Genomic DNA, 54,865 nt, shown 5'->3' on the forward strand with positions numbered 1-54,865 from the left:
GTGATCACGGTGGCGAAGAAGGGCTCCCGGACTCGGGGGTTGGTGGAGTACCTGTTCGGTCCGGGGCGGCACGAGGAGCACACGAACCAGCGGATCGTGGCGGCGTGGGACGTCGGGTGGGAGGGCATCACCCACCCGGATGAGGTGCAGCGGGCACTGCTGACCGCAGAGCTGGACCGGCCGATCGCGACGCTGGAGAGCCTGAGCGGGGAGCGGGCCCCAGCCCAGCACGTCTACCACGTGTCGATCAGCAACCATGGTGAGGACCGCAACCTCAGCGACGCCGAGTGGTCGCTGGTCGCGCACGCCGTGGCGGAGAAGCTGGGCTTCACCGAGACCGACACCCGGGCCGGGGTCCGGTGGATTGCCGTGCACCACGGGGCGGCGTCGGGGGACCGTGACCACATCCACATTCAGGCGACCCTGGTGCGGGAGGACGGTCGGGCTGTGCGCCTGCAGAGCGACCGCCGCGCCCTGCGCGAGGTGGCCACCGAGATGCGCGAGCGCTTCGGCCTGGAGGTCCGCACCCGCGAGGTTGGGGCGGGCACCCCGCCGCTGTCGCGGGTGGAGGTGCAACGCCAGGTGCAGACCCGGGAGGAGTCGGTGCGGGAGGAGCTGCGGCGCACGGTCCGGGCGTGCGCCACGGCGGCCCGGACCGAGTCGGAGTTCGTGGCTATGGCTACTGAGCACCGGGTGGTGCTGCGCCCACGGTGGGACACCGGGACCGGGCGCACCACGGTCGTCGGGTACTCGGCGGCCCGACCCACCAGCCCCACGTCCGGGCAGGACCTGGTGTGGTTCGGCGGCGGGAAGCTCGGCAAGGACCTGACCCTGCCCGCGCTGCGCGCCGGATGGGCGCAGGACCCCAGTGCGGTCCCGGCGTGGCGGTCTGTCGACGACCCCCGGCACACCACGGCCGGGCCAGCGACCACCGGGACCGGGAGGCGGCGACCGGAGCTGACCACCGGTGGCGACACCCAGGAGGTGGCTGCGGCCCGGGCGGTGCACGAGGTGCGCGAAGCCCTGCGGGCGGTCCCGGTCGGGGATGGGCGGGCATGGTCGGCGGCGGCCCGCGACGGGGCGGGGGTCCTCGCGGCAGCAGCGCAGGCGTTGGAGGGGAGGCCGGCGGTGTCGGTGTCGCTGGCGGCGCACGCCCTGGCCGAGGCCGTCGACAAGCAGCCCGGTCGGCACGTGCCACCGGCGGTCGGTGAAGGCCGTCTTGGGTCGGCGGCGCGGGCGATGCTGACCGTCATCGGGGCCAGCGCGGATGGGGTGGGCACCGCGGTGCTGCTCACCCAGGTGCTGCGGCTGTCGGAGTCGATTGCCGAGGCCCACGCCCAGGCCGGGCGCCTGGCCCTGGCCCGGGCGGCGGCCCTGTCCGCGGAGCGCAACGTCACCGCCCTGGCCCTGGTCGGTGGTCCCCGCGAGCTGGGACCGGTGCCCAACCCCGCGATGGCGTGGGCGATGGAGCAGGCGCGTCGGGCCGCCCGCACCCCGATCACGCGCCCACTGGCCTCCCCGAACCAGGCGGCGCCTCCGGTGCGCGGGAGACCGACACGGGACCTCGACCGAGGAATGTAGCCAGGTGCCAGGTGCCAGGTGTGGGGGCGACGCGGTCGAGGACCGCACCGCGTTGGTGTTCACGGTGCGGGTGAGGACGGCCGGGAAGAACCACAACCCGTGACAACCACAGGTGAGCAGGCCTCGGAGCCTGACCCGGCTCTCCGGACCGGTGACGCTGCTGTCCGCTGTCCTGGAGCTCCCGCAGGGCGGCGAGGTTGGCGGTGATGCGTGACCCGGCCCCCGAGGGCACCGCCGGTTCGGTCGCCGACGGCGACCAGTTCAGCCGTTGGTCTGCGTCTCCGTCGGTGCTTCGGGCCACGGCTCCGCCAGCAGGGCTGCGGCGTGCGCCCGCATCTCCCGGTCCTCCTGGAACCAGGCTTTCGCTTCCGGGGAGAACCCGTCGTCCTCGTCCTCCTCCTCCGGCGGGATCGCGTACAGCAGGTCCGCCAGCACCAGCTCCTCGGCCTGGCCCCGGGCCGCTGTCAGGCGACCCCCCTTCTCCAGGTAGGTCTCCCCCGGCAGGTCCGGTCCCGCGACCTGGTCCTCCGCGTCCTGCACCTGGCTCTCGATCTCCGCGGCGAGGCTCTGGAAATAGGCCTCCGCCTCCGCCGCCGAGCCCAGCTCCTTCGTCGCTTCCGGGCGTGACTCCCGGTAGTAGCGGCGCACCCGCTCCACGAACCGGCTCCCGTCGACCACTGCTGTCCCCCTGTTTGTGGGCTTGTTCTGCTCATGGCGTCCCCACGACCACCCGGTGAGAGCCTCCAGCAACGTGGCGTGCTCCGTGGAGGTGGTGCTCGACCGGCACCGATCGCTCAACAACCATGGTCCCAGCTCGTCGCCGTAGGCGGGTCGGCGCCGTCGACTGGCCGTGCGCGAACAGGTGGACCCGCAGCGCGTGCAGGCTCTGCTCCCCCAGTGCTAAGCCCGTCGAGAACTGTTGCGGGCACACGTGTCACATGCGGTGTCTTGTACCCATGAGGAAGCGCCAACAGCTCGCCGACAGCGCGGGCGGACCAAAGTGCACCGTCCTTCGCGACTGGGGCGTGTCTGCAGCGTTTTCCGAAACTCCCCTGACAGTCTCACCTCATGGCCACCGCTGAGCACCGGAAGCTCGGTCGCCCGCACAAGGGTGATCGCCACATGACCTCGGTACGCCTCCCCCAGGAGGTCTACGAGGAGGTGCAGCGACGCGCAGCAGAGCGCGGAGCGCATGTCAGCGGATACCTCGCTGACCTGCTGTCCGTGACCCTGGGCCTGCCCGAATACGCCACCGAGACAGGACAGGAACCGCTGCCGATGACGGGTTAGCAGCCAACGGCCAACCGGCCGTCCCGAACAACTCAACACATCGCACCTAGGTAGCCCCTAGAACGCCGAAAACCCCTCCTTGGCGGGAGGGGCTCGGACTCCGACTAGGGCCGTTGAGTTGGCGCTCAGCGACCAGGTGCTACATCCCCGAAGGGAACTTGCCGTGCGAGGCAGTTCTCAGGGTAGCGCGCACCCTGACGCAGGTCCAGATCAGGACCTCACCAGGGGTGGGCGTGTCGCCACCGGCGCCACTACCTCCCCTCCCCCCCACCGCCGACGCGGCGCGACGACGTCGACGAGACCCGCCTCGCGTCGAGACTCCACCCGACCCGCGGCCTTCACCCCTGCCCGGCCGGCCCCCCGGCGTCAACTCCCCCGCGACGCCTGGTCGACGCTGCCGTGCTGGTGGTCCGCCGACCGCTGGGTCGCCCACGTCGACGCGGTGTACCGCTGCCACTACCTGCTCCTGCGCCCCCAGCTCGTCGCCCTCACCGGCGGCGGGCTGTCCCGCCGATCCCTGCTTGCCGTCGCTACCGCGCACGCCACGGCCGCGGACTACCGCACCGGCCGGAGCTCGCGGCCCCTGCTCGGCGCGACCGGGGGCCCAGCCGGGTTGACCCGGGCCACTGGGCTCGGTGCCCGCACCATCACCCGGGCCCGGACGTTCCTACGGCTCGCCGGCCTCGCCACCGAGGTCGCCCCCGGGCGGCACCGCACTCTCGACGAACGCCTTGAAGCCTGGCACCGCGGACACAACGCCCGAGGCTGGTGCGCGGACTACGCCCTGCACCCCAGCACCACACATGCCCCGATCACCCCGGGGCCTGTGGACAACCCTGTTGACATCGTTGCAGGTCAGAAGATAGATGGCACCCCACCCCGTAGGGGTGCAGTTGATACCAACCCTCACGTTGATTACCTGGTTTCTACGGGTAGAAACAGCCAACATCGAGGCGCTTCGCGCCCGGCATCGAACAAAAGCGGGGCAATGCGGCGGCGGGCGGCGCCCGACGCCAAAGGGCTACTACTGGCCACCAGGTGGGCGAGGAACCCCGACTCCCCCACCTGGGTCAAAACCCTGCCGCCTGGGGTGTGGGCGACGTTCCTGGCCCTGCCAGCTCGACACGGGTGGACCGACCGTGACCTCAACCAGCTCCTCACCGACCACCACGCCGCCGGCCACCGCATCCCCACCCGACCCGACCGCCCCATCGGGTTCTTGTCCTGGGTCCTCACCCGCCATGGCGCACTCGACGACCGACCCTGTGCCCTCGACGACGCGCGCCAGGCCGAAGACCTCGCGGCGGTGACCCGACGCAAAACCCTCGCTGCCCAAGACCACGCCCAGCACATCGCCGACCGCGTGACCGCCCAAGCCGCCCTCGGCGGCGTCGGCCACACCGCCGCCCTCGCTGCCGCGGCGGCTGCTGGGCGCCGTAAGCACGGTCCTTCCTAACCCCAGCGTTAGCGCACCGTTGTCACAACAGGGGAACAACAGCGCAAACAACAGTACAAGCAACACGCATGCTAGTAAATTCGCACTGTTGCTGATCTGGTGGCCACCCGGCGTGGCGCAACAGTAGATAGGTAGTACTACGCCACACTGGTCGCACTGTTGTTGCAACAGGGCTTTCCTGTTGTCCTCTGATCGGAGCGCAAGATGCGACGAGTTGTCGCGATCGCAAACGGCAAGGGCGGGGTGGGCAAGACCAGCCTGACTGCGGGTCTTGCAGGTCTCTTCGCCGCGAGCGGTTACCGGGTGCTGACCGTGGACGCGGACCCGCAAGGGAACCTGCGCCGCGACCTTGGCTACGCCGACAGCGACGGCCAAGAGCTTGCGGCCGCCATCACCGAAGGGACGCACCTCACGCCCATCCGCGGCGTCCGGGAAAACCTCGACGTCGTTCCTGGCGGGGTCGCGCTCGAGGGACTGGTCCTGGCCCCAGACAGCGACCAGCTGCACGGCTTGCGGTCTGCACTCGACAGCCTGAGGCCGCATGGGCAGGCGCACGAGGACTACGACCTCGTGCTCATCGACACCCCGCCTGGGGAGGCCGGCCTGCAGAGCCTCGTATTCGCCGCAGCGGACTACCTGATCATCCCGACCCGCTCCGACGACGCCTCGCTCGACGGCCTTGTCCGCGTCGCCACCCGCTTCGCCGCTGCCCGCGCCACCAACCCCGGCCTGACCTTGCTGGGGGTGCTTCTGTTCGGCGTCCGCGCGAACAGTGTCCGTGCCCGCGAGTCCGTGCGGGCATCCCTGGTCGACACCCTCGACGGCGCCGCGCCCGTCTTCCAGGCCAGCATCCGTTACCTGGAGTCGGCGGCCATCGATATGCGCCGCCGCGGCCTGTTACCCCACGAGCTCGAGCAGTCCCAGCTCAAGGAGAAAGCCCGCCGCATCGCCCGGCTCAAGCGGGGCAGCAGAGCTACCGACAGCGAGGACCTCCTCAGCCGCGACGCCTCCGGCATCGCCGGCGACTACCTCGCACTCGCGAGGGAGATCCTTGACGCCATCGCCGAGCGGGAGACCCCGGCCGCGCACGCAGGTGTCCGATGAGCGACCGACCCAAGCTCGGAGACACCTTCAAAGGCCAGACCGGACTCGAGGGCAGGCTGCGACGAGACCCCGCACCGCCCCGCGCCACCCCAGATGCCCCGGAGCCTGCGCTGACCCCGGAAGGAAACCCCTCCGTACCGGCGAGAGACGACCTGCCGCCGGTGAGCCCACGGGCCCAGCCCGTTCCACGGCAGCCGACGAACCGTGCAGGTGCGGTCAAGGTCGCACCGGGGGGCACCCGGATCGTGTCCGTGCAGCTCGACGTCACCATTCGGGAAAAGCTCCGCGACTTCGCTGCCCGTCAGCACCTCACCCACGGTGGGGTCGCCGTCGACGCCATCGAGGCTCACGCCGGCGAGCTCGCCACACACTGGACAGCCGACCAGGCAAACCAGGGGACTGGACTGTTCCCCACCACCACCCGTCACCGGGTGCGCACCCAGGTCAGCGCACCGACCCAGCTGCGCATGACCCCCGAAGTGGCCCAGGTGCTCGACAACCTCGTCACCCAGTGGTCCGCCCCCTCACGGTCCGCCCTCGTCAACGAAGCGCTACGCCGCCACCTCACCCAGCATGGGATCCCATGAACGACAACTCATCTCGGCCCTCCACCTGATCTCGTTCCTAGGTTCAACCACGGCCTCACCCGGGGCCCGGCCGCTCCGCGGGTGGACAACGACGCAGCAAGCGGTGCCCGACCTTGGCATCGCTAATGGCCGCTCTCGCGCGGCCGGGCCAGTGCGAGGTGTAGCCGGCGTGCCTAAACTGTTCCTATTTGAAACACCACTTTTATGCTGGGCACGACACGTCCGCCCTGATTGCCCGCTCGCCGCTTACCTGGCCGCCAAGGGAATCTTGGTTCGGTTGACCTGCAGGCTGCTCGGCCGCTGCAACCAGGCCTGCTTCGGCCGGGTGCGCCAACCCGTCTGCTGTCGCGATCGTGACAGCGACTACGTGACCAACGACCTGATTAACCCTCAGGGTGACGACCTGGAGCTTGGCTACCGGCTGCTCTCCGGCAAGCTCGCCCGGCTCGGTTACACCGTGGGGGAGCGGTCGGTGTGATGGCTGCGCGCTGCGGAGGTTGTGGTTGGCGTCTGTGCGCAAGGGCGGACGTGGCGGCGGGAGAACACCCGGGCCCGTGGTCCACGAAGACCACCTCCAGCGCAACACCACCGCGGGCGGTCACAGGGTGTTCGCCCGGGTGCAGGGGGGGTGCGCGACCCGCCCCGGAGGACACGATCGGAGCGAAAAGTTCCCCCTGTACCGCTAGATGATCTTGTGTTAACTTCCCTCCCACGATAGTTGCTCGGACTGAACGTGGATTCATGCGGCTCGGCCCACTGTGCAGTTGCAGAAGTGTGGGCTGGTCGATTTGTCAGGAGAATCCGTGTTCTGGCGACAAGTGCGGTACGCACCGCCGGATGAGGCCTCGTCCTCTCCGGTGTCGCCCTTGTTGAGTGCCCGAATTCGAATTCCGATCGCCATTGTCCTGGTCGTGGCGTTGGCCACCGGGGGACGCGCGCCCGCCCTTGCGGCGGCAAGCGCAGTTGCCGCTTCGGCAGCGCCCTCAGTTGCCTCCCCGGTCCAGCCGAGTGCGCCCACCTCGGGCTCGTCGCCGAGCCAGACCCGTGGGTCGGTACCGCCGGCGGCGGATGTGCACGGTGTTCCCATCGTGGCGACCGTCCCGGCGGCGAATACGAGTGCATCGCCGGGGCCGGTCACACCCCGTCAGATCGTGCAGACGCAGCTCGTGCCACGCCGTGTGGTCGCGACCACGAACCCGAGTCCACTACCGAGTCCAGTACCAAATCCAGTACCGAGCCCGGTTCCGGCAACGGTTCCGACGCCGGTCCTGACGCCGGTCCCGACGACCAGCACCTCGAATAGCTGCAACTTCGGTAGCGGCGTGGTGATCCAGTCCAAGTCGGTGAGCTGCCCGACGACGACGTCCACCAACGGCACGACGACGACGTCCACCAACGGCACGACGACGACGACGTCCACCAACGGCACGACGACGACGACCACGACCAGCGGCTCCTCCGGACAGACCGTCACGGTCGGGACGCCCTCCACCGCGTCGACGCCGCCCACCGCGTCGACGCCGCCCACGGTGTCGACGCCGACCACGGTGTCGACGCCGACCACGGTATCGACGCCGCCGACGGCGACGACGTCTACGCCGACCACGGTCGGTACTCCGACGACGGCGTCGACGCCGACCACGGTCGGTTCCGCACCTGCGGCCCAGAACCTCGACGCAGCCTCCGCACCCGCGATGGTGGTTGCGGCAGACAATGTCGTCACGGCCAACCAGGTGGCGGCGGCCGCTGCCACAGCGAAGTCCGAATGGTCCGCCGTCGACCCGACCGCCGACTTCTCCTCCGTCAGGGTCAGCGTCGCCGACCTCCCTGGACTGGCCCTCGGGCAGCAGTCGGGCAGCTCCATCACGGTTGACACCAACGCTGCGGGGTGGGGTTGGGCGATCGACTCGCCGAAGGATCCCGCCGGGACGCACATGGACCTGCTCACGGTGGTGCGGCACGAGCTCGGACACTTCCTCGGTCTGGACCACACGACGTCCGGTCTGATGGCGCCGACGCTCGGCGCGGGCGAGGTCCGGCAGGTCGATGCATCACTGCTCCCCGCACCGGCTGCACCGCCCAGCAGTGCGACCGGGGCGCCGGTGTCGTCCTCGGCGGGTGCGGCTGCGTCGACGTCGGGCACCTCCACGGCACCGACCACCACCTCGACCGTGGCGCCAGCGGCCGGTTCCGCGGCGGTGGATCCCTCCGCGGCGTCGGGGAGTTCGGCACCGACCGCTGCCGCTGTGTCCACAGCGACCCCGCCCGCGACGCCTGCGGTCAGCTCGACGCCGCCGCTCGTGGACGCCACCGCGACGACATCGACGCCGGCACCGGCACCGGCACCGGCACCGGCACCGGCACCGGCTCCCGCATCGGCACCGGCACCGGCTCCTGTGCCGGCTCCCGTACCGGTGCCGGTACCAGGTGCGGACGGGTCACCGGCGACGAGCACGTCCTGGACCGTGTCGGGCTCGTCGGCGACATACGTGGCGAGCTCGGCCGGTGATCTGAGCCTGTCCTACGACCCGGCGACGATGTCGGTGCGGGTGGTGGCGGGCAGCGGCCCCGCTGACTGGGTTGTCGTGGCCGGGTTGAGCTCGGTGGTGATCCAGGCCGGCGCCCGGTCGGTGCACCTGGGCACCTCTGTCCGACTGCCGCCGGTGGCCCTCACCGTTGCCGGGAGTGGCACGGGGGCGGTGCTGTACGGGCCGTCGGTCGACACCTCGTGGACAATCACGGGCACCGACGTCGGCACGGTCGCCGGCGTCGCCTTCGCCGGCTTCGCCCACCTGGTCGGCGCGGCCGGCAGCGTCGCCACCTTCACCGTCCAGCCGGGTGGCAGCGTCGTCTCCCTCGACGGCGGCGGCGCGGGCGCGCTGGTCGTGGCCGGGCAGCAGACATTCCAGGACATGGCCGTCGACAAGCACTCCGGCACGGTCGTGCTCAACGGCACGCCCATCCGGTACGCCGGCCTCGCCCCGATCACGATCACGCCCGGCACGACCGTGGTCACCATCACCGGCACGTCCGGTGACGACGCGATCTCGGTGTCGCAGGCCGGCGGCACGGTCACCGTCAGCGCGCCGACCATGGAGTCGGTGACCTTCACCGCTGCTGGCACGTCCAAGATCGTCATCAACGGTGGCGGCGGGTACGACTCGGTGAGCTTCGCGACCAGCCTGCTGCTCACCGGCGCCGAGCTCGACGTGACGGCCGAGCAGATCACCGTCAGCGGCGTCACCATCAACACCGGCAACGCGCCGATCAACTTCCAGGCCGTCGCCTCCGACACGGGCACGACGACCGTCGGCACCGTGACCGCGACACCGACCACCTCGATCACACTGAGCGGTGCGACGGTCGATGCCAGCAGCATCACCCTCGTCGCGGCGTCCACCGCCACCCCGACCAGCGCCGCCCAGGTCAACGTCGTCAACGTCACCTCGAGCGCGATCGTCTCGATCACCGACAGCACGATCACCGCCACCGGCGACGTCACGGTGTCCAGCGCCTCCACGGTCAACGCGAGCGCCGTGGCGCAGGGCCCGCTCGGCGGCACGGATGCCGTCGACGCCGCCTTCTCCAAGCTCGACGTGACCAGCACGGCCCAGTCGAACCTGTCGGGCACCACGACGTTCACCGTCGGCGGTGCGCTCACCGTGTCGGCGAGCACCGAGAACACGAACCTCACCACCAACGGCAACGCGCTGCTGGCCGGGGCCGGGGCCGGTGTCGCCCTGGCCACGCTGCACGAGTCCACCACGGCGTACATCGACGCGCACTCGACCGGGAACACGGCCGGTTCGGTCGCGATCAGCGCCACCACGGGCAACACGATCACCACGTCCGCGGCGGCCAGCCCCGACGGGGCCACAGCCAACACCGACGCCACCGGCGCGGCGATCACGCCGGCCCAGTTCCTGGGCGCCGTCGTCACCGCGCTGAGCCCCCTGGTGGCCGCCGGTGCCCTGGCCGTGGCGAACCTGACCGTCGACACCCAGGCCTACCTCGCCCCGAACGGCGGCGCCTTCGGGCTCACCACCGGCGACGTCGTGGTCCACGCCGGCGGCGCGACCGACGCCCAGACCGCCGCCGACGGGCACGCCGTGCTGCGCACCGCCCTCGGGATCGGCGTCGCGGTCGCCATCGACATCTCCCACGTGACGACCTCGGCCTACGTCGGGGGCACCACGACGCTGACGGCGACCAGGCTGACCATCGAGGCGCCGGCCAGCGCCGAGACGTTCGGCACCACGGCCAAGGCCGGCGCGGGCACCGGCGTCAACGCCCTGGGGGCGTCGAGCACCGCAGGCTTCGAGGGCTCGTTCGCGATGAACATCGTGACGGTGACGCACACGGCGACGATCTCCGACAACGCGACGCTGACCCTCACCACGCCGGCCGGCGTGTCCCTGGCCAGCGAGCACACCACCGAGTCGACGACCAAGGCGATCCCGACCGGCAACTACTTCTCCCCGACCGCCGTGGCGAACAACACGATCACCCTGTCGCTGCCGTTGCTGCACACCAACGGGACCTTCGCCGGTCTGCCGGCCGCCACCGGGGACAAGGTCGTCTACAACAACGGCGGCGGCACCAGCATCGGCGGCCTCACCGCCCTCTCGACCTACTACCTGTACTGCGGCGGCCCGCTGCTGACCCCTTGCCTGCCCGACGCCACCGGCGCGGTCCACGTCCAGCTCATCTCCGGCAGCCTGCTCCTGCCGACCTTCACCGCCGGCGAGGTCCTCCCGCTCGACCCCACCGTGGCGGCGGGCGACTTCCACTTCCTGCAGCTGGTCGAGAAGCCCACCGACAGCATGGGCGTGGGCGCCGGCGTCGCGGTGAATATCGTCAACGACGCCGGTACGGCCGCCGTCGGGAACGGGGCCTCGCTGGTCGGCGCCGCGTCGCTCGGGCTGACCGCCTCCACGACCGACACCATGACGCTGCTGGCCAAGGCCGGCTCCTCCGGGGCCACGGTCGCGATCACGCCGGTCGTCTCGGTCGCCGTCTCCAACGTTGCGACCAACGCCACCATCGGAACGGGGGCCACCCTCGTCCTGGCCGGCGGTCTGAGGGCTGACGCGACGCAGGCGGCGAGGGTCGACAGCGGCGCCAGCGGCGACACCACGTCCGATGCCGGCATCGGGATCTCGGTCGTCGTCAACGACGTCGACCACGAGGTGCACGCCACCACCGCCCGCAGTCTCACCATCGTCGGCGACATCGCGCTCTCCGCCACCGGTACCTCGGCGACCTCGTCGCTGACCTGGGCCGGGACCGCCGGGGCCCCCGCCTCGAACACCTCACCGTTCGCATCGGTCAACGCCGCCGCGGACAACTTCCTGGGCATGGGCAACACGCTGGCCGGGGGGAGTGCGCCCAAGGGTGGGAAGGACTCGGCGACCCCGACGGCCGGCAGTGCTGACAGCTCGGGCACGTCGATCAGCGCCGCCGCCGCGATCTCGTTCAACCTGGTCCGGTCGGTCAGCGACACGACAGTGCCGTCCGGGGTCACCCTCACGGTCACCGGTGGCGCGCTCAGGCTGGCCTCGTCGGGCAACACCGACACCAGTGCGGTGTCCGACGGCGAGACCGGCACCGGCGGAGCGACCGCGGCCATCGGCGCCGGCGTCGCGCTGAACTTCGTCACGATCGTCAACACCGCCGACGTCACCGGCGGCGCCACGATCACCGCTGACGGTCTGGAGGTGTCGGCGAGGATGACGCCGGTGTCGGCTACGGGCAGCACCGACTGCACCGCCGAGGGCACCGACTGCGTGAACTCGGCCACGGCCCAGGCGATCTCGGCCGCGGCCGGCGGCGGGTCGCTGGGCATCAACGGGTCGGTCGCCCTCAACATCATCTCGAGCACGACCAGCGCCCAGCTGACGTCGTCGGGCCCCGGCGTGGCCGGCACGACGGTGGCCGCCGGCGGCGGCACCGTGAAGCTCGACGCCGCGACCGACACCGACGCCGTGACCAGCGCGATCCCGTTCCGGAACGCGTTCGACCCGGCGACGTCGATCATCGCCGACCCCACGTCGACGTCGACGAAGCTCACCACCATCGTGCTGGCCTACGAGCTCGTCGACGGCAACCTGAAGACCGGCCAGGCCGTCGCTTACCACACCGGTGGCAAGAACCCCATTGGCATCGCCGCGGATCCGCTGTGCCTGAGCGGGGTGTGCCCCTCGACCCTGGTCAACAACCGCACCTACTTCGCCATCGTCGTCAAGCCGGGCTACTTCCAGCTCGCCAGCACCTGCCTCGGAGCCCTGCTCGGGAAGGCCATGGTGCTCAACCCCACGGTGGCGACGGGGAGCGCGCACTACTTCGTGTCCAAGGCGCTGCAGCCCGGTGACGTGTGCGCCAGCAGCGGCGCCGACGACGCACCGAAGATGGGCATCGGCGCCTCGTTCGCGCTGACCATCGACAACGTCACCACGACGGCCGGCATCGGTGACGGGGTCACGGTCACCGGAGGCGGCAGTGTCGACATCGCGGCCGAGGACGGCAACGCCGCCGACACCTCAGCGGTGAGCGGGGCCGACGGTGGCAGCACCGGCCTGTCGCCGTCGGTGGCGCTGGTCATCGCCAACCTCGGCACCACGGCCTACATCGGCGCCGGGGCCGTCCTCGAGCTCTCCGGTGACGTGACCCTCGCCGCCACCCAGCACGCCAGGGCGGTGACCGAGGGCAGCGGCGACGTCAACGCCGAGACGACCGGCGTCGCGCTCGCTGTGGCCGTCGTCGTCGCCGCCGACGACGTCAGGGCCTTCATCGCCCGAGACGTCACCGCCGACGGAGCCGTCAGCCTGAGCGCGGTCGGTGCGTCGGCGACTAAGACCTCGACCGATGCGGCCGCGCCGGGAGCACCGTCGTCCTCGACCGGTGGGATCAACGCCATCGCCGACAAGGACCTCGGTCAGGGCAACCTCGTCTCCACCGGACTGACGGGCAAGGGCGCACCGAAGACCAAGACTCCGACCGCCGGCGACGGGGACACCAAGGGCAGCTCGCTGTCGGTGGCCGGCGCGTTCACGGTCAACGTGGTCGAGACGACGTCCAGGGCCTACTTCACCGACCACCTGACCATCACTAGTGCCACCGGCGCGGTCACCCTCGCCAGCTCAGCGAACACCGACGTCACCGGCGAGGGCAACGGGCAGACGGCGTCGAAGGTGACCAACGGGATCGGCGCGGGCGTCGTCGTCAACGACGTGACGATGACCAACGTCGCGACGACCGGGGCCTCGGCCGTCACCAGCGTCGGCCTCGAGGTCACGGCCACCATGACCCCGGTGACCGTCGCGGGCGGCGGCGCGGCCGACGTCACCCACACCGTCGAGGCCACCGCGAAGGCCGGGTCCAGCAACACCGAGAAGCTCGGCGCGGCCGGCGCGCTGGCCATCAACATCGTCACGGCCGACACCGAGGCCACCGCGCCCACCGGCGCGACGATCCACGCAGGCACCGGGTCGCTCGTGCTCAAGGCCGACTACCGCGAGGACGACGCCGCCAACGCCTCGGCCCGGGCCGGCTTCAAGACCTGCGCCCAGTTCCTCGGCCTGCCCTGTGACCTCTCCACGGCGATCACCGGCCAGGACAGCTCGGGTACCGGCACCGGAGTCGGCGCATCCGTCGCCATCCAGGTCTTCGCCTCCACCACCACCCTCGCCGAGATCGGCGACGGGGTGTCGGTCACCGCGGGTGGCGAGGTCGGGGTCGAGGCGGCGTCGGAGCGGGCCATCACCACGCTCGCCGAGGCCGGCACCAAGGGCGGCACTGCAGTGAGTCCCTCCCTCGCCCTGGTCGTCGACACCGGAGACACCGCGACCGCCCGGATCGGGACATCCCCCACCCCTCTCGGCGTCGCCGGCGCGGTGACCATCGCCGTCACGCACTCCGTCGATGCCTCGGCCACCGGCGCCAACGCCAACGTCGTCGCGAGCGGCGTCGGGGTGGGTGCGGCCGTGGCCCTGCCGATCGTGATCAGCTGGACGACGTCGGCCGAGCTGGCCCGCAGCGTCACCGCCGACGCGGTCACCGTGACCGCGGCCTCCGACGTCGCCGTCGGCGCGACGGCGAACGCCAGCGCGATCGGCAGCAGCAGCAAGGACTCCGGGGGCACGTCGGCCGACGCCACCACCACCTCGGCCGTCACCAACGACCCGAACGCGGGCGGCAAGGGCGCCAACTCGCCCCCGTCGGCCAACACCTCCGCGACCCAAGGCGGCGCGAAGTCCACCGGCAAGGCAGGCAAGTCCGGCGGCGGCGTCGGGGTCGCGGCCGCGATCGCCGTCACCTGGGTCCAGACGAGCACGACGGCCACGGTGGATTCCTCCCTGACCATCGCGGCGCGGGGCGCGCTCACCGTGGAGGCCACCCAGCTCAGCACGGTCGCGGCCCGCGGCCTGGGCATCGCCCTCGACCCGAACAACGCCAAGACCAACATCGGCGCCGGGCTCGGCTTCAACTACCTCGACGCCACGGTCACGGCCAGCACCGGCAGCGGCGACCACCTCAGCGGCAAGGGCATCACCGTGTCGGCCGGGACCCCTCGCGACAGCGCCACCGGCGAGCCCGCGCAGAACACCGTGATCAGCTGGGGCTTCGCCGCCTCCGGCGGCAAGACCGACCCGCAGGTCGCAGGTTCGGTCGCGCTGAACGTCATCGCCTACCGGACGACCGCGGAGGTCGGCCTCGCCAGCGTGCTCGGCTCGACCGGTGGGCTCACCGTCAGCGCGGTCAACCCCATGGGCCTGCAGAACCTGGCCGCGGCCGGCGCGCTCTCCCAGGGCGGGGTCGCGGTCGGAGCGGCCATCGCAATCAACATCCTCACTCCGGTCACGACCGTCGCGGAGGTGGACTCCAGCCTCGCGCAGCTGACCACGCTTGACGCCGCCGGGGCCCTCACGGTCAGCGCCGAGTCAAGCCTGGGCGAGCTCGGGGTCGACCTGTCCCGGCTGGGCTCGATGCTGCTGTCCAACCTGGTCAACGTCCCGGGAGTCGCCCTGATCCCGGCGCCGGGGGCCGGGTCCGCCGTCACGGAACCGGCCGTCTCCAGCGTGGCGGTGGCCGGCGCCGCCGGAACCGGTACCGCCTCGGTGGCCGGGTCGTTCATCGTCGACGTGTGGGAGCGCACGACCGACGCCCACATCGGCGACGGCGCCCAGATCAACCAGTCCGGCCCGAGGGGCGGGGCCAGCCAGACCCTGACGGTGCACGCCGCGGACCACATTCAGGAGACCGACATCGCCGGCGGGCTCGGCGTGACCACCGGCAGCGTCGGCGTCGGGGCGGCCGTCGTGGTCGGCGTCGTCGACCAGACCGTCACCGCCTACCTGGGGGCGAAGGTCGTGGCGGCGGCCGGTGGCGCGGCGGCGGTGACGGCGACAGCGACCGACCCCATCCTCGTGGTGGCGGCGTCGGCCGGGGCGGGCGACGAGGTCGGCGCCTCGGGGTCGATCCTCGTGCTCGTCCTCAACTCCGCCGCCGGGACCGGTACCTACGCCTGGATCGGCGCGTCGTCGTCGGTGCACACCGGGGCTGACCTCGCCGTCACCGCGACCGGCAACGGCGCGAACGACACGATCGGCCTCTACGCGGGCAGCGTTGCCATCGGCGGCACCGCCGGCGTCGGCATCTCCGCCAGCGTCCTGGTGCGCAGCAGCACGGTGTCCGCGAGCATCGGCACCGGTGACGTCCTCACCTCCGACGCCGGTTCGGTCACGGTGGGGGCGCAGCAGGTCGGCGCGATCACCCTGGTGGCGTTCGGTGGCGCGGCCGGCGGCGAAGCCGGCGTGGCCGGCTCGGCCGTGGTGGACGTGCTCACCGACAGCACCCTGGCCTCGGTCGGCAGCGGCGCTCACCTCACGGCGGCCCAGGACGTCGGCGTCGCCGCCTCCGACCTGACCACGATCCTCGGGGTGGCCGGATCCGTCGCGATCGGCGGGACCGCCGGGGTCGGCGCCGGGGTCGACACCGAGGTGATCACCAAGGACACCGTGGCGACCGTGGGGGCGAGCGTCCCGGCCACGTCGACGACGCCGGCCGCCGTCACGATGCTCACCGCGACCCACGGCAACATCACGGTGACGGCCACGTCGTCGGAGACGATCACCTCGATCTCCGCCGGTGGCAGCGTCGGCGGCGACGTGGCGATCGCCCTCAACGCCGGCGTCTCGGTGCTGAACATCACGACCACGTCGACGATCGGGAACGGCGCCCAGCTCTGGGCCGGCAACAACATCGTGATCTCCGCCGATGACGCGGTCCACCTGGACGTGATCGCCGGCAACATCGCCGTCAGCGGGACGGCCTCGGTCGGGGCTGCGGTGGCGGTCCCGGTCGTCATCAAGCACGTCGAGGCCACCGTCGGCAACAACGTCACGCTCACCGCGATGTGCACGGGAAGCGCCACCACGGCGAGCACCGGTGCGTTCACCAGTGTCACGCCGGACATCCGGTTCGATCCGCGGACCGCAGTCCACCACGACCCGAATGCGCCGACCCCTGCCGACCCGAGCCAGCCCAGCGGCAACTGGATCGTCCTGACGACGTCCGCGGGCAGCGGGTACACCGAGGGTGAGCGGGTGCTCTACGACAACGGTGGAGGCACGTCGCTGACCGGTCTCACCCCGGGTGGCACGTACTACATCCACCGGGTGGCGGCCGGCTGCGACGCGGCGTCGATCTGCGTCGAGCTGCTCAACGCGGCGAACCCTCCGCCAGCCCAGCTCGACAGCCACCTCGTCGCTTTCGGCATCCCCGCCGGCGACACCAGCGCCTACGGCGAGTCCCAGCGCCTGGTCCCGGCCGACCGCACCGCCGTCGCCGCCGACAGCGCCCCTCGCTTCAACCCGGCGACTGACGTCACCGGCACCGTGATCTACCTGCCCTACCCGATGACCAAGCAGGGCACCCCGAGCCCGTTGAGCACCGGCGACGCGATCGTCTACAGCTCCGGCGGCGGTACCCCGATCGGCAACCTGGTCGATGGTCAGACCTATTACGTGATCGTCCTCGGCGCCGGTTACTACACCGGCACCCAGCGCATCGAGCTCGCCGCCACCGCGTGCGGCGCCACCGGCCTCGCCGCCGACTGCGGCACCGCGAAGCCCGTCGCACCGATCTCCCTGGACGCCGCCGTCGCGACCGGTGCCTCGCACAGCATCGTGCTGCAGGGTCAGCGGCCCTCCGGGGACGCCTCGGCGGAGAACCCGGCCACCACGACCGCCGGCCGCGGATCCTTCAGCGGGATCGCCGTCACCGCGACCAGCGTCGACGACATCGCCGCCGTCGGTGTCTCCGCCTCGGTCAGCGGCAGCGTGGCCATCGGGGTCACCGGCTCGGCAGGCGTCCTCAGCACCACCACGCACGCGACCATCGGCGCCGGCACGACCGTTACCTCGGCCGGGTCGGTCGCGGTGTCCGCCGCCGAGTCCTTCCACCAGCTCGGCATCGACGCCAGCGTCGCGATCGCCGGCGACGCCGCGGTGGCCGTGGCCGTCACCCTGCACTTCGTGACCCTGGACACCCAGGCCACGGTCGGCAGCGACAGCGTGCTGACCGCCACGGCGGGTGACCTGGTGATCAGCGCCGCGACCAGCGACACGGTCGTCTCGGTCGCTGCCGGTCTGGCCGGGGGCCAGGTCGGTGTCGCCGGCGTGGCCGACGTGACGTCGATGACGAACACGACCCACGCCGGCACGGCGGACCACGTGACCCTGTACGCGGGAAACAACGTGCTGGTCGCGGCCCTCGACCACACGGATTTGATCTCGGTGGCCGCGGCGATCGGGGTCGGGGTGTACGCCGGGGTCGGGGCCTCGGTCGGGGTCGCCCTGGTCACCAAGGACACCGAGGCCTACCTCGGGACGTCGAACATCGTGAACGCCCTCGCCCACGGAGGTGCGCTCGGCGTTCTGGTCGCTGACGGCAGCACGACGAGCACCGGTTTCGGCACGGCCACCGGCGTCCACGGTGTGGCGGTCGTGGCCGATTCCACCGAGCGCCTGTTCGGCCTCGCCGCGGCTCTGGGTGCCGGCTTCGTCGGAGCCGCTGGCGGCATCAGCATCCGGCTGTTCACCATGACGACCACGGCCACGGTCGGGGCCTCGAGCATTGTCAACAACGTCACCGGCGCGGACGCGGCCCAGTCGGTGACCGTGGCGGCCACCGACAACTTCGACGCCATCAGCATCGCCGGCGGGGCCGGTCTGGGTGCGGTCGGAGCCGCCGGGGCTGTGGACGTCGGGGTCGCGAACGCCACCGTTACGGCGGGCATCGGAGACCACGCCACGGTGAACGCCATGGCCGACGTCGCGGTGATCGCGCTGTCGCGCCAGCACGTCATCACCTTCGCGATCTCGGTGGGCCTGGGTGCCGTCGGGATCGCTGTCTCGGTCGCCGTGTGGACCCTGGGCGCCGCGCCGTCGGCCACCTACGACGACAGTGCGGCCGGGACCGACAAGGGCGCCTGGTCGGCCAGCACGTCGTACAACGCCGGTGACAGGGTCGAGCTCCACAACATCCGCTGGGCGGCCAAGGACGCCGTGGCCGCCGGGGTCACCCCGGGGACCGGGAACTGGGTGGCCGAGAGCGGTCTGGGCGGCGACAAGGGTACCTGGGTCTCGGGCGCGCAGTACCACCAGGGCGACGTCGTCGAGTACGGCGACTACAGCTACGCCGCCCTCGTCGACACCACCGGGACCACCACGCCCGGCAGTGCGACGGGCATCTGGACGCTGCAGCAGGCCTCCAACGCGCTGCACTCCGGCGGAGCCGACACCGGTGGCCAGTCCGACACGGTCGCGTCGTCCTCGCAGTACGGCAACGCCCTGCAGGGCAGCCACAGCAACGACCGGGGCAGCTGGTCGAGCGGGGCCACCTACGCGACCAATGACGTGGTCCTCGGCAGCGACAACAACTACTACTCGTCCAAGCTGGACGGCAACACCGGCAACGACCCGACCTCGGCGTCGTCGTCGAGCTCCTGGGCCCAGATCGACCCGAGCGGCTACGCCGTCAGCGGCTACCAGTCGGGCGGCCTCGCCTCGGCGCAGGCGGCACTGAGCGGTGGAACCCCGCAGTCCGGCTCGGTCGCCGGGGCCCTGGGCGCCACGACGCCCCCGGCGGGCACCTCTGCCTACCTCGGCGGCACCGTCGTCGCCGGCGGCAACATCCTGGTGACCGCGCACGACGCGGTGGACATCCTCGGGATCACCGGGTCGCTGTCGGGGGGTCTCGGTGCCATCGGTGCCTCGATCTTGATCCTCAACGTGCAGAACCCCACCACTGCCGGGGTCGGGCAGTACGCCAGCCTCACCGCCGGTGGGGCGATCACCGTCTCGGCCGGAACGGACGAGACCACCCTCGGCCTGGCGATCGCCGGCGCCGCCGGCGTCGTCACCCTCGGCGCGCAGGTCGTCGTCATCAACGACTCCTCCAGCCAGAACGCGCACGTCGACGCCGGTGCGAGCCTGCTCGGCGCGGGCGCCGGGGCCACAGTCTCGGCGCACTCCTACCGCTCGGTCACTGCCGACCCGATCGGCGTTGCGATCTCGGGCCTGGCGATCGGCGCCTCGGTCGGCATCGTCAACGTCAGCGGTGACACCACGGCCACCGTCGGCAGCACCCCGCCGGGCCCGACGGTCGCCTGCGGGTGCGTCACCGTCACCGTCGCGGCCGCGGTCACCGGCCTGACCGTCAGCGCCGACGACACGACCCCTGTCGAGGTGAACGTCTACTCCGTCGAGGCCGGTGTCGGGCTCGGTATCGGTGCGGCCGTCGGCCTGGCCAACCTCACCGGAACCACCCGGGCCTCCTCGGCCGTGACCGGCTCGCTCGGCAGCGGCGGCGAGACGGTCAGCGCCACGGGCGATCACAGCGACGTGACGGTCAAGAGTGCAAACGTGGCGACCGGTGCGCTCGCCGCTGTCGGCGCCACCGTCGCCCTCGCCACCGATGCCCGTGACACCACCGCCCAGGTGACGTCCGGGTCGCTGAGCACCAGCGGCGCGGTCAGGGTGATCGCCAGTGCGACGAACACCGCGACGGCCAGTGCCCCGGGTGGATCGGCGGGCACGGTCGCCATCACGGTGATGGTGCCCATCGCGACGGTCACCGGCGCGACGACCGCGGTCCTGAACGGCAGCATCACCAGCTCGAGCTCGGTGCTCGTCCGCGCCCGGGCGCAGAACTCGGCCAACGCGACCGCCGTGATCGCCTCGGTCGGGATCGCCGGCGCGGGCGGCGCGTTCGCCGACGCCGAGGTGAGCCCGACCGCGACGATCACCGCGACCATCGGATCGGGGGCCACGGTCTTCAGCAGCGGCGCCGTCGAGGTGGACGCGGCGACCCAGGGTGTCGGCAACAACGCGCACGCCTCGGCCGTCGTCGTCGCTGCGTCCTACGCGGCGAGCGTCACGGTGGTGATCGTCAAGGCCGTCGTGGCCGGTGCGGTGCACGCCCGCCAGGACGGCACGATCTCGGGATCCGGGGGCACCTGCGCCGACGCCTCTGGCAGCCTGTGCGTGATCGCGGCCAGCACGGACACCGCCGTGGCCGAGACGGTCTCGGTCAGCGTCAGTGGCGGGTTCTCGATGTCGGGCAGCGGGGAGCTCGCCGACATCGCCTCGACGGCCACCACGCAGGCCACCGGGGCGGGCACGTCCTCAGACGCCAGCGCGGGCACGATCGTGTACTCGGCGAGCTCGGCCAACTCCGCGACCGCCAACGACGTGCTCGTCTCGGTCGGCGCCCTCTCGATCGGCGTCGGCATCCCCACAGCCAGGGTCGAGGGTCTCACCAACGCCGAGCTCGACGGCGGCATCACCACGGCCGCCGCGCTCAGCGTCACCGCGACCGGCGCGAACACCGCAACCGCGACGGCGGTTCCGGTGGCGGTCGGCGTCGTCGCTGGTGGCGGCGCGTCGTCCGAGGCCGACATCACCTCGAGCGCCGGCGTCACCGCGACCGTCGGCGCGGGCATTGACAACGTGCACGGCGGGTCGGTTGCCGTCGTCGCCACCGGCGTCAACAGCGCGACGGCGAACGCTAGCGGCGGCTCGGCCGGCGGCATCGCCATCTCGGTGATGCTCCCGAGTGCGCACGTCGACGGCGGCGTCGTCGCCACCTTCGACGGCACGCTGCCCAACGCGGGGGTCAAGGCCGGCTCGCTGCTCGTCCGGGCCACCGGCTCCAACACCGCGACGGCCACTGCGCTCGTGGTCAGCATCTCCCTCCTCGGCGGCAGTGGCGCGTCGGCCCAGGCCTACATCGGGTCGACCGCCACCGTGAACGCCGTCGTGGGTACGGACGCGTCCGTGGCGGTCACCGGCGCGACTACGGTGACCGCGCAGTTCGGGACGCTCGACGGCAGCGGCAACCTGGTCGCCGGCTCGGGCCACAACGACGCCACCGCCACCGCGACGGGCGGCACCGGAGGCATTCTCGCCGCGATCTCGGTCATCCTGAGCTACGCCGAGAACGGTGGCGGCACCGACGCCGAGATCAACGGGACCATCACGGCCGGCGCATCGCTGACCATGACCTCGACCGGCACGAACACGGCCACCGGCACCACGCTCGTCGTGGCGATCGGCACGATGGGCGGCGGCGGGTCCGGTACGACCGCGATCGTGACCAGCTCCGCGCACATCAGGGCCGGCAGCGGCTCGGGCTCGTCCATCAACGTCACCGGCGCCATCACCATCACCGTGACCGGCACGAACACCGCTACCTCGTCGTCCGACGCCGGAGCGGGCGGCGGCGTGGCCGTCGGTGTGGCCCTGCCCAAGGCCGAGATCGCCGGGACGATCGGCGCCGACCTCGAGGGCAACGTCGCCCACGCCGACAGCCTGACCATGACCGTCATCGGCACGAACACCGCGACCTCGACCGCGACCCCGGTCGCGGTCGGCTTCTTCGCCGGCGCCGGCGGCAAGTCCGAGGCCGACATCGACAGCACCGCCGTGGTGTACTCGACGATCGGCGGTGGCACCCTCACGGTCACCGGTGCGATCGTCGCCAGCGCCACCGGCACCAACACGGCGACCGCGACGACGAAGGGCGGCGCCGGCGGCGCGCTCGGCCTGGCCATCGTCTTCGCCAACGCCACCGACAACGGTGCGGTCACCGCCTCGTTCGGCGCCACGCTCGACCAGGCCGCGAGCCTGAACGTCACCGCGGTCGGGCACGACACGGCCAGCACCACCGTGTTCGTCGTCGGCATCGGTATCGCGGGCGGCGCCGGAGCCGGCACCACCGCCTCGGTCGGAGGCGCGGACTACGCGCGCATCGCCTCGGGCGCGGTCATCCAGAGCCCGACCACCGCCATCACCGTCTCGACCACCCACACGCAGACCGCGAACGCGGGCGCGAGCGGCGGCGCGGGCGGCCTGCTCGGGGTCGGGGCGCTGGTCTCCACCGGCACCGTCACCGGTTCCACCAAGGCCTACGTCGACAGCGGCGTCACGGTCGGCACCAGCACCGGCCGCCCGGCGTCGCTGGACCTCGAGGCGACCGACACCACGACCTCGACCGTCACCGCGACCCTCGGCGTCGGCGGGGCCATCGCCGGCGGCGGCGCCAGCACCACGTCCACCGTCACCCCGACCGTCACCGCCTACGTCGGCAGCGGCGACCACATCGCACTCGCCGGCTCGCTCACGGTGCACGCGGTGTCGACCCGGGCCGAGGGCAACGCCACCTCGAAGAGCTACGGCGGCGGCGGCGTGCAGGTTGGCGTGGCCGCGGCCACCGTCACCACGTCGCCCACCGTCCGGGCCTACCTCTCCTCGGGCGTCGTGGTGGCCGTCACCGGTGACGTGTCGGTGTCGGCCGAGGCCCGCAGCGCCCCCGCGGCCGGGATTCAGCTCGGCGACACCTACGGCGCGAACGTCGCGGACGTCAGCAGCACCGACAACACCCTGTACTTCCCGAGCCACGGCCTGACCACCGGCGACAGCGTCCTCTACATCGGCGGCGGCATCCCCGGGCTGACCAGCGGTCGGGTCTACACCGTGATCGCCGTCGACGGTGACCACGTCCAGCTCGGCGCCACGTTCCTGACCGCCACGGTGAACGCGGGCTCCATCCCCGGTGCCTCCGGCGTCGACCCGAACCGGTCGGTCATCCGGTTCTCCACGGTGCACAACTTCGCCACCGGCGACGCGATCGTGCTCGGCGGCACCGGCGTCATCAACGGCAGCGTCGCCGCCGGTCAAACGCTGTACGTCCGGGTCGTCGACCCGTACACGATCCAGCTCTACACGAGCTACGCCGCGGCGACGGCGGCCGCCGGCAGCTTCTCGCTGACAACGACGCCGGGTGCGGTGTCGGGCACCACCATCACCCTGGCCAACTCGTTCACCAACGGCCAGCGCGTGACGTACACGGCGCCGACCCCGCTGGCCTTCAACCAGGCTGCGGTGGACGTCACCCCGAGCTGCCCGGACTCCAGCCACTGCTACCTGCCCGACACGAGCCAGAACGACATCGTCGCGGGTCAGGTGACCGGGCAGGACAGCAACCACCTGCCGATCCAGACCCCGTCCGGCCTGCACACCGGTCAGCGGGTGCAGTACCTGACCACCGGATCGCCGGTCGGTGGCCTGGTCAACGGCGGCTACTACTACGCCATCGTCGTCAACCAGTACGTCATCCAGCTCGCGGCCACCGAGTACGACACCACCGCGCACACCTACAGCTGTGGGTCGAACACCTGCACCGACCCGGTGAAGCCCATCGCGATCAGCGCGCCGACCACCGACACCGGGGTCTCGCAGATCATCCCGGCGCCGATCGGCGGGCTGACCGACGGCTACACCTACACGGTCGCGAACCCGACCTCGTCGAGCTTCACCCTCAAGGACGGCACGGGCCACGCGATCACGCTGAGCACGACGACCACGTCGTCGGGCAACGCCGGGTCGGCCACGGTCCAGGACATCTACGGGACGCAGCAGTTCTTCGCCACCGGCCTGGCCCTGACCGGCTGCAGCGCGAGCTGCACCGCCGACAGCGTGGCCATCGACCTCGGTGCGGCCACCGGCGGCACCTACGGCCTGTACGCACCGAGCAGCCCGGTGGCGGGCCCGTACATCTCGCTGCGCCAGCTCAGCCCGCCGGCCGGAGATGGGCAGTCGTCCTCGTCGGCCGCGGGCGGTGGCGGCGGCGTGATCAGCGTCAACGTGCCGACGGCGTCGCTGACCGACTCCCCGATCGTGCAGGCCTACCTCGCCGGCACCGTGACCGCCGGCGGCAACGTCGCCGTCACCTCTGCCCTCACGAGCAACGACGCCGTGTCGTCGGACAACGGCTCGGGCGGCTTCATCGCCGTCGGGGTGGTCAGCAGCACCCTGACGGTCCACGCGATCAACACAGCCTCCTTCGGACCGAGCTCGGACTCCGGGATCGCCGGTGACAGCTCGTCGATCCAGGTGGACGGCTCCGGCACCACGGTCACCGCCGGCGGCAACGTCGCCGTCGCGGCCACGACCGCGCGGGCGACGAACGCCTACGCCCATAGCGAGGGCGGTGGCTTCGCCGGCGGTTTCACCGCGCACGACAGCACCACCGTCACCGACAACACCGCGGCCGTGGTCGGGGCGGGCGCCCATGTCTCGGGTGCAACGGTGGCCGTGCTCGCGAACTCCTCGGGCAACGACCAGATGTACGCCAAGGCCCGGATGTACGCGCTGTTCGGCGTCACGAGCGTCACCGGGGGCATCACAGTCACCTCGAACGACACCGCGCTGCTCGACGGCACCAGCGGGAGCGCCGGGACGATCACCGGTCGGTATGGGGTGGATGTGCGGGCCTGGCACCACGACGTCACCTACAACGACAACCACGACTCGACCTGCGTGTGCATCGGCCCGTCGCACGACAGCTCGGGTACCAACGTCTCCTTGAACAACACCGTCGCCGGCCACCAGGGCGTGACGGTCTACGCCGGGCCGCGGCTGGTCCCCGGCGTCAACGAGTCGGCCAACGCCCCCGCCTCGCCGCTGGTGTCCAACGGTGACGGCAAGCTGGTGCTGTACGTGCAGTCGGAGAACTCCGGCGGCACCGTGCAGAACGACCACACGAGCCGCAACGTCAGCTGGAACTCCGACGTCGTCGTGAACTCCGGCCCGGACCCGTACCTGGTCGTCAACCCCGACGGCACGGTCGCGGTCGCCATCAACGTCACGGTCAACGGTGTCGCCAACCCGAACATCGGGGCGCAGCTCTCCGGCACGGTCACCGTCGGCGACATCATCAACAGTGGCAGCGGCGACATCTACATGACGTCCAACGGCGGTTCGATCAACGGCGGCAGCTGCGTCGGTGGCAGCAACGGCAATCAGTGCACCGGCGGGCACTACTGGGGCACCTTCACCTTCCGGCAGAACTTCACCTCGGTGACGTTGATCAACAACTCGACGTTGCCGATGGTCGTCAACAACATCGACGTCATCGACGAGCGGGGCACCCCGAAGGTCACGCTGAACACCTCGCCCGGCAGCAACAACGTCTCGGCGACCTTCGCCCTGCAGCAGGTGGTGACCCCGAGCCTGGTGGTCATCGACACCACCTCGGCCTCCGACCTGACCCTGCTCGGCACGATCACGAACCCGATCGGCGAGACCGACATCCTGAACCTCGGCGGGAGCGTCCTGTCGGGCACGGTGCGGGGCGGCTTGACGGGCGATGGCCACAGCCAGCTGATCGTCACCAACGTCCTGCACCTCGAGGCGACGGCCGGCAGCATCGGCTCGGCAACCGACAGGGTCAACGTCGACATGATCCAGTTCGCCGGCCACCCGCTGACGATCACCGCGACGGCCGGGGTCGACCTGTACCTCGACCTCCGCTCGTGGCTGCGCGACCCGTCGGTGCCGGCCGCGCCGCTGTCGCTGACCGTTGGCGACCTCGTCGCCGGTCGCGACCTCGACGTGCTGCTGCAGGCGACCGTCTACAGCAGCGGTACCTCGCAGGTGCCCGGCGTGCTGGTCGTCGTGCCGTCGGAGAGCCTGTCGAGGAACGTCTTCAACTTCTTCCGCCCGGACTACGGCTCGCCGACGGTGTTCGCGATCGGCGCGTCGGCGGGCGCCACCACGGCGGTGGCGAGCACCTACACCTTCAGCGAGCTCGACTCCGGATCGAGCGCCGTCAACGGCAACGGCAGCATCACCGTCGCGGCCGCGAACGACGCCGCCTCGGCGACCCGCCTCAACATCATCGGCTTCGTCCAGGTGCACCAGCACGGCAACCTGAACGTCGACACCAACGGCTTCATCACCCTCACCGAGCTCGTCGTCGCCGACACCGCCGTGCACGTGGTCATCGACACCGCGCTGCCGCCGGCCGCGACCGGCTTCGTGAGGCTGAACGACGCGAGCGTGGCGGCCGGGCCGAACCTGGACCTGCGGGCCGGGGTCATCACGTCCACCGACGACGACGTGACCCTGTACGCGCCGTACTCGATCGTCGACGCGCCCGTCGGCTCGGGCATCCCCCCGGTCACCGGGCACAGCAACCCCGCCCAGAACCCGCAGGTCGTCGGCGTGACCATCACCATGACGGCCGGCACCTCCGGCGCCGGCACGATCGGGTCCAACACCAACTTCCTTGAGATCAACTCCTCGGTCGACCGGTTCGGCGTGCTGAACGCCCAGGCCCCCGGCGTCATCCGGGTCACCGAGACCAGCGGCGACCTGCACGTCGACACCGTGAGCACCTGCTACGGCACGAGCGTGACGACCTGCGCGAACATCAGCGTCACCGCCGACACCGGCTCGATCCTCGACGGCCACAACGCCGGCGCCGGCGGCACGGCGGCGAACATCATCGGCAACACCGTGGACCTGCAGGCCCTGGGCGGCAGCGTCGGCTCGAGCGGGGTCGACCTGAAGCTGAACTCGGCCAACGGCAGCGCCTGCTCGAACGCCTACACCTTCCTCTATCAGGGCCCGAACTACGCCGATGCCACCGCGGCCCAGCGGGCGGTCACCGCCCGCTGCGACATCGCGGCCCAGGCCGACGGCAGCGTGTACCTCACCGAGACCAATGGGCCGGCCAACGTGCTGCTGGCCCTGGCCCGCCACGGCAACGTGCGGATCACCACCCCCCTCACCACCACCGACGGCAACGCGATCCTGCTGCTGCACAGCGGCACGACCCTGGTCGTCGAGAACGCGCCGCAGACGGTTCCGTACGGTCTGGTCGAGGCGATGACCGGCAACGTCACCCTGTACTCGGCCGACGACGTCGTCACCGACCCGAGCGCGCAGATCCTGGCCACCACGGCCCCCGCCGACCCGGGCACCGGTGTGGTGAACCCGAACCAGCCGACGACGACGACCGGCACCATCGACATCTACGGGGACCACCACGCCGGCGGCGACGTCGCGGGCGGCTACCCCGACGGCACCGTGATCGTGCTGCGCGGCACCGTCACACCGGGCGCCGGTGGCCTGACCCGGGTCTTCGGCAACGCCGGCAACGACCTCATCGTGTTCGACCAGACCGTCCTGGGCGGCAACACCCGGGCCTTCGGCTCGGCCGTGCCGAGCGCGGCGAACAGCTACGCGCCCGCCGGCGACGGCGAGGACACCTTCGTCGTCTACAAGCTGACCTCGATGCCGGACCACACCGTCCTCGCCCTCGACGGCCAGGACGGCTCGGACCACTACGTCGTGTGGACGCACGGCACGCACGGCACGGCCACCAGCTACGTCATCGACGTGCTCGACAGCGGGGCCCCGGCGGCCGGGCTCGACACCCTCGACGTCTACGGCGCCGACAGCACGCAGAACGGCATCGACCCGACCACCGGCACCGCGTACCCGACCGACGACCTGTTCCTGCTGCGCAGCCAGGCCTACCTGCCGGGGAGAGCAGCTACCGGCCCGCCCTGTACTGCGGGAACATCCTGGGTGCGTGCACGAACCGGCCGGCGTACGTGGCTGTCCTGCACCCGGAGACGACCGCCGGGCAGGACGTGCTGCAGGCGGCCACGGCCTCCGGCTACGACGGTGTCTCCGAGACCGTCAACTACGACGTGGCGATCAACGGTCGCCTCGGTGTGCTTGGCCTGGGCGGCAACGACTACTTCGCCGTCGACGACACCGTGGCCACGACCACCCTCGACGGGGGTACCGGCGATGACCACTTCCAGATCGGCCAGCTGTACGGCATGCGGCGTGACGCGATCTACAGCGGGCTCTCCCCGCCGCTGTACTTCCCGACTATCGCGACGACCCGGGGCTACCTGTCCAAGGGCAACAGCGCTCCGCTGGTGGCCGAGGGTGGCAGCGGCAACGACACGTTCACCGTCTACTCCAACCACGCCGCAGTCCGCCTCGAGGGCGACGACGGCAACGACCTGTTCCTCGTCCAGGCCTTCGCGCTGGCGAAGACCACCGCCGACGGGACGATCGTCATGGGCCCGCTGTTCACCGGCGGGGTCACGATCGCCACCGGCACCACGATCACCCGCACCGACGGCGGCAGCTTCCTCACCGACGGGTTCGCGGTCGGCCAGACCCTCGTCGTCACGGGCACCGGCACCACCGACGACAACACCGCCGCCACCGCCTACGTCATCTCGGCCGTCACCGCGTCGACGATCACCCTCGACCTCGCCCAGACCGTGGCCACGCCACTGCGCACCACCGGCACCTTCGGGGCCGTCTCGCTCTCGAGCGGGCCGCTCACCCGCAGCAGCCTGAGGGTCAGCGGGAACACGATCACCCGCACCGACGGCGGCAGCTTCCTCACCGACGGCTTCCTCGTCGGCACCACCATCGACCTGGCCGGCACCGGCACCACCGACGACAACCAGGCGAGCATCCCCTACGTCATCACCGCGGTCACGGACTCGACGATCACCGTCTCGGCGGCCCTCCCGGTCGGCGGCACCTTCGCCGGCGCCACCGTCAGCGGTGTGCTGCCGAGCCCGATCCTCACCTCCGGCTTCTCGACCGCGGCCCAGACCGACATCCGCACCGGCAACGGCGACAACCAGGTCACGTACAACATCAACGCCCCGGTCGCGGTCGACGGCGGCACCGGCTTCAACAAGCTGGTCGTGCTCGGCACCGAGTTCGCCGACCACATCGTCATCACCGCCGCCGCGATCTACGGTGCGGGCATCGCGGTGACCTACACCAACATCCAGGTGCTCGAGGTCGACGCCCTCCAGGGCGACGACACCATCGACGTCCTCTCGACGCCGGCGCACGTCGCGGTCCGGGTGCTCGGCGGCCTGGGCAGCGACACGATCAACGTCGCCGGGGACGTCGTGGGCGACGTCGTGGCCCAGGACCCGAACGGCTCCGCCTCGACGATCAACCACCTGGTGACCTCGGCCGACCAGAACTACAACAACATCGTCGCGCCGGGGATCAACGTCTCGGTCGCGCGACCCACCCAGGGCGCGGTCATCATCAGCGAGACCGGTGGCCTGACCGACGTGCGCCGCACCGCCACCGGCCGCGTCGGGTCCAGCGACAGCTACACCGTGCGCCTCGCCTCGGCCCCCACGTCGGACGTGTGGATCACGGTCAGCGCTGCGATGTCCCCGCTGGACCAGCGTCCGGGCCCCGGCGGGCGCACCGCCGACACGATGCTGGTCTGCACCGGCACCCAGGCCCAGTGCACCGGCGACGGCGCCTACTTCCGCACCGTGTCCCTGGACGGCAGCCTCGTCTCGCTGCCGAACCGGGCGCTGGTGCTGCACTTCGACGCGACCAACTGGAATGTGCCGCAGTCGGTGTGGGTCGCGGCCGCCAACGACACCCTGCCGCAGGGCACCATCACCGTCGCGGTCAGCCAGAGCGTGCTCAGCGCCGACCCCACCTTCGACGGGGCCTTCGTGCGCAACGTCGAGGTCACGGTGCACGACAACCTGACGCCGGGCCTCGACGTCCGCCAGCTCGACGCGGCAGGCAACCCGGACACCACCACGACGGTCATCAAGGGCACGGCGACCACCCAGCTCACCGACACCGTCGCGCTGACGCTGCCCAGCCCGCCGTCGGGCCAGGTGAGCGTCCAGATCACCCCGGCCGACGCCAAGGTCCGGCTGTCCAGTGCGGACTCGCGGTTCAGCCTGGGCGCCGTGGTCGGCGGCGTGCAGACCTACCTCGTCACCTTCACTGCCGGCAGCTGGAACACCCCGCTGCTGATCACGGTGGCCGGGGTCGACGACTTCCGCCGCACCGACCCGCACTACACGACGCTGGTCTTCGCGGTCGTCACCGCGCAGACCGCCGACACCTCGTACTACGGGGTGACGTCGAACCTGGACGTCCTGGTCATCGACGACAACACGCCCGGTGTGTACGTCGCCCAGAGCGGCGGGTCGACGCTGGTCAGCGTGCCGCAGGCCGGCCCGCCGGCTGTGCCCGGCGTGAGCGACACCTACACGGTCCGGCTCACCTCGGCCCCGACCGCACCCGTCAGCGTCGGCGTCGTCGGCGACGGCCAGACCACCGTCGCGACCGACCCGACCTGCGGCAGCACCGCGGCCTCGATCCTCGGCAAGGTCTGCCTGGCCCCGGTCGGCCGGCTCGCGTCGCTGCCCCTGTTCACCGGCAACGTGACGATGTCGGGTCACACGATCACGCTGGCCACCGGCAGTGAGCTCGGCAGCTTCCTCTCCGACGGGTTCGCCGCCGGCCAGCTGCTGCTCATCGGCGGCGGATCGGTCTGCAGCACCGCGGCGACGGCCTGCGTCATCACCGGCGTCACCGCGACCACGCTGACCGTCGCGAACGCGTTGCCCGCCGGCATGTTCAGCGGCCTGACCTTGAGCAAGGTGACGCCGGCCGGGCTGTTCACCGGGCCGGTCACCCTCAGCGCCGGGGTGCTGACCCGCACCGACGGCGGGAGCTGGCTCGACAACGGCTTCCTCGAGGGCCAGCTCGTCCAGATCAACGGCCAGCTGTACAAGATCCAGTCGATCTTCGGTGCCGGCCTGTCGCAGATGAGCTTCACCGCCACCGCCACCGCGATCCCGGCGATCGTCGGCGGCACCCTGTCGCTCACCGAGTTCGCCCCGGTCGTCACGTTCGACCAGAGCAACTGGTGGGTCCCGGTCGCCGTCACCGTGTCGGCCGACGCCGGTTTCGTCCTGCCGCCGGGCCGGGCGAACCTGCTGACCTTCCCGAAGCAGCCCCACCTGCTCTCGGCGATCCGCGGTCCGCTCCAGGTCGACGGCGGCACCGGTGGCGAGCACAACTCGCTCAACCCGGCGGTGCTGCGGCCGGCCGAGATCAACACGCCGCCGTTCGGCATCGGCCAGCAGCCCTCCGAGGCCCGCCAGGTCGACGTGCTGAACGTCTACGACGACGGCAGCCGGCAGAACCAGACCGGCACCCTGACCTCGACCGGCCTGTCCGGCTTCGGCATGGGCCCGTCGGTGACGTTCCCGGGCACCACGGCCTTCGGGGAGCCCAACTCGTTCCCCGGTGGTATCAGCTACGCCACCATCACCGTCGACGCCAACGGCAACGTCGTGACCAGCGCCTCGAAGACGACCATCGAGGTGCTGAACATCCTGCTCGGCCAGGGCAACGACACCCTGACCATCGCCAGCACGATGAACCCGGGGCCGGACCAGGCCGTCGACGACAAGCTGCCGACCGGTATCGCGGCCCTGCACGGCGGGATGACCCTGGTGCAGGGCGGCGGCAACGCGCTGCTGGAGGTCCTCGGCTCGTTCACCGTCGGGTCGCACACCCTGACCCGCGCCGACGGGCTCGACTGGGCGAGCGACGGCTTCGCGGTGGGCCAGGAGGTGACCGTGCCCGGGTACGCCCTCGGCGGCTTCACCATCACCGGCCTCAACGGCTCGGTCATGACGCTGTCCGGGGCGGCGTTGCCCGCGGGCACGATCACCGGCACGGTGTCGGTGTACGACGCGCTGTCGGCGGCCACCGGCTACATCCGCATCGGCGGGGACCACATCACCGTGCTGGCCGGACCGGGGCAGGGCCTCGGCTCGCCCGGCCCGCAGTCGCCGCTGGTGATCTACGGCGACACCTCGCAGGACGGCATCTGGTACTCCGGCGACCCGAACGAGCAGGCCGGCCACGTCTTCGGCCCCAAGCCGACCATCGAGCCGGTCGGCAACGACCCGAACTTCGTCTTCCCGCTGGCCCAGCCCTTCCAGTACTCGGGCAACGACGTCATCGACGCCTCGGCCCTGGACGCCGCCCTGACCAGCTCCCAGCTGCCCACGATCGGCGTCACGGTCTACGGCGGCGGCGGGGCCGACACGATCATCGGCAGCCAGACCGGGGACGTGCTCGCCGGCGGGTCGGGCAACGACACGATCTACGGCCAGCGCGGCCAGGACCTCATCTACGGCGACTCCGGGATCAACGTCGACGTGCTGACCCGCGTCGTCACCGTCGTCACCGTCAACTCCAGCGGGCTGCCCAACGCCGACACCCTGTTCGCCGGCCACGACATGATCCAGGGCGAGGGCCCCGGTTCGGCGCCCAGCACGGCACCGAACAACACCGACAACCAGGACGTCATCTTCGGCGACCACGGCCAGGTCGTGCAGGACGTGCAGACCGTCCGGCAGTGGCTGCTCGACGGCGACCCGAACTCGGCCACCTTCATCGCGCAGGACCTGCGCCCCCAGGCCATCCTGACCACCGGGCTGCTGGAGTCGATGGCCACCGTCGTCCCGCAGAACGGTGTCAGCGACACCATCGACGGCAACCTGGGCAACGACATCATCTTCGGTGGCGGCGGCGGGGACACCCTGGCCGGCAGCGAGGGAAACGACCTGATCTTCGGTGACTTCGGCTCGGTCAGCTGCGTCCAGATCGGCACCGCCCCGGCGGCCGGCGTCACCGACCCGGGCTGCCGGATCGACGCGAGCCTGCTGCCGTTGAACGTGCCGCTCAACGACCACACCTTCACCTGGACGTCGCTGTTCACCCAGGCCAGCTCGAACTGGGGCAACGACCTGATCACTGGTGGCGCCGGCGACGACATCCTCATCGGCGGCGCCGGCTCGGACCGGATCAGCGGCGGCGCCGGCGACGACGACATCATCGGCGGCAACACCGGCCTGGCCCTGGCCGGGATCGCGAACTCCGGCGGCGCGGGCGGCGACAACGCCGGCGTCGACTACAGCGGTGGCCACGTGGCCTACGGCGACGTCTTCGACAACACCGGCGGCTCCGACGGCCCGCACAGCGCTTGCGTCGCGGCGTCGTGCACCTACGGCGACTACCTCGACGGCGGCGCCGGCAACGACGTCATCGCCGGCGACAACGCGAACATCCTGCGGACCGGCAGCACGGTCAGCGCCCGCTTCCGCGTCCTCACCGGCACCAGCATCCTCAACACGGCCAGCGGCGCGAGCAACATCGCCGGCAGCAACGTCGACGGCACGACCGTGCCGTGCGCCTGGGTTGACGGCACCGGACTGACCCAGCTGACCTGCCGGGCCGACAGCTACGGCTACCAGGCCGACCCGAACGGCGTGTCCGTCCGCTACATCACCCTGTTCGACCAGAGCTTCACCCCGCCGGCCGGGACGTACTCCGACTCGAACATCGCCGGTGGCGCCGGCAACGACGTGCTGTTCGGCCAGCTCGGCAACGACTGGATCCAGGGCGACGGCTCGGTCATCACCGACACCGGTCAGGTGAGCATCGACGTCCAGACCCGGGACACCGTCACCGACCCACGCCAGTCGGTGGAGAACTACGCCGGCCCCGGCACCGACGGCGCCGACTACATCGAGGGCAACGGCGGCAACGACGTGCTCTACGGCAACCTGGGCCAGGACGACCTCGTCGGCGGCAGCTCGAACATGTTCGGCCTGATCACCCGCGACCAGCGCCCGGACGGCTCCGACACCATCTACGGCGGCGCCGGCACCCGCACCGGCATCAACAACCCGGGCGACCTCTCCGCGCAGGGCCACGCCGCCGACGCCGACGTCATCATGGGCGACAACGGCGACATCTACCAGCTCGTCGGGGCCAACGGCAGCCCGCTCGTCGACGCTAACGGCCAACAGAAGCAGGCCCTGGCCTTCCTGCGCTTCAACTACGACAACTACAGCCCCATCGCCTCGATCATCCCCCGGTCCTACAGCTACCTCGACTACACGGTGGGCATCCAGGGCGCGTCCGACATCGGCGGGGCCGACCTGATCCACGGGGAGGGCGGCGACGACGTCATCCTCGGCGAGACCGGCTCGGACGTGCTGTTCGGCGACGGCCAGAACGACACGATCATCGGCGGCACCGGCAACGACCGCATCTACGGCGGCGCCGGGGACGACGCCATCCTCGGCGACGACGGCTACTACAAGACCAGCCGCAACGGGCTCACCGAACCCCTGTGGGACCTCACCACGCCCAACGCGACCAACGTGCTGCAGGCCATCCCCGGCCCCTACACCCAGGCGACGACCTTCCAGGCCGGCGACCTGTACAACGAGGCGCGCCTGCTCGGCTACACCGCCGACCCGACGGTTGCGGGTGCGGCGAGCTACGCCGACATCATCTACGGCGGCCTGGGCAACGACTGGATCCACGGCGGCGGCGGCGACGACGCCATCTCCGGGGCCGAGGCGCTGCCGTTCTACTACAGCGACATCGCCCAGGCCTCCATCCTGGCCCAGTGGGGCATCGACCCAACCAACCCGCTGCTCTACAACCCGAGCACCACGAAGTTCGCCGACTACAACGCGGCCGACCCGTGGTCGAAGATCTACGACTGCACCAGCGGCCAGAAGGACATCGGGCTGACCGGCACGTGCGCCAGCGGGCAGAAGGTCGACTTCTTCCTCAACTTCACCCCGTACCTGCTCGACCCCAACGGGATGCCGGTCCATGACGCCGCCGGCAACGCCATCAAGAGCAACGACGGCTGCGACATCATCTACGGCGACAATGGCAACGACTGGCTCGTCGGCGGCACCGACACCAACTGGCTGTTCGGCGGCTTCGGCGACGACCTGCTCCAGTCGTCGCAGAACCTCGAGACCGACGGCGAGCACAACAGGACGCCGGAGGCCGCGACCTGGTCGGACCCGACGTTCGCCTACGGCGGCGCCGGACGCGACGTGCTGATCGCCGACAGCGGCCGAGCCCGGATGTTCGACTGGACCGGCGAGTTCAACAGCTTCGTCGTTCCGTTCAGCCCCTTCGGGTCGCCGGTCGTCAACCGCACCTTCAGCCCGGCGGTCCGCGCCTTCATCCGCGCCCTCGCCGATGCCGGCGGCGAGGACCCGACCTTCGTGCCGAACAGCCCGCTCGACGAGCTGGCCCTGTCCACCCCGCAGGACTCGTTCTGGCACTCCCAGCACGGCGCCCCGCGCGACCCCCAGCCCGGCAACGTGCCCGGCGTGCAGATCGACTACCGCGGCCTGGTCGACCTCGGCGCCGGCTGCCCCTGCAACCCCGGCGACGTCATCGTGGTCAAGGGTGCGGTCAACGCCGCCGACCCCCTGCACCCGACCGCGGCCGAGGACGCCGAGGTCCCGCCCGGGGCCGTGCTGGCCGTCTCGGCGGCGCTGCGGCTGACCTACCTGGTCACCAACCCGGGCCTGGTCGCCCTGAAGATCACCTCGATCGTCGACGACAACGGGACACCGACCACCGCCGACGACGTCACCCCCGTCTACGTCTCGGGGGACACCAACGGCAACGGTCTGCTCGACCCGGGCGAGACCTGGCTCTACACCGCCGTCGGCGTTAGCGGCGCACCCCAGACCGTCACCGCCGGCGGCCACCTGGACACGGTCACCGTGCAGGGCTACGACGCCGCGACCAGCGTGCTCGTCGGCTCCGCCGACCCAACCAGCTGGACCGGCACCCTGCCGCTGCTCCAGATCGGCAAGGACATCAACGCGGTCGACCCGCTGCACCCGACCGTCACCGAGCAGGCCGACACCACCGCGACCGCCCCGCACCTCGCCGCCGGGTCGCCGGTCGTGTTCACCTACCGGGTGTCGACGACGTCGACGACCCCGCTGACCGTCGGCCAGCTCACCGACGACAACGGGACGCCGGGCAACCCGGCCGATGACTGGCACCCGCTGCCGGTGCTCACCACCTACCTCGGCCAGCAGTACAACGTCGGGGACACCAACCACGACGGGCTGCTCGGGGCCGGCGAGGTCTGGCTCTACACCTCAGCCGGTGTCTCGGGCATCTCGACCGCGGCGCAGTCCGGGTGGTACAGCAACATCGGCACCGTCTCGGCCGTCACCGCGGACGGCCACTCGTACATGGCGAGTAACCCCGCCTCCTACGACGGCACCACCCCCACCGGCGCCGGGGCGCACGTAACGCTGCACACGGCGGTGAACGCGCTGAACCCGAGCACGCCCACGACCTCCGAGGACGCGAACACCCCACCCGGTGCCTACCTCACCACCGGTACGGCCGTCATCTACACCTACCTCGTCGTCAACGACGGACTCGTGTCCCTCACGTCGGTCTCGGTCAGTGACGTCACCAACGGGTTCACCCCGAAGCCGGTGCTCGGCGCCGGCGGGTTCAACGTCGGCGACACCAACACCAACAACCTCCTCGACCCGGGCGAGACCTGGCTGTTCACGTCGACCGGGGTGACGGCGCTCACCGCCGGTAGCGGGCTGCACCCCGACACGTCGTCGGTCACCGCGACGCCGGTGCCCGCCTCCCAGACACCCGTCGGCTCGACCGATCCGACCTACTACACCGGCGTGGTCGCCGCGATCGAGGTCCAGAAGGCCGTCAACGCTGCCAACCCGACCTCACCGACGCCGGCCGAGGACGCGAACAACCCGGCCACCCCGTACTACGTGAGCGTCGGCGCGCCGGTGGTGTTCACCTACCTGGTCAGCGCCCCGACCGGGCTCGTGGTCCCGGGCTCGTCGATCGTCATCACCGACGACAACGGGACGCCGGGCACGACCGCCGACGACTTCCACCCGACCTACGTCAGCGGCGACACCAACAGCAACGGCAGCATCGACAACGGCGAGGTCTGGCTGTACACCTCGCCGGTCGGCCCGGCTCTGCCCGGCGTGTACTGCAACACGGTGTCGGTCATGGCGACCGTGAGCGGGGTCGGGCAGCGGGGGCAGGACCTCGCCTGCTACCGGGGCGTCACGGTCGCGGTCCAGATCAAGAAGGCCACCAACGCCGTCGATCCGCTGCACCCGACCGTGCTCGAAGAGGGCGACAACACCACCAACCAGCTCGTCCTGGCCGCCGGCACCCCCGTGACCTGGACGTACCGGGTCACGAACCCCGGAACCACGGCGGTCCTCATCACCGGCATCACCGACAGCAGGTCCTTCACCCCGACGCCGGTGCTCGGCGCCGACGCCGTGCACAACGTCGGCGACACCAACAGCAACGGTCTGCTCGACCCCGGCGAGGTGTGGATGTACACCTCCGCCGGTGTCGCGACCTACACCGTCGTGGCCGGCCAGTTCACGTCCTCGGCCACCGTGACCGCGGTCGAACCACACCTCGGCACGGCCGCGACGGCCTCCGACGTCAGCGACCACCTGGGTGCTGTCCACCAGGTCACCCCGGCAGTGACGATCGTCAAGGCGATCAACGCCCTCGACCCGCTGCACCCGACCACCGTCGAGGACGCGAACACGCAGCCGGCGAAGGAGCTGCTGATCGGCCAGCAGATCGTCTGGACCTACACCGTCACCAACACCGGAAACGCCCCCGTCACCATCACCGCCCTGGTGGACGACAACGGCACCCCGGCCAGCCCGGGTGACGACTTCACCCCGACGCCGGTGCTCGGCGCCGACGCCGTGCACAACGTCGGTGACACCAACCACAACGGCCTGCTCGATGTCGGTGAGACCTGGCTGTTCCGGGCCACCGGGACCGTCGGCGCCGGCTCGTACGTCAACACCGCCCGGGTCACCGTCGTCGAGCCCACGACCGGCCAGATCGCCGACGCCAGTGACATCGCCGGCTACTACGGCCTGGCGGCTGCGCAGGGCCTCAGCCCGGGCTACTGGAAGAACCACCCCACCGCCTGGCCGACCGCCGCCGGCACCCCGATCTTCTCCACCACCCAGCTCGTGTCGACCATCTTCGGCCCGCTTCCGGCGCCACAGGCCTCAGAGACCCTCCTCGAGGCGATCGGCACCGGCGGCGGCGGCATCAACGCGCTCCTGCGACAGGCGATCTCGGCGTTGCTCAACACCACTAGCGTGCTCATCGACTACCCGTTGACGGCGAGCGCCCTCATCGCGGCCGTCAACGCCGCACTGGCCAGCGGTGACCCGACCCAGATCGACAACCTGCAGACCACGCTGGCCGGCTGGAACAACCTCGGCGCCAGCCTGACCCCGCCGGCCAGCGCGCTCCCCATGTCAGCATCGCCGGGGCAAGCACAGCCAAGAGCGAAGCCGGGAAGACCGCGGTGAACCCGACCTCCGCCCCGGCCGGGGGACCGTTGTAGGAACGGTCTCTCTTGCCTGACGCGCGGGCCCGTAGGGCCGGCGGCAAGGTGCCGTGAGATGACCAGGACACGCAACGATGTGGCGAGGAAGAACGCAGGCGATCAGTCGGCAGAAGCGCGGGCTGCGGTGGAGCTGGTGCGGCCGGCCAAGGAGCGAGGTCTGTCCATGACCGGCCCGGACGGGGTTGCGGAAGGAGCTCACCCTGAGCGTGCTCGAGACGGCGCCGAACGATGAGGTGACTGAGCACTTGGGGCAGGAGAAGAGCCGGGTGCCACCGGGTCAGGTATCGACCATCAAGCGGAACAGGGCGGGCCCGCAACGGCTGGAGACCTTCGCGGGAGGCACCCCGGGGCGTCCTCGTCAGTGCAGCTCGCCGTAGATGCGCCGCTCACGGCCGGTTGTGAACACCGCGCAGGCCCGACGGGGCCTGGCAGCGGCTGGGGCGCCTGCGGGCTGACCCCCATCAGACGTGCCGCTCGCGACCGGGTGGGGACCGCGGCGTGGTCTGGTCCGGATGCGCGAGGACCCCGGAGGTATTGGCTTCCGGGGTCCTCGAGCACGAGCAGCTGGGTGATCAAGCGTGCAGGTGGGCATCTTGTGGGTGACCTCGGCGTCGTGCGGGGTTCTGTCTTCCCGTCGCGCAGGCCCACGGCGGCGGTCTGGCCAGGCGCGCAAGGCGTGGGTGCCGGACTGCTCGTGCTGGGAACCTCGGCCGGGGGGAGGGACCTTCGCTTCCGGTCCAGCCGTGGCCTGTCGGGGCTCCGTGACAACAGTTCTGCGCTGTGACCCAGGTCACGACAAGGGTGGTCGTGGTGACCGGTGACCACGTGTTGCTGGGGCAGTCACGGTTTACCCGAGGTCGGGGCCGGATGCGTCATGACGTGCGATGCCGTGCCCCTGGGTGACGGGTCCGGAGGTGTCGGTGGGGTTGGGGTCTGCCGCGGTGGGGTCGGTGGGGGAGTCGACCTGGTCGGGGTGCAGCGAGGTCAGGGCGACCTGGATGACCCCACCGGCGAGGTCGGTGAGGATCGCGGTGCCAGCAATGATGGAGTGAACCAACCATGGTCGTTGTTCGCGGCTGCGCAGGACGGTGGTGCCGGGGAGGGGGAGGTGGCCCTCGACCTCGGTGGTGTGGACCACGGTGAGGGCGGTGCTGTCGGCGGCCGCGGCCCCGACCGCGGCCGTCAGCGTCGGCGTCATCGGTGACGGCCAACGTCACCAGCACGGTCAACAGCCGCTCGCCAGGTTTCACGGCTGCAGTGTCCTCCGCGTGCGAGCGACCAAGGCGGCGAACCCGGGCGGAGCTGCCAGCTGGGCGCCGCCGCTGTCCACCGACGCGCATTGCCTGAGTCCGGGGCCGAACTGGAGAACCCGACAGTCGGGCCGGGCTGGTGCACTTTCGCTGGGTTGCGGAACGCGGTGAGGGCTCCCGTGCGCTCCGAGCGGATGGCGCGACGCCCGAACCCGCTGTCGAGACTGGTGTCGCCGCCAGCACTCGGTGCTAGCCGGCGGGACGCGCGAGCAAGCAGTGCCACAGACGAGCGGTTGTGAAACACCCCGCGAGCCCCAACGGCACCCCTCGTGTCGCCGACCCGGTGGCCCGCGGCGGCTACGCCGCTCAGGGCTGGTTCTGGCCTACGCCCCACCCGAAACGGTGCTCGCGGCGGGGTGGGGAGGGATGGGTGCAGAACTGGTGCCCGAAACCCCTGTGTCGTAGATCCGTCCGGCGTTGAGTTGTGGAACTGTGTGTCCTCGTGGGTGAGCTGTTGGGGTACGCGAGGGTCTCGACCCTCGAGCAGGACGCTGCGTTGCAGCACGACGCTCTGAGCGCCGCGGGGTGCTTCCGGTCGTGGACCGACACCGCGTCGGGGTCGCTGACCGACCGGCCCGAGTTCGGGTCGGTGATGGACGCGCTGCGCCCGGGGGACACCCTGGTGGTGTGGCGGCTGGACCGCCTGGGTCGGTCGTTGCCGCACCTGATCGAGACCGTCCGGGGTCTGGCGGAGCGGGGGATCGGGTTCCGGTCGCTGCAGGAGGCCATCGACACCACCACCCCGGGGGGCCGGTTGGTGTTCCACATCTTCGGCTCGCTCGCGGAGTTCGAGCGTGACCTCATCCGGGAACGCACCATGGCCGGGCTCGCCGCCGCGCGCCGTCGGGGCCGGGTTGGGGGCCGGCCCACGGTGATGACCGCGGCGAAGACGAAGCAGGCCCAGCGGATGGTCACCGCCGGTACCCCGCTGACCGAGGTCGCCGACGTCCTCGGGGTCAGCCGCACCACCCTCTACCGCCACCTCAAGACCCAACCCGCCATGACGCCGGCGGCGGCGGCCGCACCGACGCCAGTGGTTGCGGTGCCGCCCGTTGCTGCCGGCGCGGGGCGGTCGTCGCGGGCGTGTCCGTCGTGTGGGCTCGAGCCGAGCACCCGGGCGGAGGCTGCACAGCTGCGCGCCGATCTCGCGGTGCGGTGGCTGCACCCGGACCCCACCACCCCGGGTGCGGTGGTCGAAGCCCGGCACTGCCGGTCGTGTCACCCGAGAGGCCAGGTGGTGGACGTTGAGTGCACCCGGTGCGGGGACGGCCCGATCGTGACCGGGGTTCTCGCCGAGGACAGCACACCGGGGTCGGTGGCCTACCCGGCCCGCCGTTGGCTGGTGGCCGCCGGGTGGAGCACTGCCCTTGAGCTGGTGTGTCCCGAGCACTGACCCCCCACGGCGAGATCGTCCGGTGTGGTGTCAGCGTGCGTGGGCGGCGAAGCGAGGGGTTCCCGCTCGGTGGAGCTGGTCGAGGACGTCGGCGCGGGTGACAGCCGGGTTGTGTCGGGCTTCGACGATGTCGAGCAGGACCTGCTCGGCGAGCAGTGGTTCGAGGTCGAACTGGTCGAGGAGAAAGTCGTCGGGGTGGGTGGCGACGAGGTTGAACCGGGCCAGGGTCTGCTCGGGGAAGTCGCGCAGGTTCGCGGTCACGATGGCGTCGGCGCCGCCGACGATTGCGGCGGCCAGGACGTGGCGGTCGTCGGGGTCGGGCAGGGTGAGGCTGCTGACGATCTCGTCCCACCCGGTGACCGTGGCGTCGGGGAAGAACCGGTCCATCGCGGCGACGCGGTCGTGCAACGCGTCGGCCGCGATTGCGGGGTGCAGGTGGATGAGGGTGCGCTTGGTCTCGGCGAGGATGCTGGGTGACCACAGCGGCCGGTAGAGCCCGGCCTCGGCCAGGCGCAGCAGCATGTCGGTGAGGGTGTACGGGACGAGGACGTTGGCGTCGAGCAGCGCGGTGTAGCGCACGCCGGGGCTCAGCCCCGGACCCGTCGCTGGGGGGCGGGTGTGTCGCTGATCCCGAGCTCGTCGGCTTCTCGGGTCAGGTTGTCCAGGACCGCGCGGCGGGTGTGTCGCTGGCGTTGCTGGTAGTCCAGGACATCGGTCAGGCGCACACGGCGGTGACGTCCCGGCTGGGTGTAGGGGACCTCCCCTCGCTCGAGGATGGCTACCAGGGTGGGGCGGCTGATCCCGAGCAGGTCCGCCGCCTGCTGGGTGGACAGCACCTGCTCGTGGGGTGCGATGGTGATGGCGCGTCCTTCGGCCATGGCCTTGGTGACGTCGAGCAGGACCGTGTAGATCTCCGCCGGCAGCGCGACCCGGTGCCCACTGGGTGCCTCCAGCACTGCGGTCGTGGACCCCTCCTGCAGCTGGGCGAGCAGCGCCTCAACCTGGGTGTGGTCCTGTGGCGGCAAGGTGGTGCGTGGTTCGAGCTCGGCGATGCTCATACCCCGAGAATGGCACAAGACGAAAGAAACGCAACAGGGTGGGGGTGGATGCCGCCCACAGAGTCAGTGGCACCAACGTGCCTGCGCTACAGAGATCCCGGGTGCGAGTCGCGAGGAGGAACCCTGTTGGCCGCGGGGTGGAGCATCGCCCCGGAGCTGGTCTGCCGTGGGCACTGACGGGGCTGGTGAGAGCGCTACAGACTGCTACCCACAGCAGGACCGGAACCGACGGGGTGGTGGGGTTCATGGTGGCCGCGTGGGGCGCTCACTCCACGACCATCGTGAAGCGCTCAACGAAGAACATGGCTCAGTGGACGGGCGGGGCAGGGTGCGTCAGGGTGCTGGCGGGTGTGGGGGCGCTGGCGGGTGTGGGGGTGTTGACGAGCTGGTGCAAGGACTGACGCGACACCTCCTCGAGCTCGACGGGGTCCACGATGCGGGTGACACCGTGTAGCCGTAGCCGGTGTTGCACGACGACGGCCGCGATCGTGGGCAGGCTCAGCTTGTCCCCGAACTCGCTGAACAGGGCTTCGGCGACGTCGGCGCATCCGCGTTCGGCCATCGTGTGGTGCTCCCTAGGTAGAGGGCGTTCCTGGTGGGTGGGTGCAGAGCAGTCAGGGGGTGGTGTTGGGGGCGTAGTACTCGACGACCTCGTCGCGCAGGGGCCCGGTGACGGGCTGCTCGGTGCTCACGGTGCGGACGGCGAGCCGGATATGTTCGACGGGGACGATCTCGGTGGTGATCACCGGGCGCTCGGCGTGCAGGACGATCTCGGTGCCGGCGTCGACGTGGGTGCCGTCCGGGGACCCCAGCGGGGGGAACGGGTCCTGCGTTGGGTCCACGGGCACGCCATCGTGGACGGCCTCGCGGTCGAGGACGTACTCCTCGTGCCGCAGGGTGACGGTGATGGTGCGCTGCTCGGTGACCACGACCTTGCGCAGCCGGGCCCGACCGGTCACGACCGTCTCGGTGCCCACCCGCAGCTGCTCCTCCGACCGGGTCAGCACGACCTCGTCCGAGCTGCCCGACCGCTGAACGTCGTCGTCCTGCCTCGTGGGGAGGTCGGGTGCTGCTGGGAGGTCCAGGGCGGGGCATCCGTGGGCGGGGGTGGCGGGGTCTGGTGCGGGGGAGTGGTCGGGGTTGCTCACCGCCCGGTCCGACGACCGAGGGTGGTGGTCAGGCCACGGACGATCTGGGTGGGGCGCTGCTGCTCACCCTGCTGGGCGCCGAGGACGACGATCGCTGCGGTGAGCACGGGGGTCACCCACTGCAGGACCTTCAGCTGCTTCTGCGCGGCGGCCACGTCGGGTGGGGTGGTCGCGGAGGGCTCGGTCGCGCCGGTGACGTGGTGGCCGTCGCCCTGCGCGGTCTTCGCGCCGAGGATGCCGCTGTAGGCGGTGGTGCCCAGGGCGAGCCCGGTGACGACCAGCTTGGTGACGGTGTTGGCGCGGACCCCGGCCTGGTGGGCGGCCCGGCCCCGGTTCGCCAGCAGGAGGCCGGTGCCGCCGAGCAGGTGTGCGCCGATGGCCGCGGCGTTGACCGGGGCCCACTTCGCCCAGCCGGCGGCGGCGACCTTGGCCCGGTCGGTGGGGTCGGCCACGGCCGCGGCGGCCCCGTTGACTCCGAGTGCACCCATGAGGGAGCCCCCGAACCAGGCGGCGGCACCGAGGTCGTGCATCGAGCGGATCAGGGTGTTGCGGGGGGACATGGCGGTTCCTTCCGAGCAGGGGTGGGGTCCTGGGGGTGGGCCGTGGACGTCGGAGGTCGGAGGTGGGGCCGACGGGCAGGTGCGGGGTGCCTGGTCGGCCCCCGCACCTGCCCGTGCGTGTGGTGGAGCGGGTGGGTCAGAGGCCGAGCTTGGAGCCGATGCCGCCACCGGCGCCGCCGAGGAGGTCGGCGGGGTTGACCCCGAGCTTCTCGAGCAGGTTCTTGTGCTCGTCGTTGTCGGTGTCGACGGTGTCGGGCAGCTCGTTCTGGGCCTGGTCGGCCTTCTCGCCGCCGACCTTGGAGCGGATGAGCTCGATGACCTTGTCCTTGGGGATGTTCACGGTGTGGTCCCTTCGATGTTCAGCTCGCACGGCGACGCGCGAGCTGGGGTCCGCCTGCCCGGGTGGGTAGGGGGGTGTGTTCGGGGGGCTCGGCGGCGGCAGGGTCGACCTCACGGTGATGGCGCGGTGCGAGGGGGGCCGAGCACGCCGGCGTTGTGCGGCCGCGTGGGCCACGAGGGGGTCAGCGCTGGCTGTCGCGGTGACCGGTGGTGTGGTCGTCGAGCTCGACCTGCTCCTTGCGGACGGAGTCGGTGACGGTCTCCTGCCCGGTGACGGTCTCGGTCCCGACCTTGATGCGCTCGACCGGGACGGTCTCCTTCTCCACGACGGGCCGCTCGGCGTGCAGGGTGACCTCGTGCTGCTCCTCGGTGATGTCCGCCCCGTTCAGGGCGTCACCGCGGGTGGCCTCGGTGATGGGCTCCCGCTCGATGGTGACCTCCTCGTGGGACACCGGGACGGTGACGGTCTGCTGCTCGGTCACGACGTGCTTGCGCAGCCGCGCCCGCCCAGCCTCCTCGGTGCGGGTGCCGACGTTGAGCTGCTCCTCCGACCGGGTCATGGCCTGGTCGGTGTTCGGGCCCGACGTGTCGTGGCCCTGGGTGTCTGTGCGGTCGGTGCGGGTGTCGGTGCCGCCGACAGGACCTGCGGTGGCGTCGGCCTGGGCGTCGACCATGCCGTGGCTGTTCGGGTCGGTGTGGCCGCTGCCGGTGTCGGTGGCCTGGTCGCGGCCGCCCGACATCCCGTAGTAGGTGTAGAGCTCGTCCTCCTCGGCGGGGGACAGCTCACCGTCGGCGTCGACGCGGGGGGCGTCCTTGATCTTGTCCTTGTCGAAGGGGACGTGGACGTCCCCGCCCTGCACGGTGGCCCTGGCCAGCGGGACGAAGGAGGCCTTGCCGCCGAACAGGCCGGTCTTGACGGTGACCCACTCGGGCTCACCGGACTCGTTGTCGAGGTAGACCTGGCCGACGGAGCCGACCTTGTCGCCAGCGGTGTCGTAGACGTGGCCAGCGGCGATGGTGTCGATCTCGTTGACGCTGATCATGGATCTGTCTCCTTCGTGAGGTGACACGGTGGGTGTGCGGTGCTGTGCGGGCGGGGCTCCGGTGGGGTCGCCTGCTGTCAGGGTCCGGTCCTGCGACCGGCGGGGGTCCTCAGTTGCGGTGGGCGCCGGGGAACGTCTCGGTCGGGGTGTCGTCGGCGTACCGGTCCTGGGCCTGGTTGCGGGCCTTCTGGGCCTGCTCGGTCACCGAGGGGGCGTTGGCGGCGTGCTCCTTGATGCGGGGAGCCTCGGACTCGGCCTTGCTCAGGTAGCCCTCCCACCGCGACGCCATGGGCTTGATCAGCCCACCACCGACACCGACGACGAGGATCCCGCCGATCGTGGCCAGGACCGTGATGAGGATCGGGGTGGTGACGGTGGTGGCCACGTTGATCTGGTTGAGGGCGGCGATGATGCCGAAGCCGAGGATGAACACCCCGGCGATGGTGCCCAGGGTCTTGCCGTAGGAGAGGCCACCGAGGGTGTTGGCGATCAGCTCACGGACGGCGGCGGCGATCGCGGAGGCCACCACGATGATGATGATCGCGACGATGAGCTTGGGCAGGAACGCGATGATGCTCGCGAGCAGCTGGGTGATGGGGTTGGCCGGGAAGACGCCGAAGGCGAGCTGCAGGACGAACAGCAGCAACGCGTAGTAGATGATCTTGGCGACGACGTCGGAGGCGTCGTACTTGCTGTTGGCCAGGGCCTTCTTGACCCCGCCCCGCTCGACGGCCTTGTCGAAGCCGACCCGCTCCAGGATCGCCGACAGGGCCTTGCCGATGGCCTTCGCGATGAGGATGCCGACGACCAGGATGACCAGGAACAGGACGAGCTTGGGAACGAACTGGGCGATCGTGCTCAGCCCGTTGTCCAATGCGTTGCGCATCAGAGTTTTCTCCTTCGTGTGGGTCTGGGATGGGAGGTGGACCTTCGAGGTGGGGGTGCCCGCCGTTGGACGCCCACCGCTGGCTGCGGGCAGTGTCGTTCTGCCGGGGACGGTGACCGTTCCGGCGGAGCTGGGGTGCTGCTCGAGGCCTCTGGGGGTCGGGAAGCCCAGGTCGGTTGTCAGCGTTTGCGACGGTGTCCGGGTGGTCGCGGGAGCCACGGCGGGGGTCCGTCACAGGTGAACAGAACCGGGGCCGACGTCCGTGGCGCGCGCTCTGTTTGGACGCACCACCTCAAGATCCTTACGAGGCAAGACTGAACCACACCGCGGGTTGGTGGTGCACAACGAAGCAGGCCCCCGGTGCCGGTTCTCGGCGGTCCCAGGGGCCTGAAGGTCAACCAATTCTGGTGTGGATCTACACGCGCACAACGCGTTCAAGGCGGGTCAGAAGATTTTCCAAGGATTCCTCGAACTCGTCGGCGGTGTGGTCCTGGGCGAGCTCGGGCTCCAGACGTTGCAGGTGGGGGTAGCCGTGGAGGTCAGCCCGGTCGGCGGTGCCGGGGTCGGGCTCCCCCACCGGTCCGATGTCCACCCCGTGGGCGCTGACCTCGAGCAGGAGGTGGCCGAGCAGGAAGCTGGAGAACGCCCGGTAGGCGGCGACGGACTCGCCGTCGTCGAAGCCGCAGTCGCTGAGCACGGTCAGGAACGACTCCATCCACCGCAACGACCGCAGCGGCGGCTTCACCCACGGTGCGGCCGAGGGCCGGGTGCAGACCAGGGGGAACACCTCCGGGTGGGCCAGGGCGATGCGCCGCACCCCGTGGGCCAGGCGCTGGATGTAGGCCTGCCACCCGTCGGGGGCATCCATGTGCACGTCGGGGTCCCCGTAGAGCTCGTCGACGACGCTCTCCACGATCCCGTCCAGCAGGTTTTCCCGACTCGGCACGTAGTGGTACAGCGACATCGCCTCCACCCCCAGACGCTGACCGAGAGCGCGCATCGTCAACGCCCGCAGGCCCTGCTCATCGATCAGCTCCACCGCCGCACCCAGGACGCGACGCCGGTCCAGCTGACCCCGCCCCACCCCGGGCTGCGCTGCGGCGGTCGTCGCCGCAGCCCCACCCCGGCCCTGCGGACTGTCCGGGTCGATGCTCATCGCGTCCTCCTGATGGGTTCGATGTCGATCACCCGCAGCGTGCGGACCTGCCGGGTGCTCGTGGCGGGGGTGGCGGCGGGTGGGGCTCGCTTGCTCCTGCAGCGTGCATACCCCTGCTACCGGGCGGTGGCCAACCGCAGCGGGGGGCACCGGGACACCTCACACCGATCCGCCCCCCGCGCGACGGTGTGTCACCCTTCCCGAGTGTTGGTGCTCAGCGGTGTCCTGTTCCCCATCCTGGGCATGACCGGGCTCCTGCTGATGGACCGGGTGGAGTCCCGCCTCCACCGGCCCACGACGACCCGGCCGGGACCCGCCGGTGAGGTCACGGTGCCCGGTGCAGCGGTGAGTCCGACCCAGCCCTGAGTCCGACCCAGCCCTGAGTCCGACCCAGCCCTGAGTCCGGCCCGAGCTCATCCAGGCCCCTGAGCGCGGAACACAGCTAGGGAGCCTGGTCCGGCTCCGCTACCGGTGTTGGGTGCCGTGGGCGGGGTGGGGCCCTGGGTTGTCGAGGTCCTCGGAGTAGGGCACGGGGTGGTTGTGGCCGCGGCCGGTGAAGTCGTCGTTGAGGGCCTGGGCGAGGACGTCGTGCTCGTAGTCGGACACCGTGCGTTCCCCGCGGAGGACTTCGGTGAGCTCGGCGGGGCTCATGGTGCCGCCCAGGGCGGTGTAGTCGACCCACAGGGTTTGCAGGTCAAGCCCGGACATGGCCAGCCCGGCACGAAGGACGGCCGCTGAGGCGGTGAGGTCGCTGGTGGTGTCGCCGTTGGGGCGGAGGGGACCGGTGGACACGGCAGCCATCGTCGCCACCTCAGGGGCGGGCGTGCAACTCGAACGGGCCCCAGCCGGTCGTGGTTCACCCACCGGGGGGGTCTTTGGGGTTAGGCCTGTCCGGTGTGGGCGGTGATGAAGGCTCGGGCGACGGTGTTCAGCTTGGTGTTGGTGTTCTGGGACTCGGTGCGCAGCATGGTGAAGGCGGTGTCGCTGTCGCAGTGGTGGAGGGCCATGAGGATGCCTTTGGCCTGCTCGATGGGGGCCCGGGTGGCCATGGCTTCCTGCAGCTGCCTGGTGTGAGTCGCGGCGGCGGTGAGCAGGCGATAGTCGGTGATGGCGCGGGTGGCGTGCTCGACGAGGAGCAGCAGCAGAGGGTCGTCGTCGGGGCCGAACCCGTCGGGGCTGTCGCTGTAGAGGTTCAGCGCCCCGAGGGCGGTGCTCCCGGTGCCGAGGGGGGCGGCGAGGAACGAGCGGACCCCGGCGTGTTCGGAGTCGGCGGTGAACTGGGGCCACCGGGCTCGGCTTGTGGCGACGTCGACGCGGACGAGGTCGCCGCTGCGCATGGCGTGCAGGCACGGTCCGTCCCCGGCGGCGTACTGCGACTGGTCGATGACCAGGGTGCGCTTGTCGGTGTGGGCGATGGTGACCGGGGCACCGGTGTCGGTGTGCCCGGTGATCCCGGCGTGGTCGGCCCCGCCGATGGTGCGGGTGGCCAGGCCTGCGCACCGGTCGAGGTACTCCACGAGCTCGTCCTCGTCGTGCGGGGTCCACGCGAGGTTCGCGACGATGTCGGCGACCTCGTGGGGGTTCTTGCTGACCGCGTCGTGGATGGTGCCGCTCTGCACGGGTGCGGGCGCAGCAGAGCTGGGGTGAACCAGGGGGCTGGGGTCCATGGATCGAGAAGATAAGCCGTACGTCGTACGTGCGCCACCGGTGTTGTCGGGGTGAGTACCGCCGGGCAAGGGGGCCGCCCAACGCGCACCTCGCTGCAGACGCCACGGACCGGCTGGTCGCCGCCGGCTGGGCCACTGCCCCGAGCTGGTCTGCCCCGAGCACTGACCGGTACGGGTGGTTGCGCAACAGCCTGTTGCGCACACGGCGCCGACCAGGGTGGTGGGGGTGGCAAGGGAGGATGAGGTGGTGACCGAGCCTGTGGTGCCCGAGGTCGGGCGGGTGCCTGTCGGGTATGGCGAGCTGCTGGAGCTGGTGAAGGGCGAGGTGCAGGCGGCCCGGGTGCAGGCGGCCCGGGTGGTGAACACCGAGCTTGTCGTCCTGTACTGGCGGATCGGCACCCTGATCCGGCAGCGGAGGGCCGAGCAGGGGTGGGGCACCAAGGTCGTCGAGCGGCTGGCGGCGGACCTGCGGTCGGAGTTCCCCGGCATGCGCGGGTTCTCCCCCCGCAACCTCGTCTACATGCAGACCTTCGCCGGTGCGGTCGAAGGGCCAGTTGCGCAACAGGCTGTTGCGCAACTGCCGTGGGGTCACGTCACGGTGCTGCTGGACAAGCTCGACGACCCGGGGGAGCGGGACTTCTACGCCTCCCGGGCGGCGTCATACGGGTGGTCGCGGGCGGTGCTGACCCACCACATCACCACTGGTTTGCACCGGCGGTCGGGGGAGGTGGTGACGAACTTCTCGGCCACCCTGGGTGCGGAGTCGGGCCTGGTCACCGAGATCGTGCAGGACCCCTACAACTTGGACTTCCTCGCGTTGGAGCCTGGGTTCACCGAGCGGCACCTCGAGGACGCTCTGGTGGCTAGGTTGACGCACTTCCTGGCCGAACTCGGGGAGGGGTTCGCGTTCGTGGGCCGGCAGTACCGGCTCACCGTCGACGGGGAGGACTTCTTCGCCGACCTGCTGTTCTTCCACCTCGGGCTACGCCGCTACATCGTCTTCGAGCTCAAGGTCGGAGCAGCGGCACCCGCCCATCTGGGGCAGCTGAGCTTCTACGTCAACGTCGTCGACGACCTGATGCGCCGCCCGGAGCACGACGACGGCCCCACCATCGGGATCCTGCTGGCCGCGACCCGCAACGACGTCGTCGTCGAGTACGCCCTGCGCGGGTTCGACACCCCGCTCGCTGTCAGCACGTACCGGACGACCGCGGCCCTACCCGATGAGGTTCGGGCTGCTCTGCCGTCGGTGGAGGATCTCACCGACGTCGTCCGCCACGCCCGCGACGAACCCCCCGCGTCCAGCTAGGACACGAGCGCGCGACGCCCGTTGCGCAACTCGACGTCGCCGCCACCCTCACCGGGCCCACCTCCAGGCCGACTTGTGCGAGGGGCCGGCCTGCGAGGGAGGGTCGTGGGGGCGCCTCCCTCGGTGTGTCTCAGTTCCCTGGAAGTGAGACATCCCGGGCAACACCGCACGACGCCCCGTCACCGGTCAACCCTGCGGACAGGGCTTACGGGGACCGGGGTCACTCATGACCCTCTGAGCTGCCGCGGTCCCGGTTCGGATTCCTTCACTGCGACGGTTGCCGCGGCCCAGCTCCCGACCCGCGGCATACCCGGCCCACGAAGTCGGACCTACAGAGCATCGGTCCGGCCTCCTAGGGGGCAGGCTTTGCGGCTTCGATCCTGGTGTCAACGGGATCCGTGTGACAGGGTTACGCTTTCCGTCATACGCCACCACGGAAGGAAGTCGCCATGGCAGTCCTGAACATCCGAGTCGACGACCGGGTACGCGACCAGCTGAAGGAGCTGGCCGACGGCCACGGCGTGACAACCAGCGAGTACGTCCGCGATTTGCTCATGGAGGCACTCGTGCCCGTCTTCGAACGCGAGGTGGAGCACGGCGACGAGCCCCCGGCCGAGACCATGCGGATCGTCGACCGACAGGTGCTCTCTCTGCTGCACCGAATCCTGGGCCGTGTGCTGCCGGAGGAGACCAACGACGTCGACGGAGACCTGGAGTACCAACTGATGCGGGCGAAAATCCTCGAGGAAGGCTACGCAGGCGAGTACTGGTACGAGACCGCGGGCTTCAGGACGGAGTTGTCCAAGCGCGACTGCAGCCGGGTATTGGACATCCTGCAGATGTTCCGCATCACTACCTACAGCATCAGCCACCTGGAGAGCGAGGGGACGCCCGTCGCCGAGAAGCTGGCCCACCAGCTTGAGTTTCGGGGCTTCGACCACAACGACGCGCTCGAGGGGCACATGGCGGGCTACGTCGGATTCCTGATGCGCGACGGCGAGCGCTGGACCGAACTGCAGCCCCACCTCGAGCGAAACGACGGCGGCAACTCGCACATGCCCATGCTCGACACCTACCTGCGGATGCTCTCCGAGTTCCGCCGCATCATGGATGGCCGCGAGCGGGGAGTTAGCCGCCTCGACTATCTCTTGTCGCTCGGGGAGCTGGAGCGGATCGCAGATGCGCGGGTCCACCCCTCCCACCGGACCTCGAAGAGCTGACCGAGTGGAGGGGTGCCTGGGGTCGCAAGGCCGCAGCCTGCTCCGCCGCTCAGTCGCCAGCTGCCTCGTCCGCTCCAAACGCCACGGCCTCGTCGCGCATGCCCTCCAGAATCTCGAGATTGCGCAGAACGATGTCGGGTTTGTAGGTATGGGTTGGCTTCAGCCGAGACATCCGCTCGAGCACCTCCTCGTCGGTCAGGTGGTCCAGCCACGCCGCGATCTGCTCGGCACTCAGGGAGCCGTCCATCTGGCCGAGCGTGTCGACGATGTCGATCCGGACCGACGCCGCGCCCAGGCGCTGCTTGTGCCGGTCGGATGCCGACATGGTCGACCCCGCCGAGATCGCGCGGCGCTCGTCGACGTGCCCGACAGCAATGTCGTAGCGCGTCGGCAGTTCGGGCCTGGGCGGCTCCAAGCCAGTGACGAGGCGCGGCACTGCCTGGGTGCGGACCCAATGGGAGATCTCCTCGAGCTCCTGCATGAGCACCGGCCACGTGTCCGTGCCGGGCCGGTTGATGCCGATCGTCGGAAAGAGCGCGACCGGCACACGCGTGCCGAACGGGGTCTCCGCGATTACGTCCCCCACCCGCAGCGGCACCTCGGGCCGCGGCGGGAGGCTGCGGACCGAGCGCGGCATCTGGTCCTCCTTGTACATGGCAGCGATACGGACCGCCGTGACCGCTGGAGTCCGGTGCTTCGCATGGTTCGTGTGGAGGACGAGGCGAGCCAACGGGTGGTTCTCAGCGTCCTTCCGGTTAAAGGGCTGCAGCCCCTCAATTCGCTTCACCAGGTCGCTGCCGGGATGCAGCGAGGCGGGCCCGTTCTTCACGCGGCCCTTCGCCCAGGACTCGAAGTCCTCGGCCTTGCGGGACGCCGGGATCTCGACCACGCGCGCGGCCTTCTCGTCCAGGGTTCCGTCGCGGAACTCGACCTCCGCGAACAGAGCGTGCTCAAGCGCCGCTCGGAGCGCGACTAGCGCATCGGCGACGAGCAGCGGGACCTTCCGCGGGATCGGGGCCACATGCGTCACTACGGTCCGCGTGTTGGGGAAGGCGAGCTGCTCCTCGAGCTCAAAGGTTCCATCGGGCCGCGTCTGGTAGGCGAAAAGCACGTCGGCGACCTGGCCGACCAGCTCATCCACGTGCGACAGGGTCGCGGCCACACCGAGCTGGTGGTCGGGCAACCAGTGGTGCACCGAGTCCTTCACGACGGAATCCTAGGCGACGTGCGCATGTGGCGCCGAGGTCGCCGGAGGACCCTCAAAGTGGCCGACTCGACCCTGTCGGACCCGTTCCCTGCTGCCAGGCGCGCCGGTAACCGGCACCGACATCGTTTGACCGCAGACATTGGGTGCGTCGTTCCGCCGCCATCGACGCGCTCCCATCGACCGATCGGTAGCCGGGACGGTGACGCGGCCTTGTCGGGGCGGCGATGACACGTCGGTTTCAGCCGGTGACCCGTCGTACGCCCTGGCCGCGTTGCTCGAGGGCAGCTAGTCGGGCCCCGATCGCTGTCGCTGTCGGGCCTTTCGCTCTGCGGGGGTCGGGTGGGAGCTGGCCGCGCCGGAGAACCCGGTCAGCGTCGTGTAGGTGTCGAGCGTCGCCAAGGAGTCGGTGGCGGCCACGTCGGTGGCGTAGTCGTCGGTGGCGTGTTCGTACCGGCGGTGGTGGCCTCTGATGAGGAGCTGCCCGAGGAGAAGACTCAGGATCGTCGAGCCGGCCAGCAGCGTCCCGCACACCAGGGTGGTGAGGAAGACGGTGCCGTGGTCCCGGGCCATCGACGTACCAACGAGCACCACAGCGACGGCGGCAACGACGAAGGGCGCGACCGCGGCGCGTAGGGAGTCGGCGCGGTGGTGGTGGTTGAGGTGCCGATGCCCGAGCTCGTGGAGCGGCACACCGTGGGCGACCGCCGACGTCGGGTCGTGGTGTGCGGCGAACACCGTGCCGATGTGGATGGTGTCGGTGGGGGTTACCACGCGCAGCTCGCCGAGCCCTTCTCCCACGTGACGTTCCGTATGGGGGTCGGCTGACCGACCTCGACCCGGGCGGCCTGCACCGCCTCACCCCATGGTCTGAGGCCGACGTCCATGTGTCCTACTGGTGGTCGTCGGTGGTGTGGTGCTGGGGCCCGGTGGGTGCTTCCGCGTCACCGGGTGCTCCGCGCTTGCGCCGCGGCCCCGCGGGAACGACGAGCCCGGCGTTGCGTAGCTCGGCCGCGGTCCACCCCCCGGCGAGGGCGTCGACGTGCGCAGCGCGAGCCGCCTCAGCGGCAATCTCCTGAGCAGCCTTGGCGGTGGCGACGGCGGCACCGGCGCGGCGGTGGGCGTCGATGGCGTCGCCGAGAGTGGTGACGAGTGCGATGCGCGCCTGAAGCATCGTCTTCGCCGCGGCGGCAGCGGCAGCCTTGCCGGTGGTGGGCTGTTCGGTTTGGGTCATGTGGTCCCCCGCTGGTGTGTGGAACGGCAAACCGTGGCCCGCCGTCCTCCCCGTATGAAGCCGATCCTGAGCAGACGAGCCCGGGTCCAGGGTGGCCCGCAGGGTCATTGCGCAGCGACGCCGTAGGCGCCCTTGATGCGGGCTCGTCTGTGCGGACTCTACCGGCGCGGGGAGGTCGTCGTGCGAAGACGAGCACCCTCGTACTTACCACTGGCCTAGTGCGCCATGCTGCGCCGCCGGGGGCATCATATCACGGAGCAAGATGTCACAACAGACCTCCTAACGTCGGCGTGGCCCTGGCCTGGGGCCTGGGGGTGGGTCACACTGTGTGTGAACGCTGCGCTAGGCCGACGGACGAACCACCCCGGCTGAGCGGTGACACGAGGGTGGGGCCGGGCAGTGCCGAACGAGACGGGGGACCGTGATGGTGACCAGGGCGGGGTTGCGGCGGCGGCGCGCTGAAGGTGGCCGCTCCCACCGGGTGTTGGTGCGGTTCACCGATGAGGAGCTGGCGTGGGTGACGGCGCGGGCGGAGGGTGCCCGGCGCACGGTCCCGGCGCTGCTGGCCGACCTGGCGTTGACCCCGGCCCAGGGGCCGGTGTTGGACCCGGCGACGGCGAGGCATCTGGTGATGGAGGTGTTCGCGGTGCGGCGGGGGTTGGAGAAGGTGGGGCGCAACGTCAACGACATCGCCCGCTTCGCCCTGGGCACCGGGGAGGTTCGGGGCAACGCGGCGGCGGTGCTGGCGGCCCTGGGGCCGGCCCTGGACCGCCTGGATGCGTTCACCGCCGAGGTGGGTCGGCACTTCCCTGGGCAGGAGCTGCCCCGGTGATCGCGGGGGTCTGCCG

The 54,865-nt window shown here is 70.9% G+C and carries 29 protein-coding genes and 1 pseudogene; 13 read left to right on the plus strand and 17 right to left on the minus strand.

The features are described 5' to 3' along the window. Positions 1 to 1,581, plus strand: coding sequence for a relaxase/mobilization nuclease domain-containing protein (locus tag RHODO2019_RS19055; protein WP_265385163.1), 1,581 nt, complete (start codon positions 1 to 3; stop codon positions 1,579 to 1,581). Positions 1,582 to 1,842: 261 nt separating this feature from the next. Here RHODO2019_RS19055 and RHODO2019_RS19060 read toward each other — a convergent pair whose 3' ends face one another. Continuing rightward, positions 1,843 to 2,259: a hypothetical protein gene (locus tag RHODO2019_RS19060; RefSeq protein WP_265385164.1), complete on the minus strand. Its 417-nt coding sequence runs from the start codon at positions 2,257 to 2,259 to the stop codon at positions 1,843 to 1,845. Positions 2,260 to 2,649: 390 nt separating this feature from the next. Here RHODO2019_RS19060 and RHODO2019_RS19065 point away from each other — a divergent pair, with 390 nt between their 5' ends. The 4 genes from RHODO2019_RS19065 (at position 2,650) to RHODO2019_RS19080 (ending at position 6,496) form a co-directional block, all read left to right on the plus strand. Continuing rightward, positions 2,650 to 2,871 carry a toxin-antitoxin system gene (locus RHODO2019_RS19065; protein ID WP_265385165.1) on the plus strand — a complete coding sequence of 74 codons (222 nt, stop codon included), beginning with the start codon at positions 2,650 to 2,652 and terminating at the stop codon, positions 2,869 to 2,871. 1,660 nt (positions 2,872 to 4,531) lie between these two features. Continuing rightward, the gene (locus RHODO2019_RS19070; protein WP_265385166.1) at positions 4,532 to 5,431 is read left to right on the plus strand and encodes a ParA family protein; all 900 of its coding nucleotides are present in this window, start codon (positions 4,532 to 4,534) and stop codon (positions 5,429 to 5,431) included. After that, positions 5,428 to 6,018: a hypothetical protein gene (locus tag RHODO2019_RS19075; protein ID WP_265385167.1), complete on the plus strand. Its 591-nt coding sequence runs from the start codon at positions 5,428 to 5,430 to the stop codon at positions 6,016 to 6,018. Before RHODO2019_RS19070 ends, RHODO2019_RS19075 begins: the two co-directional genes overlap by 4 nt. Positions 6,019 to 6,187: 169 nt before the next feature. After that, entirely contained in the window at positions 6,188 to 6,496 is a 309-nt protein-coding gene (locus RHODO2019_RS19080; protein WP_265385168.1) for a hypothetical protein, read from the plus strand. Positions 6,497 to 7,162: 666 nt separating this feature from the next. Here the strand turns inward: RHODO2019_RS19080 and RHODO2019_RS19085 are convergent. Next, positions 7,163 to 7,885, minus strand: a complete 723-nt coding sequence (locus tag RHODO2019_RS19085; protein ID WP_265385169.1) for a hypothetical protein — start codon at positions 7,883 to 7,885, stop codon at positions 7,163 to 7,165. A gap of 622 nt (positions 7,886 to 8,507) precedes the next feature. Between RHODO2019_RS19085 and RHODO2019_RS19090 the strand changes: the two genes are divergently transcribed. The 3 genes and pseudogenes from RHODO2019_RS19090 to RHODO2019_RS19100 form a co-directional block, all read left to right on the plus strand. Then, a complete protein-coding gene (locus RHODO2019_RS19090; RefSeq protein WP_265385170.1) occupies positions 8,508 to 28,751 on the plus strand; it encodes a beta strand repeat-containing protein in 20,244 nt (6,747 codons plus the stop codon). Between the two features lie 3,131 nt (positions 28,752 to 31,882). Continuing rightward, a complete protein-coding gene (locus RHODO2019_RS19095; RefSeq protein WP_265385171.1) occupies positions 31,883 to 38,452 on the plus strand; it encodes a hypothetical protein in 6,570 nt (2,189 codons plus the stop codon). A 93-nt stretch (positions 38,453 to 38,545) separates the two neighbouring features. Beyond that, positions 38,546 to 38,750, plus strand: a pseudogene (locus RHODO2019_RS19100) (IS256 family transposase); the annotation flags it as partial. Positions 38,751 to 39,337: 587 nt separating this feature from the next. On the opposite strand, the gene RHODO2019_RS19105 reads toward RHODO2019_RS19100, so the two are convergent. After that, a complete protein-coding gene (locus RHODO2019_RS19105; RefSeq protein ID WP_265385143.1) occupies positions 39,338 to 39,688 on the minus strand; it encodes a hypothetical protein in 351 nt (116 codons plus the stop codon). A 554-nt stretch (positions 39,689 to 40,242) separates the two neighbouring features. Here RHODO2019_RS19105 and RHODO2019_RS19110 point away from each other — a divergent pair. Next, a complete protein-coding gene (locus RHODO2019_RS19110) occupies positions 40,243 to 41,193 on the plus strand; it encodes a recombinase family protein (RefSeq protein WP_265385144.1) in 951 nt (316 codons plus the stop codon). A gap of 30 nt (positions 41,194 to 41,223) precedes the next feature. Here RHODO2019_RS19110 and RHODO2019_RS19115 read toward each other — a convergent pair whose 3' ends face one another. From RHODO2019_RS19115 to RHODO2019_RS19155, 9 genes are all read right to left on the minus strand, one after another. Then, positions 41,224 to 41,772: a PIN domain-containing protein gene (locus RHODO2019_RS19115; RefSeq protein ID WP_265385145.1), complete on the minus strand. Its 549-nt coding sequence runs from the start codon at positions 41,770 to 41,772 to the stop codon at positions 41,224 to 41,226. 8 nt (positions 41,773 to 41,780) lie between these two features. Further along, the gene (locus RHODO2019_RS19120) at positions 41,781 to 42,251 is read right to left on the minus strand and encodes a helix-turn-helix domain-containing protein (protein ID WP_265385146.1); all 471 of its coding nucleotides are present in this window, start codon (positions 42,249 to 42,251) and stop codon (positions 41,781 to 41,783) included. A gap of 307 nt (positions 42,252 to 42,558) precedes the next feature. Then, positions 42,559 to 42,813 carry a hypothetical protein gene (locus RHODO2019_RS19125; RefSeq protein ID WP_265385147.1) on the minus strand — a complete coding sequence of 85 codons (255 nt, stop codon included), beginning with the start codon at positions 42,811 to 42,813 and terminating at the stop codon, positions 42,559 to 42,561. A gap of 52 nt (positions 42,814 to 42,865) precedes the next feature. Further along, complete coding sequence (locus tag RHODO2019_RS19130; RefSeq protein WP_265385148.1) at positions 42,866 to 43,258, minus strand: YsnF/AvaK domain-containing protein; 393 nt, start codon at positions 43,256 to 43,258, stop codon at positions 42,866 to 42,868. Between the two features lie 137 nt (positions 43,259 to 43,395). After that, on the minus strand, positions 43,396 to 43,959 hold the full coding sequence (locus RHODO2019_RS19135) for a hypothetical protein (protein ID WP_265385149.1): 564 nt from the start codon (positions 43,957 to 43,959) through the stop codon (positions 43,396 to 43,398). A gap of 136 nt (positions 43,960 to 44,095) precedes the next feature. Beyond that, complete coding sequence (locus tag RHODO2019_RS19140) at positions 44,096 to 44,299, minus strand: hypothetical protein (RefSeq protein WP_265385150.1); 204 nt, start codon at positions 44,297 to 44,299, stop codon at positions 44,096 to 44,098. 181 nt (positions 44,300 to 44,480) lie between these two features. Continuing rightward, entirely contained in the window at positions 44,481 to 45,341 is an 861-nt protein-coding gene (locus RHODO2019_RS19145; RefSeq protein WP_265385151.1) for a DUF2382 domain-containing protein, read from the minus strand. 109 nt (positions 45,342 to 45,450) lie between these two features. Then, the gene (locus RHODO2019_RS19150; protein WP_265385152.1) at positions 45,451 to 46,227 is read right to left on the minus strand and encodes a mechanosensitive ion channel family protein; all 777 of its coding nucleotides are present in this window, start codon (positions 46,225 to 46,227) and stop codon (positions 45,451 to 45,453) included. Positions 46,228 to 46,642: 415 nt separating this feature from the next. Next, a complete protein-coding gene (locus RHODO2019_RS19155) occupies positions 46,643 to 47,383 on the minus strand; it encodes a TetR/AcrR family transcriptional regulator (protein WP_265385153.1) in 741 nt (246 codons plus the stop codon). A gap of 204 nt (positions 47,384 to 47,587) precedes the next feature. On the opposite strand from RHODO2019_RS19155, the gene RHODO2019_RS19160 reads away from it, so the two are divergent. Continuing rightward, complete coding sequence (locus RHODO2019_RS19160; RefSeq protein ID WP_265385154.1) at positions 47,588 to 47,749, plus strand: hypothetical protein; 162 nt, start codon at positions 47,588 to 47,590, stop codon at positions 47,747 to 47,749. Positions 47,750 to 47,848: 99 nt separating this feature from the next. Here RHODO2019_RS19160 and RHODO2019_RS19165 read toward each other — a convergent pair whose 3' ends face one another. Beyond that, positions 47,849 to 48,175: a hypothetical protein gene (locus RHODO2019_RS19165; RefSeq protein WP_265385155.1), complete on the minus strand. Its 327-nt coding sequence runs from the start codon at positions 48,173 to 48,175 to the stop codon at positions 47,849 to 47,851. A gap of 89 nt (positions 48,176 to 48,264) precedes the next feature. After that, positions 48,265 to 49,050 (minus strand): GAF and ANTAR domain-containing protein, encoded by a 786-nt coding sequence (locus tag RHODO2019_RS19170; protein ID WP_265385156.1) that lies wholly within the window; start codon positions 49,048 to 49,050, stop codon positions 48,265 to 48,267. A gap of 247 nt (positions 49,051 to 49,297) precedes the next feature. Here RHODO2019_RS19170 and RHODO2019_RS19175 point away from each other — a divergent pair, with 247 nt between their 5' ends. Both RHODO2019_RS19175 and RHODO2019_RS19180 read left to right on the plus strand, forming a co-directional pair. Then, on the plus strand, positions 49,298 to 50,359 hold the full coding sequence (locus tag RHODO2019_RS19175) for a PDDEXK nuclease domain-containing protein (protein WP_265385157.1): 1,062 nt from the start codon (positions 49,298 to 49,300) through the stop codon (positions 50,357 to 50,359). 449 nt (positions 50,360 to 50,808) lie between these two features. Beyond that, positions 50,809 to 51,579 (plus strand): YfbU family protein, encoded by a 771-nt coding sequence (locus RHODO2019_RS19180; protein WP_265385158.1) that lies wholly within the window; start codon positions 50,809 to 50,811, stop codon positions 51,577 to 51,579. Positions 51,580 to 51,628: 49 nt separating this feature from the next. Here RHODO2019_RS19180 and RHODO2019_RS19185 read toward each other — a convergent pair whose 3' ends face one another. The 3 genes from RHODO2019_RS19185 to RHODO2019_RS19195 form a co-directional block, all read right to left on the minus strand. Continuing rightward, complete coding sequence (locus RHODO2019_RS19185; protein WP_265385159.1) at positions 51,629 to 52,786, minus strand: hypothetical protein; 1,158 nt, start codon at positions 52,784 to 52,786, stop codon at positions 51,629 to 51,631. Between the two features lie 285 nt (positions 52,787 to 53,071). Beyond that, the gene (locus RHODO2019_RS19190; RefSeq protein ID WP_265385160.1) at positions 53,072 to 53,557 is read right to left on the minus strand and encodes a M48 family metalloprotease; all 486 of its coding nucleotides are present in this window, start codon (positions 53,555 to 53,557) and stop codon (positions 53,072 to 53,074) included. A 118-nt stretch (positions 53,558 to 53,675) separates the two neighbouring features. Beyond that, complete coding sequence (locus RHODO2019_RS19195) at positions 53,676 to 54,017, minus strand: hypothetical protein (protein ID WP_265385161.1); 342 nt, start codon at positions 54,015 to 54,017, stop codon at positions 53,676 to 53,678. 481 nt (positions 54,018 to 54,498) lie between these two features. Here RHODO2019_RS19195 and RHODO2019_RS19200 point away from each other — a divergent pair, with 481 nt between their 5' ends. Further along, positions 54,499 to 54,849 carry a hypothetical protein gene (locus RHODO2019_RS19200; protein WP_265385162.1) on the plus strand — a complete coding sequence of 117 codons (351 nt, stop codon included), beginning with the start codon at positions 54,499 to 54,501 and terminating at the stop codon, positions 54,847 to 54,849. Positions 54,850 to 54,865: the final 16 nt, after the last annotated feature.

The sequence above is a fragment of the Rhodococcus antarcticus genome (assembly GCF_026153295.1).
Taxonomy (GTDB): Bacteria; Actinomycetota; Actinomycetes; order Mycobacteriales; family Mycobacteriaceae; genus Rhodococcus_D; species Rhodococcus_D antarcticus.

Bases quoted from the DNA above. Each gene is read 5' to 3' on its own strand.
- RHODO2019_RS19065 (WP_265385165.1), top strand. From the start codon at position 2,650: ATGGCCACCGCTGAGCACCGGAAGCTCGGTCGCCCGCACAAGGGTGAT.
- RHODO2019_RS19070 (WP_265385166.1), top strand. From the start codon at position 4,532: ATGCGACGAGTTGTCGCGATCGCAAACGGCAAGGGCGGGGTGGGCAAG.
- RHODO2019_RS19075 (WP_265385167.1), top strand. From the start codon at position 5,428: ATGAGCGACCGACCCAAGCTCGGAGACACCTTCAAAGGCCAGACCGGA.
- RHODO2019_RS19095 (WP_265385171.1), top strand. From the start codon at position 31,883: ATGACGCTGTCCGGGGCGGCGTTGCCCGCGGGCACGATCACCGGCACG.
- RHODO2019_RS19105 (WP_265385143.1), bottom strand. From the start codon at position 39,688: ATGACGCCGACGCTGACGGCCGCGGTCGGGGCCGCGGCCGCCGACAGC.
- RHODO2019_RS19120 (WP_265385146.1), bottom strand. From the start codon at position 42,251: ATGAGCATCGCCGAGCTCGAACCACGCACCACCTTGCCGCCACAGGAC.
- RHODO2019_RS19125 (WP_265385147.1), bottom strand. From the start codon at position 42,813: ATGGCCGAACGCGGATGCGCCGACGTCGCCGAAGCCCTGTTCAGCGAG.
- RHODO2019_RS19135 (WP_265385149.1), bottom strand. From the start codon at position 43,959: ATGTCCCCCCGCAACACCCTGATCCGCTCGATGCACGACCTCGGTGCC.
- RHODO2019_RS19145 (WP_265385151.1), bottom strand. From the start codon at position 45,341: ATGATCAGCGTCAACGAGATCGACACCATCGCCGCTGGCCACGTCTAC.
- RHODO2019_RS19150 (WP_265385152.1), bottom strand. From the start codon at position 46,227: ATGCGCAACGCATTGGACAACGGGCTGAGCACGATCGCCCAGTTCGTT.
- RHODO2019_RS19155 (WP_265385153.1), bottom strand. From the start codon at position 47,383: ATGAGCATCGACCCGGACAGTCCGCAGGGCCGGGGTGGGGCTGCGGCG.
- RHODO2019_RS19170 (WP_265385156.1), bottom strand. From the start codon at position 49,050: ATGGACCCCAGCCCCCTGGTTCACCCCAGCTCTGCTGCGCCCGCACCC.
- RHODO2019_RS19180 (WP_265385158.1), top strand. From the start codon at position 50,809: ATGGCAGTCCTGAACATCCGAGTCGACGACCGGGTACGCGACCAGCTG.
- RHODO2019_RS19195 (WP_265385161.1), bottom strand. From the start codon at position 54,017: ATGACCCAAACCGAACAGCCCACCACCGGCAAGGCTGCCGCTGCCGCC.